Origin of the sequence: Mesorhizobium sp. STM 4661, assembly GCF_000359125.1 — a bacterium.
In the GTDB taxonomy this organism is placed as follows: domain Bacteria; phylum Pseudomonadota; class Alphaproteobacteria; order Rhizobiales; family Rhizobiaceae; genus Mesorhizobium.
The window spans coordinates 1-55,036 of sequence record NZ_CAAF010000016.1 but is presented as its reverse complement, the minus strand read 5'-3'; the positions used below and the strand labels follow the sequence as shown (position 1 = coordinate 55,036).

Sequence of the window (55,036 nt, the reverse complement as noted above, 5' to 3'; positions counted from 1 at the left end):
ATGTCGGGGGTGCGGATGCCGATCTTTTTCCGCCAGAATTCGGCGAGTTCGGCTTCGCGCTGTGGCGAGATCAGCAAACCGTTGCGCAGGCGCGCCAGCGAGCGGACGCCGATGTTCTGTGCAATCGACCATTGCGGGAAAATCCCATCCGACTGGCGGTCGCCGGCCACCAGCGCCACCGGCGCGGTGACCTCGATGCCGGCCTTGGCGCGCGACGCCGCGGCAAAGATCGCCAGCAGCAGGTCGGTCTGACCATGGCCGGCAAGTCCGGCCAGCCCGATGATCTCGCCGGCATGCGCCACAAGTTCCTTGCCGTCGTCCTGCCTGGCCGGGCGCGCCCGCACCCGCAGAGGCCCGGCCTCCGGCCTGCTAGCGGTCTCGGCTACAGCCTTCTCGCGCGCTTCCGCGCCGCCCATGGCCGTGACCAGCCTGTCGCGATCGAAAGCATTCGCCGCACCGGACGCGACGATCTTGCCGTCGCGCATCACCACGATGCGGTCGGCATTGCCGAGCACTTCGCCCAGGAGGTGCGAGATCAGGATGCAGCTTTTGCCGCTGGCGACGAAGCGCCGCACGAAGGAGAGCAACTGGCCGGCCGTATGCGCATCGAGCGAGGATGTCGGCTCGTCGAGGATGACCAGTTCGAGCGGATCCTGTGTCACCGTGAAAGCGCGCGCCACCTCCACCATTTGCCGCCTGCCGATGGAAAGATCGCCGGCGATGTCGTCGGCGGAAATGCTGTGGTCCGGGAAGATCTCGTCGAGCTTGGCCGCGATGAGATCGGCCGCCTTGCGCCGCCAGCCGAAGCCGCTGAGCGAAGCGTGGTTGATGCGCGTGTTTTCGGCGACGCTGAGATTGGGGCAGAGCGACAATTCCTGGAACACGCAGCGTATGCCGAGCTCAAGCGCGCGCGGCACCGAATAATTGTTCTCGATGCCGCCACGCACCGCGATCCGCCCGCTGTCGGGCATCAGCGTGCCCGCCACCATATGCATGAGCGTCGATTTTCCCGCGCCATTATGGCCGACGAGACCAACGCATTCGCCGGCACGGACATGGAAATCGACACCGGCAAGCGCCCGGACGGCGCCGAAATGTTTTTCGGCTCCGTCCAGTCTGATGATGTCCATATTGGCGGCGCCGAAGTGCTTTTCGGCGCCGTCCAGTGTGACGATGTCTGCCCTAACCTCCGGCATCCCTCAGCAATATCCGTTTGGCGACGCCTGCGGCAAGGATCGTGTCGGGCTCACTTGATGTTGGCTTTGATGGCCGCGATGGCGTCCTCTTGCGTGTATTCATGGCTGGCGACGCCGCCCTTGACGATCTTCGGCAGCTCGGCCTCGAAATCGTCCTGGGTGAAGGCCAGATACGGCACCAGCAGGTCGTGCGGAATATCGGTGCGGCCATCGAGTACCTGCTGCGCCACCCAGAAGGCGAGCGACGACACGCCCGGCGCGATGGACGCCGACCAGGTCTGGTAGCCGTCCTTGTCCTTCTGTTCCTTCCACCACTGCAACTCGTCCTGACGGTTGCCCATGATGATGGTTGGACGCGGCTTGCCGGCAGCGGCGAAGGCCTGTGCCGCACCGTAGCCATCGCCGCCCTGATCGACGACGCCGACAATATCGGGCAGCGACGGCAGGATCGTCGCGACCGCCTTCTGTGCCGTGGTCTGGTCCCAGTCTCCGGTGACCGAACCGACGATCTTGAACTCGGGACGGGCAGCGACACCCTCCAGGATGCCGGCATGGATGGCATCGTCGATCGAGGTGCCGGCAAGACCGCGGATTTCCAGGAGATTGCCGCCCTTGGGCTGGAACTTGGCCATCTGCTCGATTTCCTGCTTGCCCATGTCCTTGAAGTCGACGACGACGCGGTAGGCGCAGGGTTCGGTGACGATGCCGTCGAAGGAGACGACGACGATGCCGGCGTCGCAGGCCTGCTTGATGGCGCCATTGAGCGCATCGGGCGAGGCGGCGTTGATGACGATGGCGTCATAGCCCTGCAGGATCAGGTTCTGCACCTGGGCTGCCTGGGTCGGTACTTCCTTGTCGGCCGTCGTGAAGATGTCGGCGGCGGCGACCACCTTGTCTTCGACCGCCTTCTTGGTGACGATGCCGTAGCTGTCGAGCATCGCCTGCCGCCACGAATTGCCGGCATAATTGTTGGAGAAGGCGATCTTCTTGCCGCTGGTGTCGGCAAGCGCGGTGCCTGACGCGAGCATTGCCGCGAATGCGCCCAAAACGAGCATTCTCTTCATGTCATACTCCTCCCTGAGTTGCTGGTCTTTGTTGACTGCTGATGATTGTTAAAAGTTCACGCCCTGTTTTTTATCTATTGTCAGACAAATGCAGATGGCTCGCAAGCTGTCAACTGCAATCCGCGCCGGGTTGGCGATCAACTTGCGGTGCAAAGATTGAAAAGCCTGCGGTTCCTGGGCTAGGGAAGGGACCGGAGGCCAAAATCGGATGGCAGTGACGCCGACAGTTGCGCCGGGCGCGCCCGGAATTCCGGCGCGCTGGACGTCAAGCGCCAAGAGCGGTGTCGGCACCGCGCTTTCACTGGCCAGCCGCGTCTGGTTCACGATCAGCCACGGCATCCTCAACGAAATCTACTATCCCCATCTCGACAGCGCCTGCACGCGCGATATGGGACTGATCGTCACCGGCCCCGGCGGCTATTTCTCCGAGGAGAAGCGCGACGCCGAGCATAGTATCGAGCCGTTCGAGGACGGCGTGCCTGCTTACAGGCTGCTGAACACCGCCGCCGACGGCGCCTACCGCATCGAAAAGGGGATCATTACGGATCCGAAACGCCCTGCTCTGCTGCAGGAAATCACCTTCACGCCGCTGAAAGATGGCGTTTCCGACTACAGCGTCCATGCGCTGCTGGCGCCGCATCTCGTCAACGCCGGCATGGGCAACACTGCCTGGATCGGCGACCACGAGGGCAAGCCTGTCCTGTTCGCATCGGGACGCGGTGTCTGCCTGGCGCTCGCTTCGTCCCTCCCCTGGGGCACGTGCTCCGCGGGATATGTCGGCTTCTCCGACGGCTGGCAGCAGCTGCAGAACGGTGGCCGGCTCGATCCGGCCTGCCAAAGGGCCGAGGACGGCAATGTGGCGCTGACCGGGGAGATCGGCTTTTCGGCCGAAAACCCGAAGGTCTTGCTGGCGCTGGGCTTTGGCGCAACGCCGCAAGAGGCGGCCGAAATGGCTTCGGCCAGCCTGAAGCAGGGCTTCGAAGCCGCCGCCAAGGTCTATGTCGAAAAATGGCGCAAATGGCAGGCGGGGTTGCTGCCGCTCGACCGGCACACGGGGCCCGGGATCAACACCTACCGCGTCAGCACGGCGGTTCTGGCGGCACATCGGTCGATTGCCACGCCAGGTGCGGCCGTTGCCAGCCTGTCGATCCCCTGGGGTTTCAGCAAGGGCGACGACGATCTCGGCGGCTATCATCTGGTCTGGCCGCGCGACCTGGTCGAAACCGCCGGCGGCTTCCTCGCCGCCGGCGATCCGGCGCAGGCGCTGGAGATTCTCGGCTATCTCCGTTCCATACAGCAGCCCGACGGCCATTGGCCACAGAACGCCTGGCTCGACGGATCGGCCTATTGGCCTGGCATCCAGATGGATGAATGCGCCTTCCCGCTGCTGCTTGCCGACGCGCTGCGCCGCGCCGGACACCTGCCGCGCGCCAAACTGACGGCCTTCATGCCGATGATCGAGCGGGCTGCTTCCTATGTCATGCGCAATGGTCCCGTCACCGGCGAGGACCGCTGGGAAGAGGATGCCGGCTACAGCCCGTTCACGCTGGCCGTCGAGATATCAGCCCTGCTCGCCGCCGCCGACATGTTCGACGCTTGCGCTAAACATCAGCCGGCAAACTACCTGCGCGAAACCGCCGATATCTGGAACGACCAGATCGAGCGCTGGACCTATGTCACCGGCACTTCGCTGTGCGAAGAGGTCGGCGTCGACGGTTACTACGTCCGCATCACGCCACGCGACGCTGCTGGTGCTGCATCGCCAAAGGACGGCTACGTGCCGATCAAGAACCGGCCGCCTGGCGATACCGACCGGCCGGCCGAGGCGATCGTCAGCCCGGACGCGCTGGCCCTCGTCCGCTTCGGCCTGAGAGCCGCGGATGATCCGCGCATCGTCGACACGCTGAAAATTATCGACGCCACGCTGCGCTGCAACCTGCCGCAAGGGCCGGTCTGGTACCGCTATACCAACGACGGCTACGGCGAACACGCCGATGGCGCGCCCTTCGACGGGACTGGCCAGGGCCGCGCCTGGCCGCTGCTCACCGGCGAGCGCGCCCATTACGAGCTGGCGGCGGGGCGCAAGGACAGAGCAGCCAGCCTGCTCCGGACGCTTGAGGGCTCGGCCGGGCTCGGCGGCCTGCTGCCGGAACAGGTCTGGGACGGTCCCGACATGCCGGAACGCGAGTTGCGGCGCGGTGGCCCTTCGGGCAGCGCCATGCCGCTGGTCTGGGCGCATTCAGAGCATATCAAATTGCTGCGTTCGCTTCGCGACGGCGCGGTCTTCGACATGCCGCCGCAAGGGGTGAAGCGCTACATCAGGGACAAAACAGTGTCGCCGTTCCGGACATGGCGCTTCAACCACAAGGTCCGCACCATTCCCGGTGGCAAGATGCTGCGACTGGAGCTGCTGGCGCCGGCGATCGTCCATTGGAGCCGCGACAACTGGGTGACTGCCCATGACAACCGGACCACCGAGAATGCCTTTGGCATCCATCTCGTGGATTTGCCTGTCGCCGACGTTCCACCCGGCACTACGATCGTCTTTACTTTTCTCTGGTCCGATGCCGGCCGATGGGAGAATGTCGACTTTTCCGTCGGCATCGACAGGTCGGACGGCCAATGATTTCGATTCCTCAAGCCACCGGGACAAGACCATGCAGATAGGAATGATGGGACTGGGCAGGATGGGCGCCAACATGGTGCGGCGCCTGCTGCGCGACGGCCACGAATGCGTCGTCTATGACATCAACCCGGCCAGCGTCGCGGCCCTGGTCAAGGATGGCGCGATCGGCGCCGCCTCGATGGAGGAGTTCGTCGGCAAGCTGACCAAACCGCGCAGCGCCTGGCTGATGCTGCCGGCGGCGATCACCGGCAAGATCGCCGACCAGGTGGCGGCGCTGATGGAGCCTGGCGACATCATCATCGACGGCGGCAACTCCTATTACCACGATGCCGTCAACCAGGCCGCCGAGCTCGCGGCCAAGGGCTTGCACTATGTCGATGTCGGCACCAGCGGCGGCGTCTGGGGCCTCGATCGCGGCTATTGCCTGATGATCGGCGGCCCCGATGGCGCGGTCCAGCATCTCGATCCGATCTTCGCGACGCTGGCGCCGGGCGCCGATGCCGGCGCCACGCCGGCCAAGGACGCCGGAACCGCGCCCTTCGGCTATCTCCATTGCGGACCGAGCGGCGCCGGCCATTTCGTCAAGATGGTCCATAACGGCATCGAATACGGTGTCATGGCCGCCTATGCCGAAGGCATGAACATCCTGAAGTCGGCGAATGCGGGCAAGCGCAAACGCACGGCGGACGCCGAGACCAGCCCGCTGGAGAACCCGCAGTATTACCAGTTCGACATCGATCTTGCCGAGGTGGCCGAGGTCTGGCGGCACGGCAGCGTCATCGGCTCCTGGCTGCTTGACCTGACGGCCGGCGCGCTGAAGAACGACTCCGCGCTAACCCAGTTCGGCGGCCGGGTTTCGGATTCCGGCGAAGGCCGCTGGACGCTGAAGGCGGCCATCGACACCGGCGTGCCGGCGCCGGTGCTGTCCTCGGCCCTGTTCGACCGCTTTTCCTCGCAGGGCGAATCCGAATTCGCCGACAAGCTGCTGTCCGCCATGCGCTTTGCTTTCGGCGGCCATGTCGAGAAATCGAAGACCGGCTCGTGACGCGCAACCAGGGAGACACGCTCATGAGCCAGGAACGGTCCGACACGCTGGTGCTTTTCGGGGCGACCGGCGATCTCGCCCACAAGAAGATATTCCCCGCACTCTACCAGATGGTCGCCAAGGGCACCCTCACCGAGCCGGTGATCGGCGTCGCCTTCGACCCCTGGGACATCGGCAAGCTGCAGGCGCGCGCGCGTGATGGCATCGTCAACGCCATCGGCAAGATCGACGAAAAGATCTTCGCCAAGTTAGCCTCGCAACTGCGCTATGTCAGCGGCGACTACCGCGACGGGGCGACCTTCGACAAGCTGAAGAGCGCGCTCGGATCGGCGCGGCGGCCGCTCCACTACATGGCGGTGCCGCCGACCATGTTCGAGACCGTCGTCCAGGGCCTGGAACAATCCGGCACGGCGCAGGGCGCGCGGCTGATGGTGGAAAAACCCTTCGGCCACGACCTGCAATCGGCGCGCTGGCTGAACAGGGTGCTGCATCTGGTGTTCGACGAGCAGTCGATCTTCCGCATCGACCATTATCTCGGCAAGGAAGCGATCCAGAACCTGCTCTATTTCCGCTTCGCCAATTCCTTCCTCGAGCCGATCTGGAACCGCAATTTCGTCGAGAGCGTGCAGATCACCATGGCCGAGGATTTTGGCGTCGAGGGGCGCGGCCGCTTCTACGACGAGGTCGGCTGCATCCGCGACGTCATCGAGAACCATCTGCTCAACATCCTGTTGCTGCTCGCCATGGAGCCGCCGGTCGGCCGCTCGGCCGACGACCTGATCGACGAGAAGGTGCAGGTGCTGCGGGCCATCCGCACGCTGACAAAAGACGATGTCGTGCGCGGTCAGTTCAAGGGCTATCTCGCCGAGCCCGGCGTCGCGCCGAACTCCCCGGTCGAGACCTTCGCGGCGGTGCGCTTCTTCGTCGACACCTGGCGCTGGCAGGACGTGCCCTTCTTCATCCGCGCCGGCAAGAATATGCCCGTGCATGTCACCGAGGTGGTGGTGCGGCTGAAGCGGCCGCCGCTCGATGTTTTCGATCCGATCAAGCCGGCGGACCAGAACTACGTGCGCTTCCGCATCGACCCGCAAGTGGTGATCGCCATCGGCGCCCAGCGCAAGGACGCCGGCGACGACATGGTCGGCGAGCAGGTGGAGTTGACGGCACTCGACGACTCAAAGGGCGACATGCCGCCCTACGAACGGCTGATCGGCGACGCCATGAACGGCAACGGCCAATTGTTCACGCGCCAGGATGCGGCCGAGCTTGCCTGGCGGATCGTCGGTCCGGTGCTCGGCGACAAGACGGAGCCGCACTTCTACGAGCCGAAGACCTGGGGGCCGGTCGACGCCATGAACGGCTTCGGGCCACCTAATGGCTGGATCAATCCATCGAAATAGGTTCCGGAGCGACAAGATGGCCAAGACGGCAAAGCCGGCCGCGGCGAATGGCGAACAGATCGTGCTGTCGATCGACATTGGCGGCTCCCACGTCAAGATCCTGACCAGCACCGGCGACAAGGAACGCCGGGCCGATTCTGGACCTGGGCTGACGCCGCAACAGATGATCCAAACGGTGAAGACGCTGGCCGACGGCCTGCCGTTTGACGTCATCTCGATGGGTTATCCCGGCCCGGTGAACCACAACCGGCCGCTGATGGACCCCGCCAATCTCGGCAAGGGCTGGGCCGGCTTTGATTTCGCGGCAGCGTTCGGCAAGCCGGTGAAAGTCGTCAACGACGCGCTGATGCAGGCCATCGGCAGCTATGAGGGCGGCCGCATGCTGTTCCTTGGCCTTGGCACGGGCCTGGGCGCCGCGATGATCGTCGACAATGTCGCCCAGCCGATGGAACTTGCGCATCTGCCTTACAGGAAGGACGGCAGTTTCGAGGATTACGTCGGCGAACGCGGCCTGGAAAAGCGCGGCAAGAAGAAATGGCGCAAATACGTCTTCGACGTGGTCGATCGGCTGCGCGCCGCCATGCAGCCTGACTACGTGGTCATCGGCGGTGGCAATGTCGACAAACTCGACGAATTGCCCGTCGATTCCAGGCGAGGTGACAACACGCGCGCCTTTGAAGGCGGATTTCGACTGTGGCGCGACAAATCACTGATCGTCTGATATTGTGGTGGTGTGAGGTTTTATTTGAGCATGTCGCTGTACCAAAACCGCTGCTCACTTTTTAGGCAACATGCTCTGGAGGCCTGACCTGTTGATCTGGTCCTGCCGTTAGTATTATTGTTTCAAAATAATGTGTGACGTGGTGCGGCGTCATTGCATTGCGCGGATTTGCCGACTAGGAATTCTGCCACCCCACGGATGGAGAAATTAGATTGACCGACGATAGCAACAACGCTCGCAAGGACATTGACCTTCTCGAGCTGACCGCCCACATCGTGTCCGCCTACGTCGAAAAGAACCGCCTGCCCGCTTCCGGCCTCGGCGATCTCATCGCCAGCGTCAGCGCCTCGATAGGCGGGCTCGGACAACCCGCCATCCCGGCTCCAGTACCGCTGACGCCCGCGGTCAATCCCAAGAAGTCCGTGACGCCGGATTTCATCATCTGCCTCGAAGACGGCAAGAAGTTCAAATCGCTAAAGCGCCATATCGGCGTTCATTTCGGGCTGACGCCGGACGCCTATCGCACCAAATGGGGCTTGCCATCGGACTATCCCATGGTTGCTCCCAACTATGCGGCCTCGCGCTCGCAACTGGCCAAGGCCATCGGCCTTGGCCGCAAGGCCGCCCCGCCGCCGGCGCCCGTCAAAAAGGCAAGGAAGTCCAAGGCCACGGCCTGACCAAGGCGAGAGCGAATTTGGTCGTTCTGCCGGCGATCTCGCGTCGGCGGACGCGGGGAGCGCGGCCATGAACTACACCAGGATGGTGATCGAGAAAGAGGCGCCGGAGGAATACGGCTATGACCGTATCCGCTACAATCTCTCCGAAAGCTCGATCGCCGACCAAAAACTCTCCGATATCGGCCTGTCGCTGCCCGATCTCACGCTCTTCTATGGCGAGCACCGGGGCGACAAGGATTTGCGGGCGCTGATAGCGGCGCAAGACGAGGGGCTTTCGCCCGGCGACGTGCTGGTCACCGCCGGTGCCGCCGGCGCGCTGTTCATCATTTCGACCGCGCTTTTGTCCGAGCGCGATCACCTCGTCGTCGTCAGGCCCAATTACGCCACCAACATCGAGACGCCCAAGGCGATCGGCTGCGCCATCTCCTATGTCGATCTGGACTTCGACGGGGGGTTCACCATCGATGTCGGGCGCGTCGCAGCTCAGATGCGGCCGAACACCCGGCTGGTCAGCGTCACCTGCCCGCACAACCCGACCGGCACGATGATGAGCCAGGCCGACCTCGATGCCCTGGTGGAACTCGCTGAAAGCCGCAACTGCCATTTGCTGGTCGACGAAACCTACCGCGACCTCTCCTATGGACGGCGCCTGCCCTCGGCGGCGTCGCTGAGCGCGCGGGCGATCAGCGTCTCGTCGCTGTCCAAGGCCTTCGGCATTCCAGGCATCCGCATCGGCTGGCTGGTCACCAGGGATACTGCGCTTCAGGAACAATTCCTCGCCGCCAAGGAACAGATCGGTATCTGCGGCAGCGTCATCGATGAGACCATCGCGCGTAGCATGCTCGAACGCCGGGACGATTTCCTGAAAAAGCTGTTGCCGGAGATGGCGAAGCGGCGCGACATCGTCCAGGCCTGGATCGACCGCGAGCCGCTGGTCGACTGGGTGCGGCCGCAAGGCGGCGTTGTCGGCTTCCCACGCCTCAATGTCGATGCCGGCTTCGATCTCGACCGCTTCTATGTGAATCTGCTGGAGAACCATGGCACCTATGTCGGACCCGGCCACTGGTTCGACATGCCGAAGCGCTTCTTCCGCGTCGGTTTCGGCTGGCCGAAGGAGGCCGAATTGCAGGGCGGCCTCGACGCCATTTCGGCCGCGCTGAGGGAATGATTTTCCGCTTTGCTTTGCTTTGCTTTGCCAGGCAGGCCGGAAAACCCTTCATCCAGCACCGATTCTGGCGCACATCCCGACGCGAACTTTGCTAGAAGTCCCTTGGCCGGAACAGCGCCCATCTGGGAAGTGCCCCCGCCGGCCGATGTAGATGCAACGGGGCCTCTCTCCATGATACTTGAACAAACTTCGCCGGAGCAGCGCTATGCCGCCTTCCGGCACAAAGCCTTCCTCAGCTACTGGGCGGCGCGCTTCCTCACCACTTTCGCGACCATGATCGTTTCCGTCGCGGTCGGCTGGCAGGTCTATGACCTGACGCGCGATCCTTTCGATCTCGGCATTGTCGGCATCGTCCAGTTCCTGCCGTCGCTGCTTCTGGTGCTGGTCACCGGCGTCGTCGCCGACCGCTTCGGCCGTCGGCTGATCATGACATTGTCGACGCTGGTCGAGGGCGGCTGCGCGCTCGTTCTTCTGTTCCTGACGCTGCGCGGCCTCACCAGCCCGCTGCCGATCTTCATCGTGCTTGCCATGTTCGGCATCGCCCGCGCCTTCTATGGGCCGGCCTCGTCATCGCTCTTCGCCAATCTGGTGCCGCAGGAAGACTTCGCCAACGCCATCGCCTGGAACTCGTCCGCCTGGCAGACGGCGACCATTGTCGGCCCGGTCGCCGGTGGCCTGCTCTATGGCCTCTCGGCCGAAGTCGCATACGCCACCGCCGCTGTCTTGATGGCGGTGGCCGCCCTGTTGGTCTTCACCATTCCGAAGCCGACCCAGCAGACCGCCACCGACAAGCCGACGATGGAAACGCTGTTTGCCGGCTTCCGCTACATCCGGAGCGAGAAGATCGTGCTCGGCGCCATCTCGCTCGATCTGTTCGCCGTGCTTCTGTCCGGCGCCTCGGCGCTGCTGCCGGTCTACGCGCGCGACATCCTGCAACTCGGCCCCTGGGGCCTCGGGCTGCTGCGCTCGGCGCCGGGCATCGGTGCCATTTGCGTCGCCATCTGGCTGGCCGGACATCCGATCCGCAACCATGCGGGCATGATCATGCTCGGCGCCGCCGCGTCGTTCGGCGCCTGCACCGTGCTGTTCGGCCTGTCGACCATCACCTGGCTATCGATTGCGGCGCTCATTCTACTTGGCGCCACCGACATGTTCAGCGTCTACATCAGGGAGACTTTGATCCAATTGTGGACACCCGACAATGTCCGCGGCCGCGTCAACGCCGTCAACCAGGTCTTCGTCGGCGCCTCCAACGAACTCGGCGAATTCCGCGCCGGCACCATGGCGGCGTTGATCGGCACCGTGCCGGCGGTTGTGATCGGCGGCGTCGGGGCAGTGATCGTCGCCGGATTGTGGGCGGTGCTGTTCCCGCAATTGCGCAAGGTGCGCCATTTGAACGGGCGAAACTGACGCGTAGCGCCGCAGCTCTTACCGAGCTGCCGGCTTGCCGAAGATCGTTTGCAGGAACTCGCCAAGCCAGCGCTTGAGATGCATGTCCCAGATCAGCCGGCCGCCGAGATGGTCGCGGCCGGGTTGCGCGCCGGGCAGTTCGAAGCGATGCGCGCCGCGCACCACCCAGCGCTGCATCATCACCCTGGTCAATTCGCCATGGAACTGGATGCCCCAGGCATTGTCGCCATAGCGGAAGGCCTGGTTGGGATAGGTCTCGGCCGTCGCCAAGAGCGTCGCGTCCTTCGGTAGCGAAAAGCCCTCGCGATGGAACTGGTAGACCATCTCGGGCCAGTGCATCAGCTTGCGGCCCGCTTCGGTCGCCTTCAGCGGATACCAGCCGATCTCGACCAGTCCCTCGCCATGACCCTCGACCTTGCCGCCGAGATGATTGGCCAGCATCTGCGCGCCGAGGCAGATGCCGAGGAAAGGTCGGTTTTCCTTCAACGGAACGTTCAGCCAGTTAGTCTCGCGGCGGACGAACTCGTCCTCGTCATTGGCGCTCATCGGCCCGCCGAACACCACGGCGCCGGCATGGCCGTCCAGCGTTTCCGGCAAGGTATCGCCGAGCGGCGGGTGGCGCATGTCGAGGTCGAAACCTTCCTCGATCAGCATATGGCCAACGCGTCCGGGGCTCGAATTCTCCTGATGCAGCACGATCAGGATCTTTGGCCTTGGACTTCGCGGCATGCTCTGGCTCGTCCCTGTCTATTCGTCGCTCGACGTTCCGGTGGCGCCCGGCACCTCGGCCGCCGCCTTGCGGCGCGCCTCGACGCGATCGCGGCGGTCGACGCCGATCAGCTCGGCAACGCGCCAGACGATGTTGTCCTCGAGCTCGTGCAGCTCGCCATCGGCATAGACGATCTCCCACATCAGGCCGATGAAGGCCTTGCGCGCGTCCGCATCGAGATGGCGCTTCAGCACGCTGGTGAAGGCATAAAGGTCGATCGCCTCATTGTCGGCGCGCTCGCCGGCCGCGGCCAGCGCATCGAGTTCGTCGCCGCTGATCGAATAGGTCTCCGCCAGCACCGCCTTGAACCGCTCCCATTCGACGTCCTGGCGCACGCCGTCGGCGCTCATCACATGGTAGAGCAGGGCTGACGCGGCAATACGCGGGTCGTCGCCGTTGTTGCGAGCGCCGCCGGCCGGCAGATCCCTCAGAAATGACAGAACGCGTTCGAACATATGGCTATTCCCAACAGGCCAGAATCAATTTCGGGCCAGATCAAAACAAGCGAAACCGGCGTGGTGATTTTTCGTGTCCGGCGTCCGGATCGACGCCGGGATCGTCGGGAAGCCGATTGAGCTCTTCCGCCGGCTCGACAGCTTCGGCATTGGCCGGCACGGCGGCAAAGGCGGCCGCAGTGACCGGCGCGACCTTATCCTCGCTTCGTTCCGCCGTCGCCGTGGTCGCGACAGTCTGCTCTTCGGCCGGAACAGGGTGCGTCAGCTCGATCGCCTTTTCCTTCGCCGGCTTCTCCGGTGCCGCAATGACCGGCACCACGGCGTCCGGCCTATCCTCATCGCTGTCGATCAACTGGCCGAGCCGCTCCATCGGCGCGCGCCATTCAAAGGCATCGAGCTTGCCGGTGATCGGCGATACAGGCGCCCAGTGTTCGGAGATGACGCCATCGGCAACCCAGGCCGGATCGCGCGGCGCGCGCACCGCCTTGGACAAAAGCTGGCGCACCTTGCCCTGATCGCCGGTCTCGGCCTCCTCGATGTCGGCCAGCAGCAGATAGGCGCCTTCGCGGCGATCCATGCGGATGGCCGCCTCCGCCTCCCGGCGGGCGGTCTTGTAATCCTGCGCGTCGAGCGCGGCGCGCGCCACCGTCAGCGAGGATTCGGCGTGGTTCTTCTTCATCTCCTGCAGCTTCCTTGCCCGGTTGAGACGATCGAGCACGGCATCGGCGGGCCGGGCATGGGTGTAGAGCTCGGCGATCTCGGGATGCGGCTCGGCCTTCCATGCCGCTTCGAGAATCTTCGAGCCCTTGCGCATATCGTTTTGCCGAAACAGCGCCTTGGCGGCGGCAACCGCCGCCGGCGCGAAATCGGGCCGCAGCCGGTTGGCCTCCAGGGCAGCGGTCCTGGCAGCATCAGGATCGCTGTCGCTAAGCGCTTGCGCCTTGGCGGTGAGCAGCACGGCGCGGCGCCGGTTGGCGGCGTCGCGCTCGATCTGCCGCGTCGATTTCTGCGCTTCGACCAGTTTCAGCGCGCCGTCCCAGTCGCCGCGCCCGGTGAGGTCCTCCAGCGTCGATTCGGCCGCCCAGGCCAGTTGCGGCGCCATGACGGCGGCACGCCCGGCATAGTGCCTTGCCGCGTTGCGGTCGCCGAGGCGTTCGGCCTCGAGATAAAGCCCGCGCAGGCCGAGCAGCCGCATTTCGGGATCGTCGAGCATCGTCTCGAACTTCTCGCGCGCGCCTTCATGGTCGCCTTCGAGCAGCGAGGCCTGCGCTTCGAGCAGATGGATCAGCGGCTCCTGGTCCGAACGAATCAACTTTGCCGCTTCCTTGGTCTTCTTGCGGGCCAGCGCACCGTCACCGGCGCCGGCGGCGATCATGCCCGTCGACAGCGCCTGATAGCCGCGGTCGCGGCGGCGCACGCGGAAATAACGCGAGATGGTGTAGGGGCTGTTCCACAGCGACTTGATCAGCCACCAGACGATCATCACCGCGGCCACGACGGCGACCACGGTCACGGCGGCCACCATCAGGCTGACCTGGTACTGATAGCCGTTGAAGGTGACGACCATCTCACCCGGCCGGTCGGCCAGCCAGGCGAAGCCGAGCCCAAGCGCGAAGACGACGGCGAGGAAGATGAGAATTCGGATCATCTGGTTTTCCTCATGCCTTCATCGCGCCGGCGATCAGCGAATCGATCTGTGTCTCGACCTCGATGCGCGCCTTCAGTTTGCCGGCCAAATCGGCGCCGGCGGCCTTGACCGCTTCCGGCAGCGCGGCATATTCGCTGAGCGCCTTGGCGTAGTCGCCCCGGTTGACCGCCACCTCCATGCGCGCCACGATTTCCGGTGCACCAGCGCCTTCGACCGCGCCGATCGGCCTGACCTTGACCAGCGATTCGGCGCTCGACAAAAGGTTCTGCAGGAAACCGGCATTCTGATCGACGGGCGCCGCGGCAGTGACCATGGCATTGGCCGCGGCCTCCATTTTGGCCGCGATATCGGCGCGCGTCGGAACTCCCTTTTCGGCGTAGGGACGCAGCGTCGCGATCTCCGGCGCAGCCGGCGAGATTGCCGCGAAGGTCTCAAGCTCGGCGGCGAACGGCGCGCCACGGTCGAGCGCCGCCTTCAGCGCCGACGCAGCGATGGCAAGCGCGATCTTCGGCTGGGAGGCCTGCGCCTCGACCTTGCCGGAAAGCTGCGACACCGATTGTTCCAGCGCGCTGAGCCGGCCTTCCTGCGCCGTAGCCGCCTCGCCGGCGGATTTCAGCGCCGCGTCGAGCCCCGCCAGCTTTTCATTGAGCGGGCCTAGGTCGACCGGCACCGTATTGCCGGCCTGGCCAAGTGCTGCGACCGCTGTCTCGATCTGCTTGACCTTGTCGCCCAGCGCCGCAATCCCGGCATTGTCGCCTGCTCCGCCCTGCTCGACCGCCGATTTGAGCGCCGCGACATCCGTCTTGACCTGATCCAGCGCCGACGACAGCCCGTCCACCTTGGCCGACGCGTCGCCATTGCCGCCGGCTTCCTTCAAGCCGGCGATCTCGCTCTTCAACGAAGCGATTTCGCCGCTGACACCGTCGACCGACACAGTGCCTGCATTCGAACCCGGCGCGCCGAGCAGGCCGGCAAACTGCAGCCCTCCCGCGCCGGCCAGCGCGATGACGCCGCCGATGAGGCCTGCAGCGACGCCGTTGATGCCGCCACGCTTCGGCTGCGCTGCCATGTCCGCGCTCCTCGTTTGGGCTGCTTTCGGCGATTCTTCGGTACCGCGGGACGGCGATTCTTCGGTACCGCGGGACTCTGTCACGCCGGCTGTGGCGGTCGCGTCATCGAAACTATAGTCGAAGACCCGGTTCGGCGGTGCGTCCGAGCTGGCCGGATAAGGAGATTCCGGTTCTTCGGAACGTCTGGCGCTGGCCTCTGCCGGCTCCTCCGCTCCAGACTGCGGCGCCGCATCGGTGTGCTCCCACGGCTCGAGATCGGTCTGGTCGGCATGCACCGGCTCTTCGGGCGCCTCCGGCTGCGAGGTCGCTTCCTCGGCCTTCGTCTCGCCGGTCTGCGGCTCATCCTTCAGTACTTTGGCCGCATCCTCCTCGACGATGCGCGAGACAGCGCCGGGTTCGAGCTCGATGGTCACCGGCTCGCGACGGCTTTTCGAATGTCGCATCTTCGGCGTCTTGACCATGCTTGGGCTCCGCAAATTTGCTTCTGGATGGTTCAGGAAGGGTCTAGCACATCACCAAGCGGTGAAAAGGGGCGGCGTGATGACACGGGCTCAGCGCCGCCTCTGCAAAAGCGCCAGCAGCGCCTCTTCGCTCGGCTCTTTCGCAATCTGAATTCTTTCGCCGGAAATATCCCCAAGGGCTGCGGCGATACGTCCCGACAGGGCAAAAAAACGAGTGTTTTCAAAAAAGTCATGCAGCGTTGGCCGCCCGATCAGGGCCCGCGTCGCTGCCGCTGCCTTGGCCGAATAAAGCAGCACCGTCTCGACCGGCTGGCCGGCCAGCCGGCCGATGATATCAGCGTCGGAATAGTCCAGCGCAATGGTGTCGTAGGTCTCGACGGCGCGGACATGCATCGTGGCCGCCTCGAGCCGCTCCTCGAAGGTTGCAAAGCGCACGCGGCCGCAGAGATAGGCGATCGTCTTGCCGGAGAGGCTGCCCGCAAGCGCACCGGCCAGCGCTTCGGCATCGCCGGGACCTTCGCTGACGGACAGAAATCCGGCCTCTCGCGCGGCCGCCGCCGTTCTTTTGCCGACGGCATGGCAAGGCAAGGCGGCGAGTGCCGCAATCAGCTCCTTCGGCGCATGGCGCAGCGCATTGGCGCTGGTGACCGCAACGGCCACGGCATTGGCCGGAACCGCACCGCCATCGACCGGAACCGTTTCCGTCAGCGGCAGCAGGATCGGCTGAAAACCCTTGTCCTGCAGCCGCCGTGCGGTGCGCGAGGCGCCCGGTTCCGGTCTCGTCACCAGGACGCCGACCATGTCAGGCCCAGCCGTCGAAGAATTTTTCGCCGGCCTTGGCCCGCACGGTCCTGGCGGCGTCCGCGCCGATCAGCGCTGCATCCCCGGCCGGGCCTTGCGTCTCGACCTCATGCCAGTCCGTGCCATCCGGCGAGATGATCAATCCGGCGAAAGACAGGGTGCCACCTGATATCGTCGCATGGCCGGCAATCGGCGTGCGGCAAGACCCGTCGAGCGCCTCGAGGAAAGCGCGCTCGCAGGCCAGTGCCTGGCCGGTCGGCACATCATGGATCGCCGCCAGCATCTTTTCCACTTTGCGGTCGCCGATGCGGGTTTCAATGCCTATGGCGCCTTGGCCGGGCGCCGGTGGAAAGGTCTCGAGCGGCATCAGGTCGGTAATGACGTCTTCAAGCCCGAGCCGCTTCAGCCCGGCAAAGGCCAGGATGGTGCCATCGGCGACGCCCTCGTCCAGCTTGCGCAGCCGCGTCTGCACATTGCCGCGAAACATCACCACGTGGAGGTCCGGCCGCATCCGCCGGATCAGCGCCTGGCGCCTGAGCGACGACGAACCGACCTTGGCGCCTTGCGGCAGTTCGGCAATCGCCTTCGCCGCCTTGCCTATGAAAGCGTCGCGCGCATCCTCGCGCGGCAGGAAGGCGCTGAGTTCCAGCCCATCGGGCAATATCGTCGGCATGTCCTTGGACGAATGCACGGCGATGTCGATGCGCCGCTCAAGCAGCGCCTCCTCGATCTCCTTGGTGAACAGGCCCTTGCCACCGGCTTCCGACAGCGGCCGGTCCTGAATGCGATCGCCGCTGGTCGAGATGACGACGATCTCGAACGCCTCAACCGGCATGTCGTGCGCGGCCATCAGCCGCGCCTGCGTTTCATGAGCCTGCGCCAACGCCAGCGGGCTGCCGCGTGTTCCGATTTTCAAGGTTGTTTGCATGGCGCGCCGTCCGTGATAACCCCCGGCAGATTGAGGCCGTTTTCCGGGCTTTCTCCTAGCGGGGAAAGGCTGGTTGCACAATCATCGAGGACAGCGACGAATTGATCCGCGTTCTGGGCATTGAGACGAGTTGCGACGAGACCGCAGCCAGCGTGGTAACGCTGGAAGGCGATGCCGCGCCGAAAATCCTGTCCAACATCGTGCTCAGCCAGATCGAGGAGCATGCTGCCTTTGGCGGCGTCGTGCCGGAGATCGCCGCCCGTGCCCATGTCGAAGCGTTGGATGGCATCGTCGAAGCAGCACTTGCCGATTCGGGCGTGGGGCTCGCCGATATCGATGCGATTGCCGCGACCGCCGGTCCCGGCCTTGTCGGCGGGCTGATCGTCGGGCTGATGACGGCCAAGGCGATCGCAGCAGCAGCACACAAGCCGCTGATCGCCATCAATCATCTCGAAGGCCACGCGCTGACCGCAAGGCTGACCGATGGGCTCGAGTTCCCCTATCTCTTGCTGTTGGTGTCCGGCGGGCACACGCAGATCGTTGCCGTGCGCGGCGTCGGCGATTATCAGCGCTGGGCGACGACCATCGACGATGCGCTGGGCGAAGCCTTCGACAAGACGGCCAAGATGCTCGGCCTGCCCTATCCCGGCGGGCCGAATGTCGAGAAGGCAGCAGCGTCAGGCGACGCCACGCGTTTTGCCTTTCCGCGCCCGATGAAGGGTTCGGCGCAGCCGGATTTCTCCTTCTCCGGGCTGAAGACCGCGGTGCGTCAGGCAGCGACGGCGATTGCCCCGTTGAGCGACCAGGACGTCGCCGACATCTGCGCCTCGTTCCAGGCGGCGGTGGCGGATGCGCTGGGCGATCGTGTTTCGCGAGCGCTGAACCGGTTCCGTCAGGAGTTTCCGGGCAAGGCGGAGCCAGCGCTGGTTGTTGCTGGCGGCGTCGCCGCCAACCGCACGATCAAGGCGACACTGGAAGCTCTTTGCGCTGCGGCAGGCTTTGCCTTTGTCGCGCCGCCGCTGAAGCTCTGCACCGACAACGCCGCGATGATCGCATGGGCCGGCATCGAAAGGCTGCGCGCCGGCATCGCGCAGGAAAATGCCGCCGATTTCGTGCCGCGCTCGCGCTGGCCGCTGGATAGCATCTCCGCCCCGATGGTCGGTTCGGGCCGGCGCGGAGCCAAGGCATGACTGTTGGCGGCGAGGATAGGGCCCCAAGCGGCTGGCGCGTCGCCGTGCTTGGCGGCGGCGCCTGGGGCACGGCGCTGGCGCTGGCCATGCTGCGTGCCGGCCATTTCGTCCGCCTCTATGCGCGCGATCCGGAGACCGTCGCCGCGATCGACCACGGCGAAAATCCGCGCTATCTGCCGGGTATTGCGATCGAGCCCGGCATCGTGGCGACCAGCGACATCAAGGCCGCGCTCGACGGCGCCGATTGTGTGCTGGCGGTGGCGCCGGCGCAGTCGCTGCGCGCCATGCTGGCAGCCGTGAAAGACCATATGCCGCAGGGCGTCCCACTGGTTCTCTGCGCCAAGGGCATCGAGCGCGACACCGGCGCGCTGCTGTCGGCGATAGTCGAGGAGATTCTGCCGAAAAGTCCGGTCGCCGCGCTGTCCGGCCCGAGCTTCGCCACCGACGTCGCCAGGGGCCTGCCGACGGCCGTGGTTGTCGCCGCCCGCGACGAGGGTCGGGCGGCCGACCTTGCCGCCCGTTTTTCGGCACGGAATCTGCGCTGCTATTCGAGCGACGACCTCATCGGCGTCGAAATCGGCGGTGCGCTGAAGAACGTCTTCGCCATCGCTGCCGGTGCTGTCACCGGCGCCGGGCTCGGCGCCAGCGCCCAGGCCGCCATGGTGACGCGCGGCTTTGTCGAATTGCGCCGCTTGGGAGCTGCCTTCGGGGCGAAACCGGAGACGCTGATGGGCCTTTCCGGCCTCGGCGACCTTTTGCTCACCTGCTCGTCCGCCCAGTCGCGCAACTTTGCTTACGGGCTGGCGCTCGGCCAAGGCAAGCCGCTTGCCGGCCTGCCGCTGGCCGAAGGCGTGCCGACGGCGGCGATCGCCGCCCGCATCGCCATCGAGCGCGGCATCGACGCGCCGATCATCACAGCTGTATCAGCGATACTGGACGGCACCATCACCATAAGCCAGGCTGTGTCGGCGCTGATGACCAGGCCGCTGAAGACCGAAACCGACGTGTAATCTCGAACAATCCGGAGCTGGAAAAAATGCTGTTTGCGTGGATTTGCAAAGACAAGCCTGGAAAGCTGCAGGTGCGGCTCGATACACGGCCCGAGCATGTTGCCTTCCTGGAGGGGCTGAACGGCGAAAAGAAACTGGCCTTCGCCGGTCCGTTCCTCGACGCCGACGGCAAGCCGAATGGCAGTCTCGTCGTGGTCGAGGCGCCCGATCTGGCCGGTGCTCAGGCACTGTCGGCTGCCGATCCCTATGCCAAGGCCGGGCTGTTCGAGAGCGTCGAAATCCGGCAATGGAATTGGGCCTTCAACAAACCGGCGGCTAGCTGACCTCTGGCCGCGAGGAGGAACAAAAATGAACTACTGGCTGTTCAAATCCGAGCCCTCGGTCTTCTCCTTCGAGGCGTTGAAGGCGAAGGGCAAGGCCGGCACGCAATGGGACGGCGTACGCAACTATGCGGCGCGCAACAACATGAAGGCGATGCAGATCGGCGATCTCGGCTTCTTCTACCACTCCAATGAAGGGCTTGACGTCGTCGGTATCGCCGAGGTCTGCGCGCTGGCTCATCCGGATACCACCACTGACGATCCGCGCTGGGAATGCGTCGACATCCGCGCCTTCAAGGATGTGCCGAACCCGCCGACGCTGGAGCAGGTCAAAGCCAATCCCAAGCTTGCCGAAATGGCGCTGGTTCGGCTCGGGCGGCTTTCCGTCCAGCCGGTGACCCCGGCGGAATGGAAAGAGGTCTGCCGCATGGGCGGCCTGACGCCGGCTCCGTGACGGCGCTGACGCCAGACAGCGCGAAAAAGTTCATCCTCGACAGCACGGCGTTGATGGCGCCGCCGCATGTGCCGGAGATCCTGCTGCATCTGGCCGACGAAGCGCATGATCTGTGGCAGCGGACCGAGGACGAACTGACCGAAATCGGCCTGCCGCCCCCCTTCTGGGCCTTCGCCTGGGCCGGCGGCCAAGGCCTTGCCCGCTACATCCTCGACAATCCCGATACGGTGCGCGGCAAGCGTGTGCTCGATTTCGCTTCCGGCTCCGGCCTAGTCGGCATCGCAGCCGTGCAGGCCGGTGCGGTGGATGTGACCGCCGCCGACATCGACCCGTTCTGTGCGACCGCGATCCGCCTCAATGGAGAGGCCAATGGCGTCGGGATAAAGGTCCTCGGCACGGACTGTGTCGGGACCGATGCGGGCTGGGATGTGGTTCTGGCCGGCGACGTCTTCTACGACAAGCCGTTCGCCGACCGTCTGATACCGTGGTTCGCGATACTGAGAGCGCGCGGCGCCGAGATCCTCGTCGGCGACCCTGGCCGCGCCTATCTGCCGAAGACGGGGTTGGAGCCGCTTGCCGTCTACGAGGTGGCGGTGACACGGGCTCTGGAGGACGCCGAGGTCAAGCGCACCACCGTCTGGCGCCTTGCTTGACGGCAGCGCCGAACAGGCGTTCCATCGCGCATCGATTTTGAGAATACGCATGTCGCTGTCCCAAAAACCGCCGGGCACTTTTGGGCGACATGTTTCGGGGGAGGCAAATTCATGGATTTTTCAGCAGTGAACTGGCTGGCGGTGATCGTCGCCGCCGTGGTGGCGTGGCTGTTCGGCGCGGTCTGGTACATGGGTTTGAGCAAGCCATGGCTGAAGGCCGCCAGGCTTGATCCGGCGACCATGAAGAAATCGCCGCTGCCCTTCGTCATCTCCTTCATCGCGGAACTTTTGATGGCATTTGTCACCGCCCTGATCGTCGGCGCGGTGACCGGCGGCGAGCCGAGCCTCGTTGCCGGGCTCGTCTTCGGTTTCGTCCTCTGGCTTGGTTTCGTTGCCACGACGCTTTCCGTCAACCATCGCTACGAAGGCTTCGGCTGGGATCTGACCCTGATCGACACCGGTCACTGGCTTGGCGTGCTGCTGCTCATCGGCGCGGTGATCGGCTGGTTCGGCGTGCCGGAAGTCGCTGGCTGAGCGTTGCCGCTTAGAAAATGGGGCGACACTAAAGCTCGTCCCAGCTTCGACGTGTAGGATCTGGCTGCGGGTTGTGGACTTCGTTCAGGAGCCAGTCCTTGAACGCCACGATCCTGGCGTCATCTGCGGAGCCCTGGGGATAGACCAGGTGATAGGCGAAGTCGGGCGCGACCTTGATGCCCAGCGCGAATGGCCGCACCAGCCGGCCTTCTGAAAGATCGTTCGCCACCATGGCGAAGTCGGCGAGCGCCACCGCGTTGCCGTCGAGCGCGGCCTGCACGGCATCCGAGGAATTGCTGAAGACGACCGTCCGGCTGTCGTCGAAATCGTCGACGCCGGCCGCCGCCATCCACATGCGCCAGTTCGGCCAGGTCACGCCCTGCCGCGCCCATACGATATGGGCAAGCGTATGATGGAACAGGTCGCGCGGCTCCTTCAGCGGCGGCCCCGCCTTGAGCAGCGCCGGACTGCACACGGGAATGATGACATTGTCGAACAGGCGGTGGCTGCAAAGTCCGGCATATTTCCCGGTGCCGAAGCGGATGCCGACATCGACGTCGTCGCGGTCGAAGTCGCGCACTTCATAGGTGATGTCGAAGCGCAGCTCGATATCAGGCTGGTGCTTGCGAAAGCTGTCGACACGTCGCATCAGCCATTTTGTCGCGAACTGGGCGTCGAGAGTCACTTTCAGTTGCGCTGTGCCGCGCGCCATCTTGTGCGCCCGTGAAACGGCCCGGCCAAGCAGGTCGAGCGCGTCGGCCGAGGCCTCGAACAGCACCGCGCCCGCCTCGGTCAGCCGGATGGTACGGCTGGTGCGCGTGAACAGCACGATGCCGAGCTGATCCTCGATTTCCTTGATCAGGTGGCTGACCGCCGCCGGCGTCAGGCCGAGCTCATCGGCGGCGCGGGTGAAATTGAGGTGCCGGGCCGCCGCCTCCAGCGTTCTCAAGGCACGCGTTCCCGGCAGCAGGCGGGCCATCAGCGCGGCATGATTTTTGGCAGGATCATCGCTCTTGATCCACAAATAAAACTTGATGATCTGAAAAGAACTACTCGTTTCCCTCTTCAATTTCAATCCGTAATGATGTGGCCATCGAGAAACCATCAAACTGGATTTGATGACCGGATGGAACGGATCACGTCATGTCACACATCGTTTTGAAGTCTCCCGCTGCCGGGCCAATCTGGCTGCGCGCGGCAATTGAGTGGTTCCGCCACGCGAGAATCGCGGTCAACCTCCCGCATGGACCCAACCTTCCGCATGAAAATGTCGAGGATCTCCCGGATCGCCAACTGCGCGACATCGGCGCCGAGCGCAAGGATGTCGCCCGCGCCATGGACCGGGAGCTAGGCCGGCTGGGACTGCTCGACATTGGCTGGCAGAAGCCGCGACACTAAGGGAGTAAGGCAGTAGGGCAATACGGCAGTAGGGGAAAAGAGAGCGCCTACTGCCCTACTGCCCTTACCTCACCACCTTCACCACCGTGCGGTCCGACAGCAGCGGCAACAGCCGCGCCATCGCGCGCGCCGTCACCGCCACGCAGCCTTGCGTCGGCGTGAAACCGGCGTGCGCCAGATGGAAGAAGATGGCGCTGCCGCGGCCGCGTCGGCGCGGCGCGATGTTCCAGTCGAGCACCAGACAGGCGTCATAGAGCCGGTCGGCACGCCGCATGTGCTCATGGCTGGCGCCATAGGGGATCTTCACCGGGCGGTTGTAGTTGCGGTCGTCGGGCACTTCGCACCAGCCGAGATCCGGCCCGATCGGCGCCATCGCCAGCCGGGTTTTGCGGGCGTCGAAAAAATGATCCCCGCGAAAATATCCTGACAGGATCCGCATCGAGGCAAGCGGCGTGGCGCCGTCGCCTTCGCGCTTGCCGGCCGAGATGCCGCCGCGTCCCAGCGCGCATGGAAACACCAGTCCGGCGGCCTGCAGGAGCCCCTGGCTGGCATTGCCGGGCCGGGCGCGCACGGTGAGCACGCGAAGCCCTTTTTGCAAAAATGCGCCGGCTGCATTGCGCTGCCGTTTTTTCTTGTATGATCGTGTCACGGAACAAATCACTGTGATCGGCTGTTGTGCCGGTCAGCTTCAGCATAAACGGGGGGCGGTCAACTGAATTTTCTTTTCAAAACAACGGATTGATCCATGACCTCACGCACCATCCTGATCGTTGACGATGATGACGACCTGCGCGGCACACTCGTCGAGCAATTATCTCTCTACGAGGAATTCGATGTCCTGCAGGAATCAACCGCCGCCAAGGGCGTCGCCGCGGCGCGCGGCGGCCTCATCGATCTGCTCATCATGGATGTCGGCCTGCCCGACATGGATGGCCGGGAGGCGGTGAAGATACTGCGCAAGGGCGGCTACAAGGCTCCGATCATCATGCTGACCGGACACGACACGGATTCTGATACGATTCTCGGTCTCGAGGCCGGCGCCAACGACTACGTGACGAAGCCGTTCCGCTTCGCCGTGCTTCTGGCCCGCATCCGCGCCCAGCTGCGCCAGCACGAGCAGAGCGAGGACGCCACCTTTTCGGTCGGTCCCTACACCTTCAAGCCAAGCCAGAAGCTTCTGATCGACCAGCGCGGCACCAAGGTGCGGCTGACCGAGAAGGAAGCCTCGATCATCAAATATCTATATCGCGCCGACCAGAAGGTGGTGACGCGCGACGTGCTGCTCGAGGAAGTCTGGGGCTATAATTCCGGCGTCACCACGCACACGCTTGAAACCCATGTCTACCGGCTGCGCCAGAAGATCGAGCGCGATCCTTCCAATGCGGAAATTCTTGTGACAGAAAGCGGCGGCTACAAGCTGGTTCCTTAAACATTTCATCATCTATTAAGCGGTCGGGGCGAGGACTGCGTTCCGGTACGATCCTGAAACTGGAGGTGGTTCCGGGTCGAACTCTAGAGGGAGGCGTCGGACTGTCGGTTCGGGGACATAGCTAGATGGCGTTGGATGACGACATTCGCATCCTGTCCACCGTGAGGCTCTTCGAGGACTTCACGCAGGAACAGTTGCGTCTGCTCGCCTTTGGCGCCGAAACCACCATGCTGCAGGCCGACCACAAGCTCTACCGCGAGGACGACGTAGCGGATTCCGCCTATATCGTCGTCAGCGGGCGCATCGTGCTCTATCGCGAGCAGAATGGCGAACGCGTCCCGATCGGCACGGCCGGCCCCGGCACCATCCTCAGCGAGCTGGCGCTGATCGCCGACACCAATCGGCTGACCAGCGCATTCGCCGAAATCGATTCGGAAGTGCTGCGGCTCAGCCGCAAGATGTTCCGCCGCATCCTGGAGGAGTATCCCGATATCGCGGTGCATCTGCACCAGCGCATCTCCGAGGATTTTCAGGCAATGATCCGCCGTATCGAGAAGCTGGCGTCTCGTTTCGAGGGCTGAGCGGGCCGCGGTGATACGGAACTTGTGAAACGCCGGAGGGACAGCGCCCCCCTCTGTCCTGCCGGACATCTCCCCCACAAGGAGGGAGATTGGCAGTTCAGGCGCTCCGCCCACTTCTGCAGCGTTAGAGATTGGCGAAAGCCAAGGTGACGGCCAATCTCCCCCCAAGTGGGGGAGATGTCCGGCAGGACAGAGGGGGGCGCGAAGGATCGCTGCGGACTGCAGTCCGCACTACTACTCTAAATCAAACCGCGCGATGACAGGCACATGGTCCGACGGCCGTTCCCAGCCGCGCGCCAGCCGCAGGATCTCGTAGCCGGCGAAATTCGGCACCAGGTTTGGCGACGACCAGACATGGTCCAGCCGCCGGCCGCGATCGGATGCTTCCCAATCCTGCGCGCGGTAGCTCCACCAGGTGTAGAGCTTCTGCTCATGCGGCACGTTGAGCCGCATCAGGTCGACCCAGTCGCCGGCCAGCCGCATCGCCTCGAAACTTTCCGTCTCGACCGGCGTGTGGCTGACCACCTTCAGGAGCTGCTTGTGCGACCAGACATCGTGCTCTAGCGGCGCGATGTTGAGATCGCCGACCAGCATCGAGCCGGACACCTCGTCATGGTCGGCGCGGATGGCGTTCATTTCGGTGACGAAATCAAGCTTGTGCCTGAACTTGCGGTTGATCTCCGGGTCGGGCTCGTCGCCGCCGGCCGGCACATAGAAATTGTGCAGCAGGATCGCCTTGCCGCCGGCCCGCACGGTGACCGACAGATGCCGGCTGTCGTCGATCTCGCAGAAGCGACGCTTTTCGACCACTTCGATCGGCCGGCGCGCCACCGTCGCCACGCCGTGGTAGCCTTTCTGGCCATGGAAGGCGATGTGCTCGTAACCGAGCTTGCGGAAGGCCTTCTCGGGAAACAATTCGTCGGGAACTTTGGTTTCCTGCAGGCAAAGCACGTCCGGCGCCTGTTCCCTGAGCAGGCGCTCGACGATCGGCATGCGCAGGCGGACGGAATTTATGTTCCAGGTGGCGATGGAAAAAGTCATGCGCAGGTTCCAGCGGGCGACGCCGGAACCTGCCAGCCGCAGGCCTCAAAAACAAGCTGAGCCGCGCCCCGCAGGGCGCGGCTCGCTTCTATCCACAGCTATCGAAATGCCTAGCGGGATTTGGTGTTGAGCTCGCGGTTGGCCGTATAATCGATGGCGAAGGTGTCGGCGGCGAAGCTGACGCCTTCCTTGACGTTGAAGATCATCACCGTCGTGTCCTTGCCTTGCGCGTCGGTGATGGTCCACTGGCGCAATTCGTAGGATTTCGGATCGAACATCATGGTGATCTTCGAATTGCCGAACACCGATTTGTCGGCAAGCTGGATCGTCGTGAGGTCGTTCTCTTCCTTGACGCTTTTGACGCGACCGCCGGAGAGATCGATCCTGTTGTCAAGCAACAGCTTGAGCGGCGTCTTCGACAGCGGGTAGAGGTCGGACGTGTTCAGCCGCTTGTTGAGGATGACCACCGACGTGCCGTCGGAAATCACCCTGAAATTCGACGCGCCGTCATAGTTGAAGCGGATCTTGCCCGGCCGCTCCAGGAAGAACTTGCCGCCGGTCTGCTCGCCCTTGGGCCCGAACTGGACGAACTCGCCGCTCATCGATTTGACCGAGGAGAAGCGGTCGGCGATCTTCTGCGCCGTTGGCGGCACCGCCCCCTGCGCCGAGGCCAGCAACTGGAATCCGGGCATTACATTGACGGCCGCGGCGCCGGCGAGCACCAGGCCCAGGCCAAGCACCTGGCGACGGTTTGGGGCGAAAGATGAGTTGTTCATGCCGGTCACTCTCTTGTGGTTCCGGCGCATGACCCCGAAAATCGGGTTCGGAAAGGATCATGCGCAATTAAATGTAGTCGATGTCCTGGACCCCCAGTTGGGCTTAAGTTTGGCGGATCGATCGGGCTCAGCCCCATCAACGCGCCGCAAGGTCCGAAGGTTGCCGGGGTCGGCCGGCGCTCCGTCTTGGCGGATCAGAACTTGTCGTCCTCCGTTGGCACCAGGATCTCGCGTTTTCCGGCATGGTTGGCCGGGCCGACAATGCCTTCCTTCTCCATCTTCTCGATGATCGAGGCGGCGCGGTTGTAGCCGATGCCGAGCCGGCGCTGGATGTAGCTGGTCGAGGCCTTGCCGTCGCGCAGCACCACCGCGACGGCCTGGTCGTAGGGATCGTCGGAATCCTCGAAATTGCCGCCGCCACCGCCGCCGGCCCCACCCTTACCAGACGGTTCGTCGTCGTCCTCCTCATCGTCCTCGGTGATGGCGTCGAGATATTCCGGCACGCCCTGCAGCTTCAGATGCGCGACGATCCTCTCGACCTCGTCGTCGGACACGAAGGGGCCATGCACGCGCTGGATGCGGCCGCCGCCGGCCATGTAGAGCATGTCGCCCATGCCGAGCAGCTGTTCGGCGCCCTGCTCGCCGAGGATGGTGCGGCTGTCGATCTTCGACGTCACCTGGAAGGAGATGCGGGTCGGGAAATTGGCCTTGATCGTGCCGGTGATGACGTCGACGGAAGGGCGCTGCGTCGCCATGATGACATGGATGCCGGCGGCGCGCGCCATCTGCGCCAGGCGCTGCACGGCGCCTTCGATGTCCTTGCCGGCAACCATCATCAGGTCGGCCATCTCGTCGATGATGACGACGATATAGGGCATCGGCTCGAGATCGAGGTTCTCCGTCTCGTAGATCGCCTCGCCGGTCTGGCGGTCGAAGCCGGTCTGCACCGTGCGCGAGATCTTCTCGCCTTTCTTGTCTGCTTGGCTGACGCGGGCGTTGAAGCCGTCGATGTTGCGCACGCCGACCTTCGACATCTTGCGGTAGCGGTCCTCCATCTCGCGCACCGTCCATTTCAGCGCCACCACGGCCTTCTTCGGGTCGGTGACGACGGGCGTCAAAAGATGCGGGATGCCGTCATAGACCGAGAGTTCCAGCATTTTCGGATCGATCATGATCAGCCGGCAGTCCTGCGGCGTCAGCCGGTAGAGCAGCGACAGGATCATGGTGTTGATGGCGACCGACTTGCCCGAGCCGGTGGTGCCGGCGACCAGCACGTGCGGCATCTTGGCGATGTCGACGATGACCGCCTCGCCATTGATGGTCTTGCCGAGAGCCAGCGCCAGCTTGGCCTTGGTCGTCTCGAAATCGCGGCTGGCCATGATCTCCCTGAGATAGACCGTCTCGCGCTTGGCGTTCGGCAGTTCGATGCCGATGGCGTTGCGGCCGGGCACCACGGCGACGCGGCAGGCGATCGCGCTCATCGAGCGGGCAATGTCGTCGGACAGACCGATGACCCGCGACGATTTGATGCCGGGCGCCGGTTCGAGCTCGTAGAGCGTGACGACCGGACCTGGACGCACGGCAATGATTTCGCCCTTGACGCCGAAATCCTCCAGCACGCCTTCGAGCAGGCGGGCATTCTGTTCCAGCGCATCCTTGGAGAGGCTGGCGTCGCGTACGACATTCTTCGGCTCGGACAGGAAATGCAGCGACGGCATTTCGAACGTCTCGGAGCCGATCAGCGAGGTCTGCGCCTCGCGCTGGACACGGGCGCCCGGAACCGGACGCGGCGCCGGCGCCTCGACGCGGGTCGCCGCATCGGAGCGGAAGTTCTGCACCTTCGCATTGGGCGCGGCGCGGCGCTGGCCCATCGGTTCCGGCGCAAAGTCCATGTCATCGTCGAAGACATCGGCATCGTTGGGGTCGAGCGAGGCATTGCGATCGTTGACCATGGCGGCGAAGAATTCGGGTTCGACACGGGCGCGGCCATCCGGGCTCATCCGTGCTTCGGCGAACTCGGCCGACTCGACCCGCTCGGCGGCGCGCCGCCAGGCACTGGGACGCGGTTCCATCTCGGGTTCGAAATCGTCATGCTCGCGGCGCCGCGCGGCGCGGCGGCGAAGATAGCCACGAAACGACAGCCACCAATGGGTGACGGCGCCAAGCGCCAATATGCCTTCGTCGCCTTCGTCCTCGTCGTCGTCGAAGAGCAGCTCGTCCTGGTCGCGGGGATCGGACGCGGCTGGCTCCTCCTGCACGGCAAAGCCGTTCTTGCGCGCAATCAGCGCCGAACCATAGGCAAACAGCCACAGCGCCGGCGCGGCCAGAAGCACGGCGATCACGCTGGCGATGAGGCCGGTCGGATAGCCGCCGATGACGAGGCCAGGAATATTGAGCACCATGTCGCCGAACACGCCGCCGAGGCCGGTCGGCAGCGGCCAGGTCTTGGGCGGCACCACGCAGCCGGCGATCGCGGCGGCAGTGAGCGCGAAGCCGAACCAGGCGAGCCCGCGCTTCGGCAACCGGTCGACGCCGCGCGCCGAAAACAGCAGAAATCCCCAGATGACGGCCGGCACCAGGGCCGCGACGGCGGCGAGGCCGAAGAACTGCATGGCAAGGTCGGAAAAGACAGCGCCGGCATAGCCCATGGCGTTGGTGACGATGTTGCCGGTGGCGTGGGAGAAGCTCGGATCGGCGACGTTCCAGGTGGCGAGGCTGGCGACGCCAAAGGCGACCAGAGCAAACAGACCGGCGCCGACCAGCCGGCCGACCTGACGCCGCGCGAACGCCCGGATGCCCTGCCCCGTATCGGCCAGCGCGAGCGGTGCTGAAGCCCCTGAACGCATGCTCTTCCCCGTCTGTCATTGCCCGGCACGAGCGCATGACGCACTCCGGCGGATTCGGACACCAGACTATCGGCGGGAAGGTTAAGGCCGCATTAACTATAAGAAGTTGAGAGCGCTATTGCTCATCACCGGTGGTTGAACGGCACGTCCCAGCACGGCTGGACGAGGTGCGACCGTGCAAACAAGAAAGCCTCGCGAGCCGGAGCCAGCGAGGCCTTATCTTGAGCAGGCGAGAGTGGGATTTCGCCCTCAGATCGATCCGGGGGGTGGATCGGGATGGGTTCTACCAGCAAGCGGAGCCGGCGCGGAATCACGATCGCTTGAGACGTTCGTGAGCCGACGATGCTCTCTCCGAGGCAAATGCGGATGGCGGGCACGCTGGCCCGCCACCGTTCGGCTTGAAGCGAAATGATTCAGGCTTCAGCCTGGCCCCGCACTTAGTTGGCGCCGCCGAGCGCCTGCACATTGGCGCAGAATTCAGCATACGGCTTGCTCATCGCCGCATCATTGCATTCCTTCTTCATCGCTTCCTGCTTTTCCATCGGCATCGCCATGAAGGCTGCCTTGAACTCCTCCATCGGTTTCATGGTTTTCATGCCGGAATCGGTGAAGAACGGCGACATATCGTCCGGCGAGTCGAGCGCGCCGGCAAAGGCCGTGCCGCTGACCATGGCAAAAGCAAGTGCCCCGAGGCAGGCCGACTTGAGGCAGATGTTTCTGATGTTCATGGAATGGTTCCTTCCCTGGTTTTCACGAGCGCCCAGACGACGGTCGCCACCACAGTTCGGAGCCGGCAGTGCCGATGTTTCATGCCTTCGGCCGATCGGACCCTGATCAAGCGATTGTGATCGGGCAGCACTCGCCATCGGCGCGCAAAAAAAGAGGCCCGGAACATATCCGGGCCTCAAGGCGTGAGCCCCTTTCGGGAGCGTCACGACGGGATGGGAGGATGCTGCGGGGCGCGGCCGAGACCGCCCCCCGGGAACAAGGCTTACGGGTGGTAAGCCGCTTCGCCGTGCGCGGTGAGGTCGAGCCCTTCGCGCTCGGCATCGGCCGTCGGGCGCAGGCCTACGATCATGTCGACGATCTTGTAGAGGATGGCGCTGCCGATACCCGACCACAGGAGGGTTACCAGCACACCCTTGAACTGCGCCCACAACTGGGTGGACGTGCCGGCATAGCCGGCGGCGAAGTCGGCCGTCGAATAATCGACGATGCCGGCGCCGCCGAGGGCGGGATTGACCAGGATGCCGGTGCCGAGCGCGCCGATGATGCCGCCGACGCAGTGGATGCCGAAGACATCGAGGCTGTCGTCATAGCCGAACTTGTTCTTCACCACCGAGACGAAGAAGTAGCAGACGCAGGTGGCGACGATGCCGAGCGCGATGGCGCCCATCGGCCCGGCAAAGCCGGCGGCGGGCGTGACGGCGACAAGGCCGGTAAGAGCGCCCGAAACGGCGCCAAGCATGGACGCCTTGCCGCGCAGCAGCGTTTCAAGCACGATCCAGGTCAGTGCCGCCGCCGCCGTGGCGACAAAGGTGTTGACCATGGCCAGCACCGCATAGGCGTTCGCTTCGAGGTTCGAACCGGCGTTGAAGCCGAACCAGCCGACCCACAGCAGCGAAGCGCCGACCATGGTCAGCGTCATCGAGTGCGGCGCCATGACGTCCTTCTGGTAACCGATGCGCTTGCCGATCATGAGCGCGCCGACGAGGCCGGCGATGCCCGCATTGATGTGGACGACCGTGCCGCCGGCGAAGTCGATGGCGCCGAAGCTGAAGATGAGCCCGGACGGATCGCTGTAAGCGCTCGGGCCGCCCCAGAACCAGACCATGTGCGCGATCGGGAAGTAGATGAACGTGACCCAGAGGATGGTGAAAAGGATCACGGCGGAGAATTTGATGCGTTCGGCGAAGGCGCCGACGATCAGGGCGGGCGTGATGCAGGCGAAGGTCATCTGGAAGAGGACGAACACCAGCTCGGGAATGGCGACGCCCTTGGTGAAGGTTTCCGACAGCGTCGTCACGTCGACGCCGGAGAGAAACATCTTGGAGAGGCCGCCGACGAAGGCGTTGCCGGGGGTGAAGGCAAGGCTATAGCCGTAGAACACCCAGATGATCATGACCACGCAGGTGATGGTGAAGACCTGCATCAGCACCGACAGCATATTCTTGGTGCGAACCAGGCCGCCGTAGAACAGCGCCAGGCCGGGAACGGTCATCAACAGCACCAGCACGGTGGAAACCATCATCCACGTCGTGTCGCCCTTGTCGACGGTGAAGGCCGGCGCCGCTGGCGCTGCCGCTTCGGCGGCAGGAGCTGCTACTTCCTGTGCGAAAGCGGCAATCGTGCCCAATGCCCCGAGCGTGAACGCGCCCAGCAGCGCGGTGCGCGCCGCTGACTTCAAGGTGGAAGGAATATTCATTGAACTCTCCATTGGAATACGTGTTCGCGGCTCAAAGCGCGTCGGTGTCTGTTTCGCCCGTGCGAATGCGCACGGCCTGGTCGATGCCGAAGACGAAGATCTTGCCGTCGCCGATCTGTCCGGTCTTGGCCGCCGCGGTGATGGCTTCGACGGCTTTGTCGACCATGTCGGCACCCACCGCGACCTCGATCTTGATTTTCGGCAGGAAGCTGACCGCGTATTCCGCCCCGCGATAGATTTCAGTGTGTCCCTTCTGACGCCCGTAGCCTTTGACTTCGGTGACGGTCAGGCCCTGGATGCCGACTGCGGTGAGCGCTTCGCGCACCTCGTCGAGCTTGAACGGCTTGATGATTGCCATCACGATTTTCATAAGGTTTCACCCTTTGCTGTTGCGGGTCCCCCGCGTTTGCACGACTTCGCCGATCCCATGAGAGCCGGAGAGTGCCCGCTAGGATTCAAGCTCCGTGCCAATTGCCGAAGCAGGTCATTAACCTGTTGTAACCAAAGAGATTAGCCGGCCACCAACAACTGACTGTTCAGAGTTGCGGCACTGTGCCTGATTAAAAAATAGGCAATTTTTGGAAAATGCCTATTCCGCAGGCGGGCGCTTCAGCCGGATCAGGCCTTCCTGCGCAACCGAGGCGATCAGCGTGCCGTCGCGCGCAAACAGCGAACCACGCGTGAAGCCCCGCGAGCCCTGCGTCGAGGGGCTGTCCTGCGTGTACAGCATCCAGTCGTCGAGCGGATGGCTGCGGTGGAACCACATGGCATGGTCGAGGCTTGCCGCCTGGATGTCGCGGTCGAAGATGGCGCGGCCATGGGCGAAGGTCGAGGTGTCGAGCAGCGTCATGTCGGAGAGGTAGGCGAGCACGGCCGCCTGTATGGCGCGGTCGGCCGGCACCGGGCCGGTGGTGCGGATCCAGATGTTCTGCTTCGGCTCCAGTTTCTCACGACTGGTGTAATGCTTCAGCATCACCGGCTTCATCTCGATCGGCCGGTCGCGCTCCCAGTAGCGCTTGATGCCGTCGGGCACGGCATCGCCGAACTTGCCCAGCAATTCGCGCTGCGACAGCAATGTGTCGGGCGCCGGCACGTCGAGCGGCATCGGCACCTGATGTTCGAGGCCGACCTCGTCCTGCTGGAACGAGGCCTCCAGCGAAAAGATCGCCTGGCCGTGCTGGATCGCCACGACGCGGCGCGTGGTGAAGGAGCCGCCGTCACGAATGCGGTCGACCTCGTAGATGATCGGCACCTTGGTGTCGCCGGGTCGCATGAAATAGCCATGCAGCGAATGCACATGGCGTTCGGGCTCGACCGTTCGCTGCGCCGCGACCAGCGCCTGGGCGATGGTCTGGCCGCCGAAAATGCGCTGCCAGTCGAGTTTGGGGCTGCGACCACGATACAGGTTGTGTTCGAGCTGCTCGAGGTCGAGAATGTCGAGAAGTTCGTCCGTGGCCGCCGTCATGTTTCGCGCCCTAGCGTCGTTTTGATTTCGAAGTTCGCTTGATTTTGATATCGCGCTCGGAGCGAACTTCGAAATCAAAACGACACTAGAAATCGTTAGTTTGCTAGTGTCAGGCGAATTTCAGAATCGGGACACTAGCCGCGGAAGTGTTATGGCGGTTTCCGACAGGAATGGCGGACAGTCAAGGCCGGAAGGGAATTTGCCATGGTGGACCGCAAGGCGAATGCAAAAACCTCGCTCGACGTTCTGGTCGCCGGCGCCGGCTATGTCGGGCTTGCCGCCGCGGTATCGCTGAAACAGGCGCGCCCAAGCCTCGCCATCGCCATCGTCGACGCGGCACCAGCCGGCGTCTGGCAAAAGGACGGCCGCGCCTCGGCCGTCGCCGCCGCCGCCTGCCGCATGCTCGACCAGCTCGGCGTCTGGGCCGAGATCGCGCCGGAGGCGCAGGCGATCACCGAGATGATCGTCACCGATTCGCGCACCGCCGATCCGGTGCGCCCGGTGTTTCTCACCTTTGACGGCGAGGTCGCGCCCGGCGAACCCTTCGCGCATATGGTTGCCAACAGGGACTTGAACGGCGCCTTGCGTGGCAGCGCGGAGAAACTCGGCATCGACATCATCGAGGGCGTTGCCGTCAGCGCCTTCGATCTGAGCGGCGCCGGCGTCACCGTGCACCTTGCCGACGGTGCGACGCTTAAGGCGCGGTTGCTGATCGCCGCCGACGGCGTCAATTCGAAACTGCGCGACATGGCCGGCATCAAGACGGTGAAATGGGAATACGGTCAGTCCGGCATCGTCTGCACCGTCGCCCATGAACGCCCGCACAATGGCAGCGCCGAAGAGCATTTTCTGCCGGCCGGCCCCTTCGCCACATTGCCGCTGAAGCCGGGCAAGGACGGGGGGCCGGGCGAGGAAGGCAACCGCTCGTCGATCGTCTGGGTCGAACGAACGGAGGATGCGCAGAAACTGGTCGACGGCGACGACCTCGTCTTCGAGCATGAGCTCGAACTGCGTTTTGGTTTGAAGCTCGGTGAAATCCGCGTCGCCGACAAGCCTCGCGCCTGGCCGCTCGGCCTGACGCTTGCCCGCGCCTTCGTTGCGCCGCGCATCGCGCTCGTCGGCGATGCCGCCCACGGCATCCATCCGATCGCCGGCCAGGGCCTCAATCTCGGCTTCAAGGATGTGGCGGCATTGGCCGAAGTGGTGGTCGAGGCCGATCGGCTCGGCCAGGACATCGGCGCCCTCGACGTGCTCGAGCGCTACCAGCAGTGGCGGCGCTTCGACACCGTGCGGATGGGCGTCACCACGGATGTGCTCAACCGGCTGTTTTCCAACGACATCGGCCCGCTGCGCGCCGTCCGCGACATCGGCCTTGGCCTGGTCGAGCGCATGCCACGCCTGAAGGACTTCTTCATCCGCCAGGCATCCGGATTGTCTAGCGACACGCCAAGGCTGCTGAAGGGCGAAGCCATCTAGCTGGCTCGGACGACGGACGCTCAGGATCCCGGCACGTCATAGATCGCCCTGACCTCGATGGTGCCGAGTTCCGCGAGCGGAATCCCGCCGGCGATCTCCAGCGCCTCGTCGAGGTTCTCGGCCTCGATCATGACGAAGCCGAGCAATTGCTCCTTGGTCTCAGTGAAGGGGCCGTCGGTGACCAGCCGCTTGCCCTTGCGCCGCCGCACTGTCTTCGACGTCTTCACCGACTGCAGCGCCTGCGCGATGATCAGCTTGCCTTGCTGGTCCAATGACCTGTCATAGGCCAGCGAATCGGCGTCGAGCTTTGCCGATCCCTCCGGAGTGAGCGCGTGGAGATCCTTTTCCTCGCCATAAACCAGCAGGACATATTTCATTTCCAGCTCCCTTGTTGTGACGGACCATAGGATGCGGTGACGAGGGTGTCAGCGGCGCCTTTGCCTGCCGCCGCATGATCGAGAACGCATACCGCGACCCCGATGATGGCGACCGCCACCAGAAGCCGGCCAACGCCGGAAGGCGGTGGATGCAACCAAAAATCTTCCCGCCGCACGGCCCTGCGGCCTGGTCTCTTCCACAGTGCGAAAAACAAACCATCCATGTGAACCTCCATCCGGCCGCGAAATCCGTGACCGCCCGCAGGACGGTCGAGGCCGATGGAAGTCGACATTTTTGCACGCGCATTTTTTCAAGAAAAATTCAACCCCGCCGCCGCCAACTTTGCGCCACGGCGCAAAGAGCCCGGTGGTCTTCGCCCGCGCCCGCGCTATAGTCATGAAGAACGCTGGCGCCGGGCCGGCCGTACAATCAAGGAGGATTTCATGGACCGCACCGCAAACGCCGTCTGGAAGGGCAATCTGAAGGAGGGCAAGGGCACGCTCGACACCCAGAGCGGCACCCTGAAGGCCACGCCCTATTCGTTCAAGGCACGCTTCGAGGACGAGAGCGGCAAATCCGGCACCAACCCGGAAGAGCTGATCGCCGCCGCCCATGCCGGCTGCTTTGCCATGCAGTTCTCTCACTTCCTGGCCGAGAACGGCACGCCCGCCGCCGAACTCGACGCCAAGGCGGTGGTCACGCTGGTTCCCGGCACCGGGATCACCGGCAGCGCGCTCACGGTGGTCGGCAAGGTGCCGGGCATCGATGCCGCGAAATTCCAGGAATTGGCCGAAAAGGCCAAGGCCGGCTGCCCGGTGTCAAAGGCGCTCGGCGCCATAAATGTCTCGCTCGACGCCAGGCTGGGTTGAACGCCGGCCTTCGGAGAGTCGGCGATCCTTCGCGCCCCCCTCTGCCCTGCCGGGCATCTCCCCCACGAGGGGGGAGATTGGCAGCTTTACCGCCGCTTCTTTCTTTCAACGCTGGCGATTGGCGAAAGCGACGGCGACATCCGATCTCCCCCCTCGTGGGGGAGATGTCCGGCAGGACAGAGGGGGGCGCTGTCCCTCCGACATCTCGAATGATTTGTTAGCGGCCTCCGCCGCTCAGCGCTTCCAGCTTCGCGCGCAGTGCCGCGACCTCTTCCTCCAGCGCACGCACCCGCTCTTCGAGGTCGGACACCGGCCGAGGCGCCTGCCAAGGCGCCGCTACTGCCGACACCTCCACCGGCCCACCGAGCAGATGAACATAGCGCTCCTCGCGCTGGCCTGGGGCCCGGTCGAGCAACTGAACCAGCGGCGGCCTGCGGCCGATCAAAAGGTCGAGGTCGCCACGAAGCGCCTCGATGGAGGAGAACCGCGCCATGCGCTCGGCTCGCGCCAGGAGTTCATGCGCCGTCTGCGCGCCGCGCAACAGCAACAGGCCGATCACCGCGATCTGCGACGAGGTCAGCGAAAAGTGCTGCGCGACAGTGTGCTCGTAGCGCTCGACGCGCGAGGCGAAAGCGCGCCTGACCAGACCTTTCTGCTCGAGCTGGCCGAATGCCCTTGCGATCTCGCCGAGCTCCAGCGCCATCACGGGCTCGCGCGCCGTCTTCTGGTTGGCGGCTTGATGCGCGGCATTGAGCGTCAGCGGATAGATGTCGGGCGTCAGTTCCTTCTTCTCGATCAGGCAACCAAGCACGCGCGCTTCGGCGGGTGAGAGAATGGGAAGGTCATCGCTCATCGACGTTACCGACTGCCTCTACCAGGTCCGGCGAACCGCCACGTAGTTTCAAACCCGCCGCTCCACCATCATCTTCTTGATCTCGGCGATCGCCTTGGCCGGATTGAGCCCTTTCGGGCAGGTCTGGGCGCAGTTCATGATGGTGTGGCAGCGATAGAGGCGGAACGGGTCTTCGAGATTGTCGAGCCGTTCGCCCGTGGCTTCGTCCCTGGAATCGATCAGCCAGCGATAGGCCTGCAGCAGCGTTGCCGGGCCGAGATAGCGGTCGCCGTTCCACCAGTAGCTTGGGCAGGAGGTCGAGCAGCAGGCGCACAGGATGCATTCGTAGAGCCCATCGAGCTTTTCGCGGTCCTCATGGCTCTGCAGCCACTCCTTTGCCGGCTGCGGCGACACCGTCTTCAGCCACGGCTCGATCGAGGCGTGCTGGGCATAGAAATTGGTGAGGTCGGGCACCAGGTCCTTGACCACCTGCATATGTGGCAGCGGATAGACTTTGACCGCGCCGGAAATGTCGTCGCAGCCCTTGGTGCAAGCGAGCGTGTTGGAACCGTCGATGTTCATGGCGCAGGAGCCGCAAATGCCCTCGCGGCAGGAGCGGCGCAAGGTCAGCGTCGGGTCGATCTTGTTCTTGATCCAGAGCAGCGCGTCGAGCACCATCGGTCCGCAATCGTCCATGTCGACGAAATAGGTATCGATGCGCGGGTTCTCGTCGTCGTCCGGCGACCAGCGATAGATGCGGTATTCCCTGAGATTGGTCGCACCCTCCGGCTTCGGCCAGGTCTTGCCCTGCTGGATCTTCGAGTTCTTGGGGAGCGTCAGTTCGACCATTACCTCAAATCCTTTCGGATGACGAGCTTCAGCGCCATGATCAATACACCCTGGCCTTCGGCGCGATCTTGGCGAGGCTTATGCCGCCGTCCTTTTCCGCCACCAGTGGCTCGGTATGCACCGGCCGATAGCTGAGCGTCACCTTGCCATCCTCGCTGAGCCGCGCCAGCGTATGCTTGCGCCAATTGGCGTCGTCGCGGGCTGAAAAATCCTCCCGCGCATGCGCGCCACGGCTCTCCTTGCGCGCCTCGGCGCCATGGACGGTGGTGATGGCGTTGGCCATCAGATTTTCCAGCTCCAGCGTCTCGACCAGATCGGAGTTCCAGATCATCGAGCGGTCGAACACTTTGATATCCCTGAGCTCGCCCCAGATCTGCGAAATGCGCTTGCAGCCATTCTCCAGCGATTCCTGCGTGCGGAACACCGCAGCGTCCTCCTGCATCGCCTTCTGCATCTTCTCCCGCAGCACCGCCGTCGGCGTCGAGCCGTTGGCGTGCCGCAAGCGGTCGAAACGATCCATGATCTTTTCGACCGAGGCTTCGTTGGGGGCGGGGATCGCCGATGTGCGGTCGATGACCTGGTCGGCGCGAATTGCCGCGGCGCGGCCGAACACCACCAGGTCGATCAGCGAATTCGAGCCGAGCCGGTTGGCGCCGTGCACCGAGGCGCAGCCGGCCTCGCCGACCGCCATCAGGCCCGGCGATACCTTGTCCGGGCTCCTCGCCGTCGGATTGAGCACTTCGCCCCAGTAATTGGTCGGCACGCCGCCCATATTGTAGTGCACCGTCGGCAGCACCGGGATCGGCTCCTTGGTCAGGTCGACGCCGGCAAAGATCTTCGCCGATTCCGAAATGCCGGGAAGCCTCTCGTGCAGGACCGCCGGGTCGAGGTGGTCGAGGTGGAGAAAAATATGGTCCTTGTTCTTGCCGACGCCGCGGCCCTCGCGGATTTCCAGCGTCATGCAGCGCGAGACGACGTCGCGTGACGCCAGATCCTTGGCCGACGGCGCATAGCGCTCCATGAAGCGTTCGCCCTCGGAGTTGACGAGGTAGCCGCCCTCGCCGCGCGCGCCTTCGGTGATCAGGCAGCCGGCGCCGTAGATGCCGGTCGGATGGAACTGCACGAACTCCATGTCCTGCAGCGGCAGCCCGGCGCGCGCGGCCATGCCGCCGCCGTCGCCGGTGCAGGTATGCGCCGAAGTGGCCGAGAAATAGGCGCGGCCGTAGCCGCCGGTCGCCAGCACCACCATCTTGGCCGAAAAACGGTGGATGGTGCCGTCGTCGAGGTTCCAGGCGACGACGCCGGTGCAGGTGCCGTCCGGCTCCATGATCAGGTCGAGCGCGAAATACTCGATGAAGAACTGCGCGTTGTTCTTGAGCGACTGGCCGTAGAGCGTGTGCAGGATGGCGTGGCCGGTGCGGTCGGCGGCGGCACAGGTGCGCTGCACCGGCGGGCCGTCGCCGTAATTCATCATGTGGCCGCCGAACGGCCGCTGGTAGATTTTGCCTTCCTCGGTGCGCGAGAACGGCACGCCGTAATGCTCGAGTTCATAGACCGCCGCCGGCGCCTCGCGCACCATATATTCCATGGCGTCGACATCACCCAGCCAGTCCGAGCCCTTGACGGTGTCGTACATGTGCCACTGCCAGGAATCCGGACCCATATTGGACAGCGAGGCGGCGATGCCGCCCTGCGCCGCCACCGTATGCGAGCGCGTCGGGAAAACCTTGGTGATGCAGGCCGTGCGCAAGCCCTGCTCGGCCATGCCGAGCGTGGCGCGCAGGCCGGCGCCGCCGGCGCCGACGATCACCACGTCGAATTTGTGATCGACATAGGTGTATGCGGAAGCCGTGTTGGCCGATTTCGCGTCCTTGGCCAAATCAGCCTCCGAATGCCAGTTTGAGCAGGGCGAGGAGCGAGGCGACGCCGACCGCTATGGTAAAGAATGTGTTGAGCGCGATCAGCGCCAGCTTCATGCCCTCGCCATGCACATAGTCCTCGATGATCGCCTGCATGCCGAGCCGCATATGGTAGAGGCCGGAGATCAGCACCAGCGCCAGGACCAGCGCCACGAACGGATTGGCGAGCGCGGAACGCACTTCAGCATAGCCGGCGCCGTTGAGCGCGATCAGGAAACCGACGAAGAACAGGATCAGCGGGATGTTGGCGATCGCCGTCAGCCGCTGGCGCCAGAAATGCCCCGTGCCCTCGCGGGCGGAGCCGAGGCCGCGGACCTTGGCAAGCGGCGTGCGCATGTCGGTGTTGGTGCCGCTCATGTCAGGCTCCCCGCGCCATATAGCCGGCGATCCAGATCAGCAGCGTCAGTATGATCGAGCCGGCGAGCGTCGCCCAGGCAATCCTGGAGGCCGTATTTTTTTCGAGACCGGCGCCGGTATCCCAGACCAAATGGCGCACGCCGCCCAGCATGTGGTGCATCAGCGCCCAGGTGTAGCCGAACAGCACAAGCCGCCCCAGCCAGGAGCCGAACGCCCAGTTGACCCAGTCGAAAGTGGCTTGCGAACTCGCCGCCGCCATCAGCCACACGGCGACCAGCAGCGTGCCGAAATAGAGCGCGCCGCCGGTGATGCGATGGATGATCGACATCGTCATGGTGATCGGCGGCCGGTAGACGGTCAGATGCGGCGAAAGCGGCCGTTCACGTCTGGCAGTTGCGCGGGTGGCTGGTGATTTGCTCATGGCTTCCCCAGTTCGGCGTCTCTGGAGCCGCAGGTGGAAATGCGGCATTGCCGCTTCCGGTTGCGACTTTGGACAGCCGGTTTCTAATGCTCTTTTTGCACTGCGTCAAAGCCGGAAAACCGTTTCGAAAACGTAATTTAGTCTGACAAAAGGGGCGGTCTTTGCTTCAATCGATTAGGGCGCGGCCACAAGCCGGCGCAATGTTTGCTGCAGTGCGGAAAACTGCAGTTATCTTGTGCAGGTCTGCGGTGTCGACCCTCTCTTCATCACCAGCGCTTCTCGTCCGTCGATCACAACTGCGTCATGTGTCGCCGGTTCTTGGTAGCGGCTGCTCTGGTTGGCGGGCGACGCCGCAAACTCCTCGGGGATGCCATCCGGCCCGACCACACGCAGCGACGAGCCGAGATTCTGGATGGTCATCCTGCCGCCATCGGCGCAATTGTAGGTCGCGGTGCGCGGCTGCGGCCCCGTCACATCGGCCACAGCGGGCGAAGCGGCAGCCGAGGTTCCAGCCTTCGGCGCATTGGTCTGCGGGACGCAGGCCGCGGCGATCAGCAATGGACAGAGAACAAGCGTCATCCGAACCGTCCGGTATAACGCCATACGCTGTCCTCCTCACGCGGCAACCAGCCGCCATACCAGATCAAGGTAGCCCGGCGATACGCTCTCAGCCGCCTCGACCCGGCCGCGATGGTGCGGGCAAGCATGGCCGAATGATGGCCGCAACCGTTCAAGCCGCAGGATATTAACCATGTTTGCCGAGACCTTGGGTCAAGCGAGCTTGCCCTCTTAACAAAGGTTAAGAAAAGGTTAATTTCTGATTCGAGGAGGCTTGCCTCTAACCAAGGAGCACGCCATGCGTTCGAATTCAGGCAAATCGCGCCTTCCGGCGCTCGTCCTAGTGGCGTTGGCCACCGGCTTCGCTGTGCCGGCGCTCGCCGGGGGCCATCGCGACCGCGTCTATGCCGATTCCTTCGGCAATCTCGTCATCGAGAGCGCCGCCGGTTACAAGCGAATCCTCGTCGGCGAGGGCAAGCTGGCCAAGGAATTGTCGGACTACACCAGCGCCGGCCAGCCCAGCGTGGTCTATGAAAACGAATCCGACGATGTCTCCAGCCGCGACTGCTACAGGCCGCCGGTTTTCGTGAAGGGCCGCAGCTACATGTACGGCCTTTCCGACGGCGAGATGCCCGAACTCAGCCCCTGCCGCTAAAAGGCGCTGTACCCTAGGCGCTGGCGACTGCCTGCCGGGCTGGGCCGAGCGAGATCCGCACGCGATCGCGTCCGCCGCGCTTGGCCTGGTAGAGCGCTTCGTCGGCGCGCTGCGTCAGGCCGGCGAAACCTTCGTCCGGCTGGAGTTCGGCAACACCGAAGCTCGCTGTGCAACGATGGTCCCGCGGCAGCCCTTCGACCGGCAGCGTGCAGAACGCATTGCGCGTGCCTTCCGCGAAGAGCCGGGCGGCGGCGAGGTTGGTTCCCGGCAAGATAATGGCGAATTCCTCGCCGCCGAGGCGGCCGGCAACGTGATGGTCGGCTGCCGCTTCGCGCAGCAAACCGGCAAAGGCCTCGATGACCCGGTCGCCGGATGCGTGGCCGAAATTGTCGTTGATATTTTTGAAATGATCGAGATCGGCGATGACCAGCGTGACCGGAACACCCTTGCGCGCGGCCTCAAGCATGGCGCGCTCGGCGTGGCTTTCGAACCCGCCCCGGTTGAGCAGCCCTGATAGCGTGTCGATCTCCGATCGCGACGTGACCTCGGCGAGTACATCACGGACCATGATGATCAGGATGAGAAGCGCGACCGCCAGGGCGAAGACGGTGCCGAGCGACTGCGACACCAGCGCGTAGTTGCTCTGCATATAGGCCTGCGGATTGGCGCCCCAGCCGCCCAGCGCGGCGGCAATGAACGGCTTGCTGACGAATTGCAGGGCGCTGGCGCCCAGAACGGCCATCAGCACCTGGTCGAGCCGGTCGCGTCTTTGCCTGGACGACCAGACGATGCCGAGGCCGACGAATTGCATGGCGGCATAGGGAAGCTGATAGGCCATCATGCGGGCGAGCGACTGACGCGGCAAGTCCTGCACGACATACACGGCGACAGTGGCCGCAACCAGGAAGACGAGCATCGGCAGCCACGGCGGCGCCACCTGGTATTTATGGGCGAGCCCGCCATTGAAGGCGATGGTGGCGCCAAGGAAAACTGAGAAGGCCGCGACGACCGCGGGCCGCGCATTGTCGAAAACCGGAATGGTGAATTCGATGGCGTAGTAGGCCATCCCGAGCAGATAGCCGAAGGCCAGCCAGCGCGCCGACGCCCGCCCCACATCGTAGAAATTGATCGTCATGAAGGCAGCAGCCAGCAAGCCCGCGACGAACAGGTTGATTGCAAGGATGAAGCCCGCGCCGCCCATGTGGTTTTTTTGCACTCCCTGCACGACAGGCGTGGGCGATCAGCCGGCCTTGAGCGTTTCCGCGACGAACACCGCTTCCGGCCGCTCGTAGGACAGGCGCACGCTGTCGCGGCCGCTCCTCTTGGCCTTGTAGAGCGCCTCGTCGGCGCGGCGCATCAGCGGCTCCAGCCCTTCGTCGCCGCTGCGGGCCGCCACGCCGAAGCTCGCCGTCACCCTGGTGCCGGGAGGCAGCCCGTCCACGCTGCCCGCCGAATAGAGCGTGCGAATGGATTCTGCGAACAGCCTTGCCGCGGCAAGGTCGCTCAGCGGCAGAAGCACCGCGAACTCCTCGCCGCCGATGCGGCCGGCAACGCCGTGCGCGCCGGCGCCGACACGAAGCTTGGCGGCGAAGTCGGCGATCACGCGATCGCCCGCCGCATGCCCATGCAGATCGTTGAGCGCCTTGAAATGATCGAGGTCGGCAAGCACCAGCGCGACCGGCAATTTGGCCGTGGCGCAGTGCTGCAGGACAAGCATGGCGCGCTCCTCGAAGCCACGGCGGTTCAGCAGGCCCGACAGCGGATCGGTGTGGGTCTCGGTCTTCAGCGCCTTCATCACGTCGAGCCCGGCCGCGCAGATCAGGCAAAGCGCGATCAGCAGCGACAGCAGCGCATGCGACAAGAGCGCCGTCGTCCAGTAGGACGAGGTGTAGAGCTCGGCATAGTTGTCGAACGGTCCGTGCGCGATGATGACGATCAAGGTGCGCACGAAGAAGTTGAGCCCCGAAAGCAGCGACAGCACGAACAGGATCATTTCCGTCGGGCCTTCGTTGCGCACCACGCGCAGCTCGGCGGCAACGAGCAGGCTGAGGCCGCCGAACGCGAAATTGATCACCAGGATTCGCCAGGTGAGATCGGGCTGGACGAACATGAACCAGCAGAGAGCGGCGAGCCCGCTGCTCGCCAGAACGCCGATCCCCACATAGGGCACGCGCCGCCCATGGCGCGCCACCACCGCGCTGCACAGGCAGCAGGCGGCAAGGCTGAAGCACAGGTTGGAGAGCAGCTTGGACGGCATCAGGCCGATGGGCAGCGTGAAGGCCTGAAACAGGAAGCCGGCCGCCGAGAGCGAGTAGCTTGCTGCCAGCACAGCCAGATAGGGGCGATGGCGTTGATAGAACCATAGAACGAGGAATGACGCGCTCAGCGCAAGCGCGATCGTCGGGTTGAGCAGCGCTATCAGCAGACCGGTGTCCAAAGGACTATGACTTCCCCTCGCTTACGTGAGGGAAGACCTTAAAGCGGAAGCCCAAACAAGCGGTTAAGCAAAATCGAATATGCGGCGTGCCGAAAATCGTCTGGCCATCGCGAAGAAACCCTGGCGAGGGATCGGGCCAAACAAAACCCCGAACCGCATCGCGGCTCGGGGTTTGGCGGATAAGAGAATCCGGACTGCGACAGTCCGAAGCTATTCCAGTCGCGCCCGATCTATTTCCACTCACGAATGTCGACGAAGTGGCCGGCGATCGCCGCCGCCGCCGCCATCGCCGGCGACACCAGATGGGTGCGGCCCTTGAAACCTTGCCGGCCCTCGAAATTGCGGTTCGAGGTCGAGGCGCAGCGCTCATGCGGCTTCAGCCGGTCGTCGTTCATGGCCAAGCACATCGAGCAGCCCGGCTCGCGCCAGTCGAAGCCGGCGGCGACAAAGATCTTGTCGAGGCCCTCGGCCTCCGCCTGTTCCTTGACCAGTCCGGAGCCTGGCACGATCATCGCATCGACATGCGGGCTGACTTTTTTGCCTTCGACCACCTTGGCGACGGCGCGCAGATCCTCGATGCGGCCGTTGGTGCAGGAGCCGATGAAGACGCGGTCGAGCGAGATGTCGGTTATCTTTGTTCCCGGCGTCAGCCCCATATAGTCGAGCGCGCGCTGCTTGGAGGTGCGCTTGTTCTCGTCGCTGATATCGTCCGGGTTGGGCACGATGCCCTGCACCGACACGACATCCTCGGGCGAGGAGCCCCAGGAAACGATCGGCGGCAGCTTGGCCGCGTCGAGCACGATCACCTTGTCGAAATGCGCGCCCTCGTCGGACTGCAGTGTCTTCCAGTAGGCAAGTGCTGCATCCCACGCCTCGCCCTTGGGCGCGCGCGGCTTGTCCTTGACATAGGCGAAGGTCGTCTCGTCCGCCGCGATCAGGCCGGCGCGCGCACCGCCCTCGATCGACATGTTGCAGATGGTCATGCGGCCTTCCATGGACAGCGCGCGGATCGCCTCGCCGGCATATTCGATGACATAGCCGGTGCCGCCGGCGGTGCCGATCTCGCCGATGATCGCCAGGATGATGTCCTTGGCGGTGACGCCTTCCGGCAGCGTGCCGTCGACGCGCACCAGCATGTTCTTGGCCTTGCGCTGGATCAGCGTCTGGGTGGCCAGCACGTGCTCGACTTCCGACGTGCCTATGCCATGCGCCAGCGCGCCGAACGCGCCATGCGTCGAGGTATGGCTGTCGCCGCAGACGATGGTCATGCCGGGCAGCGTGAAGCCTTGCTCCGGCCCAATGATGTGGACGATGCCCTGGCGGATATCGTTCTCGGAATAATATTCGACACCGAAATCCTTGGCATTCCTGGCCAGCGCCTCGACCTGAATGCGGCTTTCCTCGTTCTTGATGCCGAATTTGCGCTCCGGCGAGGTCGACACATTGTGGTCGACCACGGCCAGCGTCTTTTCCGGATGCCGGACTTTCCGGCCGCTCATGCGCAGCCCTTCGAAAGCCTGAGGGCTGGTCACTTCATGGACGAGATGGCGGTCGATATAGAGCAGGCAGGTGCCATCGTCCTGGCGGTCGACGACATGGTCGTCGAATATCTTGTCATAGAGGGTGCGCGGTGCGCTCATGTGCGTAAATCCGTCGATATGAAAATGGGAAGCGGCAGGCGCCGGGCCGGCCCGGCGAAACGGTTCAGCGAAGTCGGCTGGTCAGCGCCCCAGAAACGCGCGCCGAGAACCGCGACGGCAGGCGTTTTCTGTCCTGCAGCACGAAACCCTTATAGGCCGGATCGCCAAAAAGCTCTTCCATGCCGCTGCTCATACCAATGTTTTGGCTTTTCGGCAATTGCGCTGCTTTCGCAGAACCTGGGTTCCTCGCCCCACGAAGTGGGGAGAGGTGGCCCGGCGAAGCCGGGACGGAGAGGGGTCTTCGCGGCGTTGGAGCATTTTGGCAGATCTCGCATATGGCCGGTCTCTCGCTCACCCCTCATCGGGTTCTGGCTTCGCGGATGTCGTCCCCCCTCTCCGTCCCGGCTTTCGCCGGGCCACCTCTCCCCCGCTTTGCGGGGGCGAGGAACTGCCGCCAAGCTTACTCAAACCACCTCAAACACAAACGTCTTCACCAGCGCGTCCGGCTCGGCAATCGCATAGCAGCGGAACCACGAGCTTTCTTCGACCGGTCGCCATTTTTTGGCCTGCTCCAATTCGTCGAACACCGCCTGGAAGCCGCCGCTCGCAAAAACCTGGTCGCGGACGGTGAAGATGGCGTGGCCGCCTTTTTTCGTGATGCGCACCAGTTCATGCAAGCCGGAAGCCGGCGCGTGGCTGATGGTGAACACGCCGGTCGAGAAGAAGGCGCGAAAATGGCCGTCCGGCCAGGGCAGCGGCCCGCCGAGCATCGCCTGTTTCAGCTCGCTGTAGACCTGCCGGCTGCCGGCGATTTTCAGCATGTCGTCAGAGAGATCGAGCCCGGCAATGCCATCATAACCCAATGCCTTGAGCGATGGTCCCGACAGGCCGGTGCCGCAGCCGGCGTCGAGCAGCGGCCCTTCGCCCGCCGGCACATGACGCGTCACCCAGGCGGCGATCAGGAACGGCAGGAGATAACCGAGCGAGGCGGTCTCGCTGTCATAGGTCGCGGCCCACGCGGCATAGGCTAGCGCCAGCGCTTCCGGCGTCTCGGCGGTATAGACCGTATCCAGCGCGGCATTGGCCTTGTCGATGATCATGGAATTCTCCCGCATTGTGGCTTTCCCTGATGTAGCGCCGTGTTCGCTCGACTTCTATTCCTCGTGCTGACGGCGCAGCCGTTTCTCCAGCGCCCGCAAGGCCAGCGACAGGCCGACGGTCAGGATGAGATAGATATAGGCGACGATGGAATAGGTCTCGAAAAAGCGGAACGAGCCGGCGGCGTAGATCTTGCCCATCTGGGTGATGTCGGCGACGCCGAGCACCGAGACCAGCGAGGAATCCTTGACCATGGCGACGAAATCATTGCCGAGCGGCGGCAGGATGGTGCGGATCGCTTGCGGAAACACGATCAGCCGGAAGCGCTGCGCGCGCGTCAGCCCGAGCGCCTTCGCCGCCTCGATCTGGCCCTTCTCGACCGCCTGGATGCCGGCGCGGAACACTTCCGAGATGAACGCCGAATAGCCGATGGTCAGCGCCATGATGGCGCGCCACAGGAGCGACACATCGCGCACCATGAGTTCACCAAAGAGGCCGGCGCTTTGCAGCGGCGCGGTCACCGCGTTCCACGCCGCGACAAAGGCTGGCGCGCCGGCAAAGGCGATCCAGAACAACAGCACCAGGATCGGCACGCCGCGGATGATCTCGACATAGAAGCGGGCGATCTGGCGCAGCCACCGCGATCCTGACAGCCCCATCAGCGCAATGCCGAGCCCGATTGCCGAGGCCAGCGCGAAGGCCACGACGGTGACGAAGACGGTGATGCCGATGCCCTTGGCGACTGTGGCGAAGACCTGGGCGTAAAGGTCGCTTGCTGCGATGAAGATGGCTGCTGCCACGGCTAACGCGAGCGCTGCGGCCAGCCACCAGGGGAAGTCGGATTTGGCGGTGGAAGATGCGGGCGCGGGTGGCATTACGCGATACCGGTGACAGAGTCGCGAAGGCTGCGCTCTGTCACACCCCCCTCTGTCCTGCCGGACATCTCCCCCGCAAGGGGGGAGATCGGCTGTTCATTCTGCTTTCGCCAATCTCCAACGTTGGAGAAAAAGCGTTGCCCGCGAAGCTGCCAATCTCCCCCCTTGCGGGGGAGATGGCCGGCAGGCCAGAGGGGGGTGTCCAAGCGCAGAGTCAGCGCGAGTTCCTTCGCATCAGCCCACACCCGCCAAGACGAGCTCACTGCCCCATCTTGTAGTCAAGAAACCATTTCTTGTTGAGCGCATCCAGCGTGCCGTCGGCCTTGAGTGCTGCGATCGCGGCGTTGACCGGTTTCACCAGATCGGAGCCCTTGGGGAAGATGAACCCAAAGTCCTCGGTGCCGAGCGGCCCGCCGATCAGCTTCAATCCGCCATTGGACGCATCGACATAGCCCTTCCCCGCGGTGCCGTCGGTGAGCACGACATCGACGTCGCCGGCCTTCAGCGCCTGCACCGTCGCGCCAAACGTCTCGAACAGTTTTATCCGCGGGTTCTGCTCATTGCCGTCGAGCACGCTGTAGACGGCGGTGTAGAATGGCGTCGTGCCGGCCTGCGCGCCGATCAGCCCGTCCTTGAAGGCGCCGAACGTCTTGGCGTCGGTGAAGCGGCTTTCGTCGCCGCGCACCAGCATGAATTGTTCCGAGCGCATATAGGCATCGGAGAAGTCGACCTTCTGCTTGCGGTCGTCCTTGATGGTGATGCCGGTCATGCCGATGTTGTACTGGTTGTCGGAAACCGCCTGGATCATCGCGTCCCACGAGGTGTTCTGGTACTCGACCTGGAAGTTCAGCCGCTTGGCGATCTCGTTCATCGCGTCATATTCCCAGCCGATCTGCTTGCCGGTCTTGGCGTCGATGAACTGCAGCGGCGGATAGGCATTTTCCGTCACCACCACCACCTTCTTGCCGCCGAGGTCGGGCAGCGTCTGTGCCAGCGCGGCGACAGGCGCGAGAATGAGGGCCAGCAGGCCGGCCAGCAGCAGTTTCGATTTGGTCATGACACGCTCCCAGGACTTGAGCCGCCTCGACACGGCCGAGGCTTGCAGGAAGCGCCGACTTTAGCTTTCCGCAAGCGCCTTGCAAGCTGGCCCAATGCGCGGCGTGTCGGGAAAACGGATTCCGTTGCTTCCCGACTGCGAGATTCCGGAACGATCCGTGCCTAAATCAATCGCCGTCCGGCGAAGCCGCGGCCGCCTTGCGCAGTTCGCCGATAAACCGGGTCAAGGTGCCGTGCAGGGATTTCAATTCGCCCGGCTCGAGCGGCAACTGGCAAGCCAGGGCAGCGGGCACGCTTTTAGCCTGCTCGCGCAATGCCTGGCCCTTCGCTGTCGGCTCGACCAGCACCCGGCGCTCGTCGGCCGCATCGCGCCGGCGTGTGACCAGGCCGCCCGCCTCAATCCGCTTGAGCAGCGGCGTCAGCGTCGCCGAATCGAGGCCGAGCGCCTCGCCAAGCTCGCCCACCGTGCGCGGCGCCTTTTCCCATATCACCAGCATGGCGAGGTATTGCGGATAGGTCAGGCCCAGCGGTTCGAGCAGCGGCCGGTACAGCTTCGTCATCAGCCCGCTCGCCGAATAGAGCGCGAAGCAGAGTTGTTGGTCGAGCCTTGCCACCCCGGCGGGAACCGCCGGGGCTTGCGTGGGTCCGGTTGTCGTTTTTGCGGTCATGCTGCCTTAGGCTGAAGCGCCACTGCCGAAAGCGCCACCTCGACATTGCCCCTGATGGCGTTGGAATAGGGGCAGATCCGATGCGCCGCCGATACAAGCGCTTCCGCGGCCGCCTGATCAAGACCTTTCGTCTCCGCCGAGAGCGCCACGCCGAGCGCGAAGCCGCCCTGGCCGTTATCGTGCAGGCTGACATTGGCCGTCACCGCGGCATCGCTCAGCGGCAGTTTCTGCTTGCCGGCAATGAAGCGCATGGCGCTTTCAAAGCAGGCGGCATAGCCGGCGGCAAAGAGTTGCTCGGGATTGGTGGCGCCGCCCTTGCCGCCGAGTTCCTTCGGTAGAGCGAGATCGACGCTGAGCAGGCCATCGCTGGTCTGGACGTGGCCGGCGCGGCCACCGACGGCGCGGGCTTGCGTGGAATAAAGCGCAGGCATTTCGTATCTCCATTTAAATTGTACACGATTATTTAGTAGACAAGATAAATCGAGTCAACCGAGCCTTGGGACGAATTTTGCGGCGATGGGCCGCTCGAAACGAAAAAGGCGGCCGAGGCCGCCTTTCCGAAAACATGCGTGTCGAAAAAATTATTCGGCCGGGGTCGCTTCCGCGGCCTTGGCGGCCTCATCGGCTGCCTTGGCGGCCTCCTCGGCGGCCTTCTTCTCGGCGGCGTCCTGCGCTGCCTTCTCGGCGGCCAGCGCCTGCGCGGCGGCCACCTTCTCGGCCTCGATGCGCGCCTTCTCGGCATTCAGCGCATCGCGCTCCTCGTCGTTCAGCTTGCGGGCGCGCACGCCGGTGTTTTCCGAGATACGGGCCGACTTGCCGCGACGGTCGCGCAAATAATAGAGCTTGGCGCGGCGCACCTTGCCGCGGCGCACGATCTCGACGCCCTCGACCATCGGCGAGAACACCGGGAACACGCGCTCCACGCCTTCGCCGTAGGAAATCTTGCGGACGGTGAAGTTTTCCTGGAAGCCGGCGCCGGAGCGGGCGATGACGACGCCCTCATAGGCCTGGACGCGGGTGCGGGTGCCTTCGGTCACGCGGACCTGGACGCGCACGGTGTCGCCGGGCTGGAATTCGGGAAGCTTGCGCTTGGCTTCGATCTTGGCGGCCTGTTCGGCCTCGAGCTGACGGAGGATATCCATCTCAGTAATCCACTTCTTGTTCTTCCGACAGTCAGAGCGTCCGACACTCGCCTTGCAGTTCCATTGACCGCTCGGCTATGCCCTTTGTCTCCGAGACATCTGTCTTCGGGACATCGGGCAGGGGCGACTACACCGTCATTGTTGACGGGTCCGGCAGATTATTTCTTCCGGTTCGGGCGGGCACATACAGCTATTTCGACGCTTTGTCACGCCTTGGCCGCGTCTTTTTTGGTCACATGGCATCATCGCATTCGTCCGCGGCGGGTTGCGCCCGCCCTTCAAGCTTCCTAAGCCGGGCAAAGCATAGTTTTCTCCGGCGGCATCCTGATGTCTGTTTTCGACGCGGTCCTGCTCTTTCTCGCGGGTTTTACTTCAGGCGCCGCCAATGCGGTCGCCGGCGGCGGCACCTTTATCACCTTTGGCGCCATGACATTGGTTGGCCTGCCGCCGATCGTCGCCAACGCCACCTCATCGGTGACGCAGTTTCCCGGCTACATCACCTCGACGCTCGCCTATTCGGACGACATCAAGACCTTCTGGCGCGGCGCCTTGCTGCTCTGCGTGATCTCGGCTTTCGGTGCGCTGGCCGGCGCGCTCATCCTTCTGGCGCTCGACAATCCGTCGTTCCGCGTCCTGGTGCCCTGGCTGCTGCTATCGGCGACCGCCCTGTTTGCCGCTGGACCCTGGTTGAAGCCGGCCCCGAAGCCTGGACATGAAGCGGCGGTGGGTTCGCTCGTCGGCTCGCTGGCGCAGTTTGCCACCGCCGTCTATGGCGGCTTCTTCGGCGCTGGCATGGGCGTCATGATGCTGGCGACGCTCGGCCTCACCCAGTCCGGTGACTATCACCGGCTGAATGCGCTGAAGAACATGCTGGCCATGGTCATCGCCGCTGTCGCCATCCTGGTCTTCGTCTCGGGCGGCGTCGTCGCCTGGCCGCAGGCCATCGTCATGATACCGGGCGGTGCGCTCGGCGGCTATGCCGGCGTCTGGATCGCCAAGCGCGTGCCGCAAAATGTCGTGCGCGGCTTCGTCGTCGCCGTCGGTCTCTTTCTCGCTTTTTACTACTTCACCAAGGGCTGAGACGCGTAGCCGCGCAAATCCGGTCGCCGCTCTTGCGTCAACTTCTCCGCCTCCGCGCGCCTCCACGCGGCGATCTTCTTGTGATTGCCCGAAATCAGCACGTCGGGAATTGGCATGCCCTCGAACTCCTGCGGCCGCGTGTAATGCGGATGTTCGAGCAGGCCGTTCTCAAAGCTCTCTTCCTCGCCCGACACCGCGTTGCCCATGACGCCGGGCAGCAGCCGCACCACGGCGTCGAGCAGCACAAGGGTCGCCGGCTCACCGCCGGAGAGGATGAAGTCGCCGACCGAGACCTCTTCCAGCCCACGCGCGTCGATCACCCGCTGGTCGACGCCTTCGAAGCGTCCGCAGACGATGACGACGCCCGGCCCGGCGGCCAGTTCGCGCACGCGGGCCTGCGTCAGCGGTTTTCCACGCGGACTCATCAGCAGCCGTGGCCGCGGATCGCCCGGTGGCGAGGCATGGTCGATCGCCTTGGCCAAAACGTCGGCACGCATCACCATGCCGGCGCCGCCACCGGCCGGCGTGTCGTCGACGGTGCGGTGGCGGTCGCTGGCGAAATCACGGATCTGAACTGTCTCAAGCGACCAGGTGCCGGCCTCGAGCGCCCTTCCGGCGAGCGACAGGCCGAGCCCACCTGGAAACATCTCGGGATAGAGCGTCAGCACCGAAGCGGCAAAGCTCACCGGTTTCCCCCGGCGTCCCTGGGCCCGCGCGGCCTGCCCTTCGGATCGAAGCCCTCGCGGCCGGGAGCCTCGCTATCCTCATCGTCCACGAGGCCGGCGGCTGCCGGATCGACGCGGATAAAACCCTCAGTGATCGATACATCCGGCACCGCGGCCTGCGTGAACGGGATCAGCATGCCTTTGCGCCCCGCCAGCGTCACGTCGAGGATGTCGCCGCCGCCGAAATTGTGCACGGCCACGACCTTGCCGATGTCGGCGCCGGTATCGTCCCTGACCGCCAGCCCAACGAGATCGGCGTGGTAGAACTCGTCCTCTTCGCCATCGTCGGGCAGCATCGAGCGATCGACGAACAGTTCCGTGCCGGCGAGCGCCTCGGCGGCATTGCGGTCGCTGACGCCCTTGAAGCGCACCACGACGACGGTATTGGCGGGCCTGATGTCGATGATCTGGAAGGCGCGCCCGTCCGTGGCGTAGAGCGGTCCGTAATCGGCCAGCGCCAGCGGCTCGCCGGTGAAGGTCTTGACGCGCAATTCGCCCTTGATGCCGTGCGCGGCGCCGATCACGGCCATCTGGACGGGGTTTTGCGGCTTGCTCATCGGTGGAAACATCCTTTGTGCTGCTCTAACGCTCCCCGATTGTCATTTCAATGACGGCCTCTTCACCGCTTCCTAACCCAGCTGCCGGAAAATGATCTGGAGTTGGAAGAAAGCCATGCAGGAATTCCTCATCCCGGCGAAGCCGGATCTTCAGGCGGCCCGCGAAAGCTGGCTGAAGATGCTGGCGCGCGAGCGCCGGCTGTCGGCCGAAACGGTGGAAGCCTACGAGCGCGACACGCGCCAGTTCCTGCACTTCCTGACCGGCCATTGCGGCGGTTCGCCGGGCATTGCCGACATCGCCAATCTGCGTCCGGCCGATCTGCGTGGCTTTCTCGCCGCCCGCCGCGCCGATGGAGCCGGCGCCCGCACGCTCGGACGCGGCCTGGCCGGCATCCGCTCGCTGCTGCGCTTTCTGGAGCGGCGCGGCCTCGTCAATGCGGCGGGCGCGGCGGCATTGCGCGCGCCAAGGCAGCCGAAATCGCTGCCCAAGCCGCTGACCGCAAGCGATGCCAAACATGTCGTTTCGGTGGAAGGCCAGTTGGCCGGGGAACCCTGGATCGCCGCCCGCAACGCCGCCGTGCTGACGCTGCTCTATGGTTCGGGCCTGCGCATTTCCGAGGCGCTCGGCCTGTCGGGCGCCGAGCTGGCCTTGCCCAACGACACGGTGCTGCGCATCACCGGCAAGGGCGGCAAGACACGGCTGGTGCCGGTGCTGCCGGTGGCGTTGCGGGCCATCGCCGAATACCGCCGGCTCTGTCCCTTCGACATCGACCCCAAGGGTCTTCTGTTTCGCGGCGCCCGTGGCGGTCCGCTCAACCCGGCCATCGTCCAGCGCGACATGGCGAAGCTGCGCTCGGCCCTCAACTTGCCCGACACCGCGACGCCGCATGCCTTGCGCCATTCCTTCGCCACGCATCTGCTCGGACGCGGCGGCGACCTGCGCACCATCCAGGAGCTGCTTGGCCATGCCAGCCTGTCGACCACCCAGGTCTATACCGGCGTCGACACGGCACGGCTGCTCGAAATTTACGAAGCATCCCATCCACGGGCGTGAGCAAGGCCCCGAAAGGCTTTCTGCGAAAAACGCATCCAATTTTGCAGCGCCGGTTAACTTTTTCGCTGCTTTTTTGCGCCTAAAAATGAGGCATGAAACACGTTATAACCATCGCGGATCGCGCGGCTCTCAGGTCGCTGAAGCTGCTTGTCGCGCTCAACGTCCTGTTTTTCCTGTCTTTCCTCGTCGTCGCACTGCTTGCCGCCGGGCAGGCAGAAATCCCGGTTCGGACCGGCGCCGACACGCTGTCGGTCCCGCGGACGCACGATCCGGTCGGTTCTGCCATCACCGCCGCCGGCTGATTTGCACGGTTGAGTTGCAGGCTGGATCGCCGATGCCTCCTCCATGCCTTTGCCCGAATCACGAGCGCACAATGCTCGAACCGTATCGCTCAAGGAAGGTCGAAAGGGCTTGCTTTGGCTCGATCTCTGCGGAATTTGCCGGTTAAATGCTTGCAGCTAAACAATTTCAGGCGCAAATTGCCCTGCTTTCGGCGTTTTCGGGCCCTATGTGAAACCTGTTCAACGATTGCGCGTTGATGTGTGTTGATTGATATCTTTCATCCACGGAGGACACTTTTATGGCGAATCCAAACGACCCGTTCACCACTCCGAGCCCCACGCCCAAAGCGGGCGGCGGCAGCGGCTGGCTGATTGCCCTTGTCGTTCTTATCCTGGCCATTGTCGCCTATTATGTTTTTGGTAGAAGTGGCGAGGCGCCCGCGCCTGCCGAACCGCCGGCCGCCAGCACACCGGCGCCTGCCCCGGCACCGGCTGAACCGATGAAGCCCGCCGAACCGGCCCCTGCGCCGGCTCCCGCAGCGCCTGCA

General features: G+C 64.2%; 59 protein-coding genes (1 of these 59 cut by a window edge). 23 read left to right on the top strand and 36 right to left on the bottom strand.

From position 1 onward, the window contains the following. Both MESS4_RS04745 and MESS4_RS04740 read right to left on the bottom strand, forming a co-directional pair. Positions 1-1,130, bottom strand: partial view of a sugar ABC transporter ATP-binding protein gene (locus MESS4_RS04745; RefSeq protein ID WP_036240709.1) — the 5' portion only. The gene continues 322 nt to the left of window position 1, outside the view; 1,130 of the gene's 1,452 nt are visible here — the first part of the coding sequence; it begins with the start codon at positions 1,128-1,130; its stop codon lies beyond the left edge, outside the window. A gap of 116 nt (positions 1,131-1,246) precedes the next feature. After that, positions 1,247-2,260, bottom strand: coding sequence for a substrate-binding domain-containing protein (locus MESS4_RS04740; RefSeq protein WP_006327174.1), 1,014 nt, complete (start codon positions 2,258-2,260; stop codon positions 1,247-1,249). 208 nt (positions 2,261-2,468) lie between these two features. Here MESS4_RS04740 and MESS4_RS04735 point away from each other — a divergent pair, with 208 nt between their 5' ends. The 7 genes from MESS4_RS04735 to MESS4_RS04705 all read left to right on the top strand — a co-directional run bounded on the left by MESS4_RS04735 (position 2,469) and on the right by MESS4_RS04705 (position 11,307). Continuing rightward, complete coding sequence (locus tag MESS4_RS04735) at positions 2,469-4,886, top strand: glucan 1,4-alpha-glucosidase (protein WP_006327172.1); 2,418 nt, start codon at positions 2,469-2,471, stop codon at positions 4,884-4,886. Between the two features lie 31 nt (positions 4,887-4,917). Then, the gene (gene gnd / locus MESS4_RS04730) at positions 4,918-5,931 is read left to right on the top strand and encodes a phosphogluconate dehydrogenase (NAD(+)-dependent, decarboxylating) (RefSeq protein WP_006327171.1); all 1,014 of its coding nucleotides are present in this window, start codon (positions 4,918-4,920) and stop codon (positions 5,929-5,931) included. Positions 5,932-5,954: 23 nt separating this feature from the next. Then, entirely contained in the window at positions 5,955-7,331 is a 1,377-nt protein-coding gene (gene zwf, locus MESS4_RS04725; protein WP_006327170.1) for a glucose-6-phosphate dehydrogenase, read from the top strand. A 16-nt stretch (positions 7,332-7,347) separates the two neighbouring features. Further along, positions 7,348-8,052: an ROK family protein gene (locus tag MESS4_RS04720; protein ID WP_006327169.1), complete on the top strand. Its 705-nt coding sequence runs from the start codon at positions 7,348-7,350 to the stop codon at positions 8,050-8,052. 212 nt (positions 8,053-8,264) lie between these two features. Further along, positions 8,265-8,729 carry a MucR family transcriptional regulator gene (locus tag MESS4_RS04715; RefSeq protein WP_006327168.1) on the top strand — a complete coding sequence of 155 codons (465 nt, stop codon included), beginning with the start codon at positions 8,265-8,267 and terminating at the stop codon, positions 8,727-8,729. Between the two features lie 67 nt (positions 8,730-8,796). Further along, positions 8,797-9,897, top strand: a complete 1,101-nt coding sequence (locus MESS4_RS04710; RefSeq protein ID WP_006327166.1) for a pyridoxal phosphate-dependent aminotransferase — start codon at positions 8,797-8,799, stop codon at positions 9,895-9,897. Between the two features lie 171 nt (positions 9,898-10,068). Then, complete coding sequence (locus MESS4_RS04705; RefSeq protein ID WP_006327164.1) at positions 10,069-11,307, top strand: MFS transporter; 1,239 nt, start codon at positions 10,069-10,071, stop codon at positions 11,305-11,307. Between the two features lie 18 nt (positions 11,308-11,325). On the opposite strand, the gene MESS4_RS04700 is transcribed toward MESS4_RS04705, so the two are convergent. The 6 genes from MESS4_RS04700 to hemC all read right to left on the bottom strand — a co-directional run bounded on the left by MESS4_RS04700 (position 11,326) and on the right by hemC (position 17,439). Beyond that, the gene (locus MESS4_RS04700) at positions 11,326-12,036 is read right to left on the bottom strand and encodes a glutamine amidotransferase (RefSeq protein ID WP_006327162.1); all 711 of its coding nucleotides are present in this window, start codon (positions 12,034-12,036) and stop codon (positions 11,326-11,328) included. Positions 12,037-12,054: 18 nt separating this feature from the next. Next, positions 12,055-12,531: a TerB family tellurite resistance protein gene (locus MESS4_RS04695; RefSeq protein WP_006327160.1), complete on the bottom strand. Its 477-nt coding sequence runs from the start codon at positions 12,529-12,531 to the stop codon at positions 12,055-12,057. Between the two features lie 40 nt (positions 12,532-12,571). After that, a complete protein-coding gene (locus tag MESS4_RS04690; RefSeq protein WP_006327158.1) occupies positions 12,572-14,179 on the bottom strand; it encodes a heme biosynthesis protein HemY in 1,608 nt (535 codons plus the stop codon). 10 nt (positions 14,180-14,189) lie between these two features. Continuing rightward, positions 14,190-15,710 carry a COG4223 family protein gene (locus MESS4_RS04685; RefSeq protein ID WP_006327156.1) on the bottom strand — a complete coding sequence of 507 codons (1,521 nt, stop codon included), beginning with the start codon at positions 15,708-15,710 and terminating at the stop codon, positions 14,190-14,192. Positions 15,711-15,800: 90 nt separating this feature from the next. Beyond that, positions 15,801-16,511: a uroporphyrinogen-III synthase gene (locus tag MESS4_RS04680; RefSeq protein ID WP_006327154.1), complete on the bottom strand. Its 711-nt coding sequence runs from the start codon at positions 16,509-16,511 to the stop codon at positions 15,801-15,803. Between the two features lies 1 nt (position 16,512). Then, positions 16,513-17,439 carry a hydroxymethylbilane synthase gene (gene hemC, locus MESS4_RS04675; RefSeq protein ID WP_006327152.1) on the bottom strand — a complete coding sequence of 309 codons (927 nt, stop codon included), beginning with the start codon at positions 17,437-17,439 and terminating at the stop codon, positions 16,513-16,515. A 104-nt stretch (positions 17,440-17,543) separates the two neighbouring features. Here hemC and tsaD point away from each other — a divergent pair, with 104 nt between their 5' ends. The 6 genes from tsaD to MESS4_RS04645 all read left to right on the top strand — a co-directional run bounded on the left by tsaD (position 17,544) and on the right by MESS4_RS04645 (position 21,600). Continuing rightward, positions 17,544-18,629, top strand: coding sequence for a tRNA (adenosine(37)-N6)-threonylcarbamoyltransferase complex transferase subunit TsaD (tsaD, locus tag MESS4_RS04670; protein WP_198292726.1), 1,086 nt, complete (start codon positions 17,544-17,546; stop codon positions 18,627-18,629). Beyond that, positions 18,626-19,639 (top strand): NAD(P)H-dependent glycerol-3-phosphate dehydrogenase, encoded by a 1,014-nt coding sequence (locus MESS4_RS04665; protein ID WP_006327148.1) that lies wholly within the window; start codon positions 18,626-18,628, stop codon positions 19,637-19,639. Before tsaD ends, MESS4_RS04665 begins: the two co-directional genes overlap by 4 nt. 26 nt (positions 19,640-19,665) lie before the next feature. After that, positions 19,666-19,962 carry a YciI-like protein gene (locus tag MESS4_RS04660; protein ID WP_006327146.1) on the top strand — a complete coding sequence of 99 codons (297 nt, stop codon included), beginning with the start codon at positions 19,666-19,668 and terminating at the stop codon, positions 19,960-19,962. 25 nt (positions 19,963-19,987) lie between these two features. Continuing rightward, entirely contained in the window at positions 19,988-20,413 is a 426-nt protein-coding gene (locus MESS4_RS04655; protein WP_006327137.1) for an EVE domain-containing protein, read from the top strand. After that, positions 20,368-21,066: a methyltransferase gene (locus MESS4_RS04650; protein ID WP_198292725.1), complete on the top strand. Its 699-nt coding sequence runs from the start codon at positions 20,368-20,370 to the stop codon at positions 21,064-21,066. The genes MESS4_RS04655 and MESS4_RS04650 overlap by 46 nt, the downstream gene beginning before the upstream one ends. Positions 21,067-21,177: 111 nt before the next feature. Further along, positions 21,178-21,600 carry a DUF1761 domain-containing protein gene (locus tag MESS4_RS04645; RefSeq protein WP_006327135.1) on the top strand — a complete coding sequence of 141 codons (423 nt, stop codon included), beginning with the start codon at positions 21,178-21,180 and terminating at the stop codon, positions 21,598-21,600. Positions 21,601-21,628: 28 nt separating this feature from the next. On the opposite strand, the gene gcvA is transcribed toward MESS4_RS04645, so the two are convergent. Further along, positions 21,629-22,579 (bottom strand): transcriptional regulator GcvA, encoded by a 951-nt coding sequence (gcvA, locus tag MESS4_RS04640; RefSeq protein ID WP_036240708.1) that lies wholly within the window; start codon positions 22,577-22,579, stop codon positions 21,629-21,631. Positions 22,580-22,743: 164 nt separating this feature from the next. On the opposite strand from gcvA, the gene MESS4_RS04635 reads away from it, so the two are divergent. Continuing rightward, positions 22,744-22,998: a hypothetical protein gene (locus MESS4_RS04635; protein WP_006327133.1), complete on the top strand. Its 255-nt coding sequence runs from the start codon at positions 22,744-22,746 to the stop codon at positions 22,996-22,998. A 64-nt stretch (positions 22,999-23,062) separates the two neighbouring features. Here MESS4_RS04635 and MESS4_RS04630 read toward each other — a convergent pair whose 3' ends face one another. Further along, positions 23,063-23,578: a L,D-transpeptidase gene (locus MESS4_RS04630; protein ID WP_006327132.1), complete on the bottom strand. Its 516-nt coding sequence runs from the start codon at positions 23,576-23,578 to the stop codon at positions 23,063-23,065. A 165-nt stretch (positions 23,579-23,743) separates the two neighbouring features. Between MESS4_RS04630 and MESS4_RS04625 the strand changes: the two genes are divergently transcribed. Together MESS4_RS04625 and MESS4_RS04620 are read left to right on the top strand one after the other, a co-directional pair. Beyond that, entirely contained in the window at positions 23,744-24,427 is a 684-nt protein-coding gene (locus MESS4_RS04625; protein ID WP_006327131.1) for a response regulator transcription factor, read from the top strand. A gap of 125 nt (positions 24,428-24,552) precedes the next feature. Continuing rightward, the gene (locus tag MESS4_RS04620) at positions 24,553-25,008 is read left to right on the top strand and encodes a Crp/Fnr family transcriptional regulator (protein ID WP_006327130.1); all 456 of its coding nucleotides are present in this window, start codon (positions 24,553-24,555) and stop codon (positions 25,006-25,008) included. Positions 25,009-25,242: 234 nt separating this feature from the next. Here the strand turns inward: MESS4_RS04620 and MESS4_RS04615 are convergent, their stop codons facing one another. The 7 genes from MESS4_RS04615 to tesB all read right to left on the bottom strand — a co-directional run bounded on the left by MESS4_RS04615 (position 25,243) and on the right by tesB (position 33,561). After that, positions 25,243-26,049, bottom strand: coding sequence for an exodeoxyribonuclease III (locus MESS4_RS04615; protein WP_006327129.1), 807 nt, complete (start codon positions 26,047-26,049; stop codon positions 25,243-25,245). A 110-nt stretch (positions 26,050-26,159) separates the two neighbouring features. Next, a complete protein-coding gene (locus MESS4_RS04610; protein WP_244441050.1) occupies positions 26,160-26,741 on the bottom strand; it encodes an outer membrane lipoprotein carrier protein LolA in 582 nt (193 codons plus the stop codon). A 278-nt stretch (positions 26,742-27,019) separates the two neighbouring features. Beyond that, complete coding sequence (locus MESS4_RS04605) at positions 27,020-29,671, bottom strand: DNA translocase FtsK (RefSeq protein WP_006327124.1); 2,652 nt, start codon at positions 29,669-29,671, stop codon at positions 27,020-27,022. Between the two features lie 437 nt (positions 29,672-30,108). Next, entirely contained in the window at positions 30,109-30,399 is a 291-nt protein-coding gene (locus MESS4_RS04600) for a hypothetical protein (RefSeq protein WP_006327122.1), read from the bottom strand. 263 nt (positions 30,400-30,662) lie between these two features. Continuing rightward, positions 30,663-32,096, bottom strand: a complete 1,434-nt coding sequence (locus MESS4_RS04595; RefSeq protein ID WP_006327121.1) for an ammonium transporter — start codon at positions 32,094-32,096, stop codon at positions 30,663-30,665. 31 nt (positions 32,097-32,127) lie between these two features. After that, positions 32,128-32,466: a P-II family nitrogen regulator gene (locus MESS4_RS04590; protein ID WP_006327120.1), complete on the bottom strand. Its 339-nt coding sequence runs from the start codon at positions 32,464-32,466 to the stop codon at positions 32,128-32,130. Between the two features lie 219 nt (positions 32,467-32,685). Then, positions 32,686-33,561 (bottom strand): acyl-CoA thioesterase II, encoded by an 876-nt coding sequence (gene tesB / locus MESS4_RS04585; protein ID WP_006327119.1) that lies wholly within the window; start codon positions 33,559-33,561, stop codon positions 32,686-32,688. Positions 33,562-33,765: 204 nt separating this feature from the next. On the opposite strand from tesB, the gene MESS4_RS04580 reads away from it, so the two are divergent. Beyond that, positions 33,766-35,037, top strand: coding sequence for a ubiquinone biosynthesis hydroxylase (locus tag MESS4_RS04580; protein WP_006327118.1), 1,272 nt, complete (start codon positions 33,766-33,768; stop codon positions 35,035-35,037). Positions 35,038-35,057: 20 nt separating this feature from the next. On the opposite strand, the gene MESS4_RS04575 is transcribed toward MESS4_RS04580, so the two are convergent. Together MESS4_RS04575 and MESS4_RS04570 are read right to left on the bottom strand one after the other, a co-directional pair. After that, a complete protein-coding gene (locus tag MESS4_RS04575) occupies positions 35,058-35,414 on the bottom strand; it encodes a YciI family protein (RefSeq protein ID WP_006327117.1) in 357 nt (118 codons plus the stop codon). Then, positions 35,411-35,638 (bottom strand): hypothetical protein, encoded by a 228-nt coding sequence (locus MESS4_RS04570; protein WP_036240694.1) that lies wholly within the window; start codon positions 35,636-35,638, stop codon positions 35,411-35,413. Before MESS4_RS04570 ends, MESS4_RS04575 begins: the two co-directional genes overlap by 4 nt. Before the next feature lie 220 nt (positions 35,639-35,858). Here MESS4_RS04570 and MESS4_RS04565 point away from each other — a divergent pair, with 220 nt between their 5' ends. Further along, positions 35,859-36,284, top strand: coding sequence for an OsmC family protein (locus MESS4_RS04565; protein ID WP_006327115.1), 426 nt, complete (start codon positions 35,859-35,861; stop codon positions 36,282-36,284). 217 nt (positions 36,285-36,501) lie between these two features. Here the strand turns inward: MESS4_RS04565 and MESS4_RS04560 are convergent, their stop codons facing one another. The 6 genes from MESS4_RS04560 to MESS4_RS04535 all read right to left on the bottom strand — a co-directional run bounded on the left by MESS4_RS04560 (position 36,502) and on the right by MESS4_RS04535 (position 41,241). Continuing rightward, positions 36,502-37,137: a DUF480 domain-containing protein gene (locus MESS4_RS04560; protein ID WP_006327111.1), complete on the bottom strand. Its 636-nt coding sequence runs from the start codon at positions 37,135-37,137 to the stop codon at positions 36,502-36,504. Between the two features lie 48 nt (positions 37,138-37,185). Beyond that, positions 37,186-37,965 carry a succinate dehydrogenase iron-sulfur subunit gene (locus MESS4_RS04555; RefSeq protein ID WP_006327109.1) on the bottom strand — a complete coding sequence of 260 codons (780 nt, stop codon included), beginning with the start codon at positions 37,963-37,965 and terminating at the stop codon, positions 37,186-37,188. A 40-nt stretch (positions 37,966-38,005) separates the two neighbouring features. Then, the gene (gene sdhA / locus MESS4_RS04550; protein ID WP_006327107.1) at positions 38,006-39,844 is read right to left on the bottom strand and encodes a succinate dehydrogenase flavoprotein subunit; all 1,839 of its coding nucleotides are present in this window, start codon (positions 39,842-39,844) and stop codon (positions 38,006-38,008) included. A gap of 1 nt (position 39,845) precedes the next feature. Further along, on the bottom strand, positions 39,846-40,241 hold the full coding sequence (sdhD, locus tag MESS4_RS04545) for a succinate dehydrogenase, hydrophobic membrane anchor protein (RefSeq protein ID WP_006327106.1): 396 nt from the start codon (positions 40,239-40,241) through the stop codon (positions 39,846-39,848). A 1-nt stretch (position 40,242) separates the two neighbouring features. Then, positions 40,243-40,662, bottom strand: coding sequence for a succinate dehydrogenase, cytochrome b556 subunit (gene sdhC, locus MESS4_RS04540; protein ID WP_006327105.1), 420 nt, complete (start codon positions 40,660-40,662; stop codon positions 40,243-40,245). A gap of 228 nt (positions 40,663-40,890) precedes the next feature. Then, positions 40,891-41,241: a hypothetical protein gene (locus MESS4_RS04535; RefSeq protein ID WP_348259261.1), complete on the bottom strand. Its 351-nt coding sequence runs from the start codon at positions 41,239-41,241 to the stop codon at positions 40,891-40,893. 277 nt (positions 41,242-41,518) lie between these two features. Between MESS4_RS04535 and MESS4_RS04530 the strand changes: the two genes are divergently transcribed. Then, positions 41,519-41,875, top strand: coding sequence for a hypothetical protein (locus MESS4_RS04530; protein ID WP_006327096.1), 357 nt, complete (start codon positions 41,519-41,521; stop codon positions 41,873-41,875). 13 nt (positions 41,876-41,888) lie between these two features. On the opposite strand, the gene MESS4_RS04525 is transcribed toward MESS4_RS04530, so the two are convergent. The 9 genes from MESS4_RS04525 to rplS form a co-directional block, all read right to left on the bottom strand. After that, positions 41,889-43,076: a GGDEF domain-containing protein gene (locus tag MESS4_RS04525; protein WP_006327095.1), complete on the bottom strand. Its 1,188-nt coding sequence runs from the start codon at positions 43,074-43,076 to the stop codon at positions 41,889-41,891. Positions 43,077-43,115: 39 nt separating this feature from the next. Further along, positions 43,116-44,312, bottom strand: coding sequence for a GGDEF domain-containing protein (locus MESS4_RS04520; RefSeq protein ID WP_006327094.1), 1,197 nt, complete (start codon positions 44,310-44,312; stop codon positions 43,116-43,118). A gap of 230 nt (positions 44,313-44,542) precedes the next feature. After that, positions 44,543-45,952, bottom strand: coding sequence for a 3-isopropylmalate dehydratase large subunit (gene leuC / locus MESS4_RS04515; protein WP_006327093.1), 1,410 nt, complete (start codon positions 45,950-45,952; stop codon positions 44,543-44,545). Positions 45,953-46,416: 464 nt separating this feature from the next. After that, positions 46,417-47,052 carry a class I SAM-dependent methyltransferase gene (locus tag MESS4_RS04510; protein WP_006327091.1) on the bottom strand — a complete coding sequence of 212 codons (636 nt, stop codon included), beginning with the start codon at positions 47,050-47,052 and terminating at the stop codon, positions 46,417-46,419. Positions 47,053-47,106: 54 nt separating this feature from the next. After that, on the bottom strand, positions 47,107-47,925 hold the full coding sequence (locus tag MESS4_RS04505) for an amino acid ABC transporter permease (RefSeq protein WP_006327089.1): 819 nt from the start codon (positions 47,923-47,925) through the stop codon (positions 47,107-47,109). 259 nt (positions 47,926-48,184) lie between these two features. Next, complete coding sequence (locus tag MESS4_RS04495) at positions 48,185-48,982, bottom strand: transporter substrate-binding domain-containing protein (RefSeq protein ID WP_006327086.1); 798 nt, start codon at positions 48,980-48,982, stop codon at positions 48,185-48,187. Between the two features lie 166 nt (positions 48,983-49,148). Then, complete coding sequence (locus MESS4_RS04490) at positions 49,149-49,649, bottom strand: MarR family transcriptional regulator (protein WP_006327085.1); 501 nt, start codon at positions 49,647-49,649, stop codon at positions 49,149-49,151. Then, positions 49,646-50,080, bottom strand: coding sequence for an organic hydroperoxide resistance protein (locus MESS4_RS04485; protein ID WP_006327083.1), 435 nt, complete (start codon positions 50,078-50,080; stop codon positions 49,646-49,648). Before MESS4_RS04485 ends, MESS4_RS04490 begins: the two co-directional genes overlap by 4 nt. 150 nt (positions 50,081-50,230) lie before the next feature. After that, a complete protein-coding gene (gene rplS, locus MESS4_RS04480) occupies positions 50,231-50,791 on the bottom strand; it encodes a 50S ribosomal protein L19 (protein ID WP_006327081.1) in 561 nt (186 codons plus the stop codon). Between the two features lie 327 nt (positions 50,792-51,118). Here rplS and MESS4_RS04475 point away from each other — a divergent pair, with 327 nt between their 5' ends. Next, positions 51,119-51,871 (top strand): sulfite exporter TauE/SafE family protein, encoded by a 753-nt coding sequence (locus MESS4_RS04475; protein ID WP_006327080.1) that lies wholly within the window; start codon positions 51,119-51,121, stop codon positions 51,869-51,871. On the opposite strand, the gene trmD is transcribed toward MESS4_RS04475, so the two are convergent. Next, positions 51,853-52,557: a tRNA (guanosine(37)-N1)-methyltransferase TrmD gene (gene trmD, locus MESS4_RS04470; RefSeq protein ID WP_006327079.1), complete on the bottom strand. Its 705-nt coding sequence runs from the start codon at positions 52,555-52,557 to the stop codon at positions 51,853-51,855. The genes MESS4_RS04475 and trmD overlap by 19 nt on opposite strands. Then, positions 52,554-53,153 carry a ribosome maturation factor RimM gene (gene rimM / locus MESS4_RS04465; RefSeq protein WP_006327078.1) on the bottom strand — a complete coding sequence of 200 codons (600 nt, stop codon included), beginning with the start codon at positions 53,151-53,153 and terminating at the stop codon, positions 52,554-52,556. Before rimM ends, trmD begins: the two co-directional genes overlap by 4 nt. A gap of 115 nt (positions 53,154-53,268) precedes the next feature. Between rimM and MESS4_RS04460 the strand changes: the two genes are divergently transcribed. The 3 genes from MESS4_RS04460 to MESS4_RS34185 form a co-directional block, all read left to right on the top strand. Next, entirely contained in the window at positions 53,269-54,207 is a 939-nt protein-coding gene (locus MESS4_RS04460; RefSeq protein ID WP_006327076.1) for a tyrosine recombinase XerC, read from the top strand. Positions 54,208-54,299: 92 nt separating this feature from the next. Further along, positions 54,300-54,509, top strand: a complete 210-nt coding sequence (locus MESS4_RS04455; RefSeq protein ID WP_006327074.1) for a hypothetical protein — start codon at positions 54,300-54,302, stop codon at positions 54,507-54,509. 278 nt (positions 54,510-54,787) lie between these two features. Then, on the top strand, positions 54,788-55,036 hold a 249-nt coding region (locus MESS4_RS34185), incomplete at its 3' end, for a hypothetical protein (RefSeq protein WP_036240692.1).

Excerpts from the sequence above, each read along its gene's own strand:
- MESS4_RS04740 (WP_006327174.1), bottom strand. The coding sequence starts at position 2,260 with ATGAAGAGAATGCTCGTTTTGGGCGCATTCGCGGCAATGCTCGCGTCA.
- MESS4_RS04735 (WP_006327172.1), top strand. The coding sequence starts at position 2,469 with ATGGCAGTGACGCCGACAGTTGCGCCGGGCGCGCCCGGAATTCCGGCG.
- gnd (WP_006327171.1), top strand. The coding sequence starts at position 4,918 with ATGCAGATAGGAATGATGGGACTGGGCAGGATGGGCGCCAACATGGTG.
- zwf (WP_006327170.1), top strand. The coding sequence starts at position 5,955 with ATGAGCCAGGAACGGTCCGACACGCTGGTGCTTTTCGGGGCGACCGGC.
- MESS4_RS04720 (WP_006327169.1), top strand. The coding sequence starts at position 7,348 with ATGGCCAAGACGGCAAAGCCGGCCGCGGCGAATGGCGAACAGATCGTG.
- MESS4_RS04710 (WP_006327166.1), top strand. The coding sequence starts at position 8,797 with ATGAACTACACCAGGATGGTGATCGAGAAAGAGGCGCCGGAGGAATAC.
- MESS4_RS04705 (WP_006327164.1), top strand. The coding sequence starts at position 10,069 with ATGATACTTGAACAAACTTCGCCGGAGCAGCGCTATGCCGCCTTCCGG.
- MESS4_RS04700 (WP_006327162.1), bottom strand. The coding sequence starts at position 12,036 with ATGCCGCGAAGTCCAAGGCCAAAGATCCTGATCGTGCTGCATCAGGAG.
- MESS4_RS04695 (WP_006327160.1), bottom strand. The coding sequence starts at position 12,531 with ATGTTCGAACGCGTTCTGTCATTTCTGAGGGATCTGCCGGCCGGCGGC.
- MESS4_RS04690 (WP_006327158.1), bottom strand. The coding sequence starts at position 14,179 with ATGATCCGAATTCTCATCTTCCTCGCCGTCGTCTTCGCGCTTGGGCTC.
- MESS4_RS04685 (WP_006327156.1), bottom strand. The coding sequence starts at position 15,710 with ATGGTCAAGACGCCGAAGATGCGACATTCGAAAAGCCGTCGCGAGCCG.
- MESS4_RS04680 (WP_006327154.1), bottom strand. The coding sequence starts at position 16,511 with ATGGTCGGCGTCCTGGTGACGAGACCGGAACCGGGCGCCTCGCGCACC.
- hemC (WP_006327152.1), bottom strand. The coding sequence starts at position 17,439 with ATGCAAACAACCTTGAAAATCGGAACACGCGGCAGCCCGCTGGCGTTG.
- MESS4_RS04665 (WP_006327148.1), top strand. The coding sequence starts at position 18,626 with ATGACTGTTGGCGGCGAGGATAGGGCCCCAAGCGGCTGGCGCGTCGCC.
- MESS4_RS04660 (WP_006327146.1), top strand. The coding sequence starts at position 19,666 with ATGCTGTTTGCGTGGATTTGCAAAGACAAGCCTGGAAAGCTGCAGGTG.
- MESS4_RS04655 (WP_006327137.1), top strand. The coding sequence starts at position 19,988 with ATGAACTACTGGCTGTTCAAATCCGAGCCCTCGGTCTTCTCCTTCGAG.
- MESS4_RS04650 (WP_198292725.1), top strand. The coding sequence starts at position 20,368 with ATGGAAAGAGGTCTGCCGCATGGGCGGCCTGACGCCGGCTCCGTGACG.
- MESS4_RS04645 (WP_006327135.1), top strand. The coding sequence starts at position 21,178 with ATGGATTTTTCAGCAGTGAACTGGCTGGCGGTGATCGTCGCCGCCGTG.
- gcvA (WP_036240708.1), bottom strand. The coding sequence starts at position 22,579 with ATGGCCCGCCTGCTGCCGGGAACGCGTGCCTTGAGAACGCTGGAGGCG.
- MESS4_RS04635 (WP_006327133.1), top strand. The coding sequence starts at position 22,744 with ATGTCACACATCGTTTTGAAGTCTCCCGCTGCCGGGCCAATCTGGCTG.
- MESS4_RS04625 (WP_006327131.1), top strand. The coding sequence starts at position 23,744 with ATGACCTCACGCACCATCCTGATCGTTGACGATGATGACGACCTGCGC.
- MESS4_RS04620 (WP_006327130.1), top strand. The coding sequence starts at position 24,553 with ATGGCGTTGGATGACGACATTCGCATCCTGTCCACCGTGAGGCTCTTC.
- MESS4_RS04615 (WP_006327129.1), bottom strand. The coding sequence starts at position 26,049 with ATGACTTTTTCCATCGCCACCTGGAACATAAATTCCGTCCGCCTGCGC.
- MESS4_RS04610 (WP_244441050.1), bottom strand. The coding sequence starts at position 26,741 with ATGCCCGGATTCCAGTTGCTGGCCTCGGCGCAGGGGGCGGTGCCGCCA.
- MESS4_RS04605 (WP_006327124.1), bottom strand. The coding sequence starts at position 29,671 with ATGCGTTCAGGGGCTTCAGCACCGCTCGCGCTGGCCGATACGGGGCAG.
- MESS4_RS04600 (WP_006327122.1), bottom strand. The coding sequence starts at position 30,399 with ATGAACATCAGAAACATCTGCCTCAAGTCGGCCTGCCTCGGGGCACTT.
- MESS4_RS04595 (WP_006327121.1), bottom strand. The coding sequence starts at position 32,096 with ATGAATATTCCTTCCACCTTGAAGTCAGCGGCGCGCACCGCGCTGCTG.
- MESS4_RS04590 (WP_006327120.1), bottom strand. The coding sequence starts at position 32,466 with ATGAAAATCGTGATGGCAATCATCAAGCCGTTCAAGCTCGACGAGGTG.
- tesB (WP_006327119.1), bottom strand. The coding sequence starts at position 33,561 with ATGACGGCGGCCACGGACGAACTTCTCGACATTCTCGACCTCGAGCAG.
- MESS4_RS04580 (WP_006327118.1), top strand. The coding sequence starts at position 33,766 with ATGGTGGACCGCAAGGCGAATGCAAAAACCTCGCTCGACGTTCTGGTC.
- MESS4_RS04575 (WP_006327117.1), bottom strand. The coding sequence starts at position 35,414 with ATGAAATATGTCCTGCTGGTTTATGGCGAGGAAAAGGATCTCCACGCG.
- MESS4_RS04570 (WP_036240694.1), bottom strand. The coding sequence starts at position 35,638 with ATGGATGGTTTGTTTTTCGCACTGTGGAAGAGACCAGGCCGCAGGGCC.
- MESS4_RS04565 (WP_006327115.1), top strand. The coding sequence starts at position 35,859 with ATGGACCGCACCGCAAACGCCGTCTGGAAGGGCAATCTGAAGGAGGGC.
- MESS4_RS04560 (WP_006327111.1), bottom strand. The coding sequence starts at position 37,137 with ATGAGCGATGACCTTCCCATTCTCTCACCCGCCGAAGCGCGCGTGCTT.
- MESS4_RS04555 (WP_006327109.1), bottom strand. The coding sequence starts at position 37,965 with ATGGTCGAACTGACGCTCCCCAAGAACTCGAAGATCCAGCAGGGCAAG.
- sdhD (WP_006327106.1), bottom strand. The coding sequence starts at position 40,241 with ATGAGCGGCACCAACACCGACATGCGCACGCCGCTTGCCAAGGTCCGC.
- sdhC (WP_006327105.1), bottom strand. The coding sequence starts at position 40,662 with ATGAGCAAATCACCAGCCACCCGCGCAACTGCCAGACGTGAACGGCCG.
- MESS4_RS04535 (WP_348259261.1), bottom strand. The coding sequence starts at position 41,241 with ATGACGCTTGTTCTCTGTCCATTGCTGATCGCCGCGGCCTGCGTCCCG.
- MESS4_RS04530 (WP_006327096.1), top strand. The coding sequence starts at position 41,519 with ATGCGTTCGAATTCAGGCAAATCGCGCCTTCCGGCGCTCGTCCTAGTG.
- MESS4_RS04525 (WP_006327095.1), bottom strand. The coding sequence starts at position 43,076 with ATGGGCGGCGCGGGCTTCATCCTTGCAATCAACCTGTTCGTCGCGGGC.
- leuC (WP_006327093.1), bottom strand. The coding sequence starts at position 45,952 with ATGAGCGCACCGCGCACCCTCTATGACAAGATATTCGACGACCATGTC.
- MESS4_RS04510 (WP_006327091.1), bottom strand. The coding sequence starts at position 47,052 with ATGATCATCGACAAGGCCAATGCCGCGCTGGATACGGTCTATACCGCC.
- MESS4_RS04505 (WP_006327089.1), bottom strand. The coding sequence starts at position 47,925 with ATGCCACCCGCGCCCGCATCTTCCACCGCCAAATCCGACTTCCCCTGG.
- MESS4_RS04495 (WP_006327086.1), bottom strand. The coding sequence starts at position 48,982 with ATGACCAAATCGAAACTGCTGCTGGCCGGCCTGCTGGCCCTCATTCTC.
- MESS4_RS04490 (WP_006327085.1), bottom strand. The coding sequence starts at position 49,649 with ATGACCGCAAAAACGACAACCGGACCCACGCAAGCCCCGGCGGTTCCC.
- MESS4_RS04485 (WP_006327083.1), bottom strand. The coding sequence starts at position 50,080 with ATGCCTGCGCTTTATTCCACGCAAGCCCGCGCCGTCGGTGGCCGCGCC.
- rplS (WP_006327081.1), bottom strand. The coding sequence starts at position 50,791 with ATGGATATCCTCCGTCAGCTCGAGGCCGAACAGGCCGCCAAGATCGAA.
- MESS4_RS04475 (WP_006327080.1), top strand. The coding sequence starts at position 51,119 with ATGTCTGTTTTCGACGCGGTCCTGCTCTTTCTCGCGGGTTTTACTTCA.
- rimM (WP_006327078.1), bottom strand. The coding sequence starts at position 53,153 with ATGAGCAAGCCGCAAAACCCCGTCCAGATGGCCGTGATCGGCGCCGCG.
- MESS4_RS04460 (WP_006327076.1), top strand. The coding sequence starts at position 53,269 with ATGCAGGAATTCCTCATCCCGGCGAAGCCGGATCTTCAGGCGGCCCGC.
- MESS4_RS04455 (WP_006327074.1), top strand. The coding sequence starts at position 54,300 with ATGAAACACGTTATAACCATCGCGGATCGCGCGGCTCTCAGGTCGCTG.